We start from the raw sequence: 42,728 nt of genomic DNA, 5'->3' as shown, positions 1-42,728 counted from the left end.
TAAGTTCATTAGCCCTTTGGGCTTTTATAATCACTCATGATTCCGAGAGATCATGAATGATGTTGTTGAGCCGCTTTTCCAGTGAATCAGCGGGTGTACCTTTTTGGGCAGGTGTTTTCTTAGGACATACTTTATCAAGTAACGAATTTGTGACTGCTCTTCGGCTGAAAGCATAGGTGAAGTCATCTTGCTGAATGTGCTTTTTCTCATCCTCCAAAATTTCATCTGCAAAACCGAGTTCAATTGCCTTATTAGCGTTTAGCCAGGTTTCCGCATCCATGAGATGAGAAAGCCTGGTCCTTGATAAGCCAGTCTTTATTTCATAAGCATTGATGATACTTTCCTTTACCTCTGAAAGCATGGCTATGGCTTTTTGCATTTCTTCGCTGTCACCGATTGCTACGGTCAAGGGGTTATGCACCATCATCAGTGCAGTAGGTGCCATAAACACAGTTGTTCCTGCCATAGCGATTACGGAGGCAGCAGATGCTGCGATGCCGTCAATTTTGATGGTCACTTTTCCTTTGTAGTCCATAAGCATGGTGTAAATCTGGCTGGCGGCAATGCAATCACCACCCGGTGAATTCAGCCAAATAACAATGTCACCCTCACCGGCAAACAAATCTGCTTTGAAAGCCTTAGGGGTGACATCATCATCAAACCATGATTCCTCGGCAATCACGCCGTCGAGGTAGAGCGTTCGGGTGTCGGATTTTTCATCCTTGACCCAGTTCCAAAATTTCTTCATTGGGTTTCCTCCAATCTTGTTGTATTTGCGAACGCACCAGCATCCTGTAATTTGGTCATTGCTCCATTAATGAGATAAAGATCACCTCCAAGTTCCTCTGGAATTCGGTCAAGGTTCTCAAGCTCTCTGATGTCATTCGCACTCATCCAGCCATTTTGCCTTGCGGTTGCGTAGCCACTCATACGGCTTACATAATCTCCTCGAAGCAGACCGTCCACATTAAATTTGATGAAGACCGTAGGTTTTTCACTTGCCATGAGAAGAGAACGGCACATATTTTGTTCCCAACGAACTACCCATGGGTCAAGTGTATATTTCACAAACTCTAAAGACTGCTGCTCAATATTTGAAAAGCTACTTTTCTCAAGGTCAGCCAGCATATGTGGTGGCACTCTAAAAATACGGGCAATTTCATTAATCTGAAATTTCCGTGTTTCAAGAAACTGTGCTTGCTCCGGAGGTATACCTATTTGCTGATATTTCATGCCTTCTTCCAGCACTGCCACCCTGTGAGAGTTTGTTGAACCTTGATAGGCAGCATTCCAGCTGTCTTTTACCTTTTGTGGGTCCTTGATTGTTCCTGGATGTTCCAACACACCACCGGGTGCCGCTCCATTAGCGAAGAACTTCGCTCCATATTCTTCCGTAGCCATCGCAAGTCCAATGGCATTTTTGGCCATAGCAATCGGTGAATATCCCACCAATCCATCAAAACCCAAGCCGGGGATATGGAGCACATCGGATGGGTCGAGATAGACCAGGCTGTCTTTGCCAAGGGTGGGTGCGTCCTCTACACTTCGCTGATATAAATAAAAAAGCCGTCCGCTTTTGTCACGGTCGACTGTCATTTTGTTTGGCATAAGCGGATAGAGAGCAATAACCTCACCACGGGCATTTCGGATAATCTGTGCATAAGCATTGCCCCATAATAAAAGATGACTCATCAGCGTTTCCCGGAACGTGAAGGAAGTCATCTCTGGATTTGGCTCATCGTGGAGCAATCTATATAACGGATGTTGTAAATGTTTCTCTTTGCCACCACTATCGTTGTATTTATAAACATGAAGCGGTAGTCCGGCTAATGTTTCAGCCAGTATTCTCACGCATGAGTAGACCGCCGTCATCTGCATTGCCGTGTTTTCATTGACAGGTTTTCCAGCAGTAGTTCCTCCGAAAAAGAAACTGTACCGACTACCGCTCAGACTATCCTTAGGCTTATCACGAGCCTTAAATATTCCTTGTAATATTCCCATTGACAACACTCTCCTTAAAAATGGGCATGAAAAAAGCACCTATTCAGCAATAGATGCTCTTATGTGTCTTATTAATTAAGATTAGGCAGCTTTAGTTCTCCCGTCTTAATTTTTGCTACTGTTTCTTTTGCTTTAGCAACTGCTTCTGGTAGAACTCTTGGGTCCAATCCGTCTATTTGCTCCAAAGCGTATAATACTTTTTCTGATTTTATAATTCGGATAGCTGAATTCACCCTTGTTCTTGTGCCACCTGTGTCTTTATCGTAATACCCGTGTTGGTTTGAATGGTATTCATCTATTAACTTGCTTTTTAGTATCTTATCATCAAGTTCTTTAATTCTTGTTAACAAATCAGCCATGTTTAATCCTAAAAAGGACTGACCCGCAGATTTTATATCATCATTAATTTTTTCAATGCTCCTATGTTCTTTTTCCATCTTTTACACCTCCACCTTTCCTTAATTATAGCATGGAAAAGTGCAGCTGGCGTATGATTTTAAAGAATCAAAGGATGGCTGCAAATCAAAATATTAATAAACCCCTTTCATCATAAACAGAAGAACTCGTACCTCCGCCACAACGAATTGCACGGTCGAGTGCCATAATAGTTGCTACGGCACCGTCAATTTTCTCAGTTGACTTTTCCTTGTCTGCCTTGATATTTCCGGCAGGATCAGTTCGTATATAGATGTTATCCATCATCCAACGAAGAATTGGATGCCCACCGTGGGCAATCTTTTGTTCCAAGGTTAGTTTCATCAGTTCTTTGGTAGGCGGAGACATATCTTTAAAACCTTGACCGAAAGGAACTACAGTGAAACCAAGGTTTTCAAGATTCTGCGTCATTTGCACAGCACCCCATCGGTCGAAGGCAATTTCTCTAATGTTATACTTTGTACCAAGCCCCTCAATAAAAGTTTCAATGAAACCGTAATGCACCACATTGCCTTCCGTGGTTTTAAGAAACCCTTGCTTTTTCCATACATCGTAATTTACATGGTCACGCCGAACACGTAAATCGATGTTATCCTCCGGTATCCAGAAGAACGGCATAACAGTGTATTTATCGTCCTCATACAATGGCGGAAAGACCAGCACGAAAGCTGTAATATCCGTACTGCTCGATAGGTCAAGACCTCCGTAGCAGACTCGCCCATGCAGTGATTCCGGGTTAACGGCAAATGCACAGGCATCCCATTTTTCCATAGGCATCCACCGCACTGCCTGTTTTACCCATTGATTGAGCCTAAGTTGCCTAAAACTGTTCTCTTCAGCAGGATTCTGTCTTGCTGATTCAAAGGCAGCTTTAACTTTATCCATGCTGACCGTGATTCCCAGCGATGGGTTTGCTTTCTTCCACACCTTTGGATCAGTCCAGTCATCCTCTAAAGCAGCACCATATATTACAGGGTAGAAAGTAGGATCATTTTTTCTTCCATCAATGATATCCAAAGCCTTCTGATGTACTTCCCAGCAGATACTATTCTGATTGTCTCCAGCAGTGGTTATAAGAAAATACAGTGGCTGCATCCTTGCATCACCACTGCCTTTGGTCATAACATCGAAGAGCTTTCTGTTCGGTTGGGTGTGAAGTTCGTCAAACACAACACCGTGGGTATTGAAACCATGCTTGTTACTGACATCGGCTGACAGCACTTGATAAATACTGCCCGTTGGTTGATAGATGAGTCGCTTTGTAGAGTCAAGAATCTTCACTCGTTTTGCTAAAGCCGGACACATCCGCACCATATCCGCTGCAACGTTAAAAACGATAGATGCCTGGTTGCGGTCAGCAGCACAGCCGTAAACCTCGGCACGTTCCTCGTTATCTCCGCAGGTGAGCAACAGGGCAACAGCCGCCGCAAGCTCACTTTTTCCCATCTTTTTCGGTATTTCCACATAGGCAGTATTGAACTGCCGATAGCCGTTCGGCTTTAAAATCCCAAATACATCACGGATAATCCGCTCTTGCCAGTCGATTAGTTCAAATGGCTTACCCGCCCATGTACCTTTGGTATGAGAGAGTGCCTCGATAAAGGCTACGGCATAATCAGCGGTGGACTTATCGTAGACCGAATCAGCCGCCTTAAACAGTGTTGGTGTGTATTTCTTGAGTTTTCGTATATCCGCCGCCTCCTTTTGCACATAAAAATAGACCTGCATCAAGCAAGCCTTCAAATCTATCTGTACGAGAAACAGAGCCATTTTTGGCACTGTTCCTAATTGGTTTAAACTATTTAATTCTCTTCGCCAGTCAAAATGAATCGGGAATAGGCGCCAGTATTATCCGAAAGGTAAACAAGTAGCTCATTAAACCCTTCTCGCAGAGCAATTTCCTGCACCTTTCTCACATCAAACATATTAGTTTCACCTGTATCACGTATGGCAAGTATCTGTTCCTTTATCTTCTTATCCATTTTCGACCTCCTTTGAATCCTCTACAGCCTGCTTTAGAATACCGATATCAAAATCCGCACTCTTGTAACCCTCTAAGATGACGCTGTAATAATAGCAACTCGGGGTACCAAGTGGTCTGCCATCGTTCATGATGTACACCATAGTTTCTACGTTTCTTTTTCCAAGTTTCACTTTGACTATTTCTTTTCGATATAGGAACGGGAAACCCTCGTAACGGTCAAGTGCCTCTTCGTCAGCCGGGGTAATCTCCCACAGCAGGCATGGCACTGTATTGCCCTTAAAAGGCTCCACGGTTGCCACAGCGCCGCCGTGTCCGCCTCGAAACAATAACTGGTAGTCCTTTAAAACAACCGGCCCAACCGGCTTTGCTGTGGGGCAACGGTGCGCCATTTGCTCAAGATTAAGATTTGAGCCATAGGCGAGATAGAATGTTTTATTCATTGTTTTTGTCCTCCTTATTTTTGCAAGGCAACCGCTCAGGCTGCTCGAAATCGCCAAGCTGCCGAGCCGTCCAAGTAGGTGGTCAAATGTTCACGGCAGTTTGCGAATTCCTCGCCGATAAAACCGATGCGGTTGAGGTAGGTTCGCATTGCAAACTTTTCATTCTCGACCTGCGGTTTCTTTGCAGAGGCACACTTTTGTGTCAGTGCTTGGTTGTTCAATGCAAGGGCGAGAACAATGTAGCTTCTAATCTTGCCTGCATGAAGTTCGCTGTTAAATCCTCTGAGTTCGATCGTGTGGTTTCCGTTGAAAAAGCTGTGCAGGTTAAGAAAATGGTATCGGCTTGAATGGTAATGTCGATTGGTACTTTCGCTATAACCCTCATACCAAAGGCTCTCAATCTGTGCCAGCGTTTTTGGTTTCTTACGGTTGATTTTTTCCACCAAAATCTCATCCATCTTTTTGCAGTAACCCATTCGTGAAGGTGCTATCTGCAATGCCTTGTAAAAAAGGTCATTCTTGCTTGCGATGATATTTACAAAGTTTCGAATGCTCCTTGCTGTGTGCTCTGCTCCGTCTAAGTGAATGTGTATTCCGCAGGAGTTGTTAGTGAAAGCTCCTGCCTTTCGTAACCTGCGTACCAGTTCCTGCAATGTTTCAATATCTCCTTGGTAGGTTAGGATAGGACTTACCAGCTCTACGCTGTATTCTTTGGTTGCTGCAACCTTCTGCCGTCCTTGTTTCTTCTGGCAAGAGATGCTACCATCGCTCATAATTTTCCAAACCCGTCCGTCAGCGGTTGTAATCTTCTTGGTGTCGTAATAGTCACCTGTGCTCACAACCGTCCCGTTTAGGTATTCGGCGGCAACCTTGGCAGCTTCGTTTCTTGTTATTCCTGTGAACTCAATTTCAATCCCAAAATTCTTGTTTAGCATTGATTCTTGCTCCTTTAAAGTGTATTTGTCCCTTTCGGTATGTACATATATCACTCTAAAAGGGGTAAATAGCAAGACAATTATTCGATAAAAACAATCATTTTTTACACAATCTTACTCTGCTTTTTCAAGCGAAAAGTGTGCATATTACTCTTCGATTCTCCTGCACAAATCCTCTCCGTAAACCACATTTAAGGAAGAACCATTCTCCCAGCGAACCATAATACTACCTGTGTCATCTACTCCGATGACAATGCCTTTTGTTCCGATGGGAGGTGCTTGAAAATCGTCCATACGAACAAGTTCTACTCGGCATCCCACCGGATATTGCTTGCGGATGCGTTCAACAGTCTCTCTTGAAGGAAAGTTATTCATCAGCCATTACCTCCTCAGCTTTAGTAGGAGCACCATTTTTAAAGGCACTGTTGCCGGATAAGTTCTTTAGCAGGATTTTGCGTTCCGCTTTGTATTCGGAGCCTACGAAACCGAGTCGGACGAGGAAACAGCGAAAAGCATACTTTTCATTTTCTACTTGCTTTTCGGTAGCATTGACTCTCTGCTGAGTTTTTGCCGTCTCACATAGTGCTGTTACAAAATGAGTGTAGGCTTTGACCTCATCCGAAGTAAGCTCTCCTTGAAACCAAGAGAAACTGATAGTTTCTTCGGTTGTCATTATAGGGATGCAATCAGTCCCTATAGCCTTTTTTATTAAGGACGCTTTGCTTTCTACTAATCGCTTGAGGTTTTCAAGAGCCATATCTGTGAAAGACGACCTTGGCAAATCAATGGTCAAACGGTTAGTTTCCACCTCGTCAATTTGCTCAGGTTCTACATATACGGGTGGCTCCTCATAATCATGGTAAGGACTGACCCTTCCGCCAAGAGCTGCTTCGTAAGGAATTTGGATATCCTCCGGCACTGGATCTGGTTCTGGAAGTGGTGCGTCATATTCTTCTGTAATCGCTTTAAAGTCATGCAATCCCTGAAGGTCAGCAACCAAGTTGGGATTGTCCTCACCCTCGAGCATTCCATTCTTATCGATGTGGTAGCCTCCTACTTCGTAAGCAAATGTAGGTGCACCAAGGTATATCGTCGGAGCATTTAGTTCCAGGCTGATTGCTCCGACCAGCGATTTTCGTTTTGGACCTGTAACATTGTAATTTATCTTCATTTTCATACCGCCTTTCATTTTTCGGTACTACATATATCACTCTGAATGCTGTAAATAGCAAGTCATTTCGAGCATTTTATGTAGAGAATAATGTTCTTTTATTCGGCGGTATCTTGTATGGTAAACACAATGCCCGACAAAACAAAATATACACATGGAAGTGCCACTCCGTTGCCCCACATCTTATATTCCGCAGAATCGGAATGTGGATTTTTAAGCCACTTGGATATCTGTTTTAAAGTCTTAGACTTAGTTGACCTTCCCGTAACCTTGCGATGCGTTTCGAATATTTCATACCATGTGCGTAAGTCATCCATGGTTGGATTTTCTGTTGCAAGATCACTACACCACCAATCCGGAAAACCTTGAAGCCTTGCACATTCGGTCGGAGTTAACCTTCTGACTGTGTATAGTGTACCGTCTGTATCGTTTATATGCGGAGGGTCTTTGTAGTCAGTAGCAACCAGTGTATTTGCAAGTTCTTCTTCGGCGGTAGTAAAAAATGATGCCTTGCTTGAAGAGTAGGTAGGAGTTGCCACAGCACTTGGTCCCTGTGCATTTAGTGTTGATGATATTCCATCTTCTGTAATCCCAAGATTTCTGGCATAATTTTGACCGCAGTTGAAAGATTCTCTATCAATAGCGAAAACAACAGCGTGCTTATCTACAGTATTTAATGTAAAGCTAATATTTTCATTAACCCCGTCACCCTGTGGGCCGTTCTTATCCTTTCTTCCAATCATGGAGCCTTGCAGAGCATAACTTTCTACAATAGCAATACCACCTTGATTGCAGGAAGGATTTCCTCCATTCCCATCAATGGTTCGTGAAGTATCGGCCTCATATACTCCGCTGTTGGGATTAGATGACTTCATGGCATTGCTGTCTTTAGAGCAGATACCATAAGCTTTCGGTACAAATAACGTCTGGTCATTGTTGCAGGATAGCGTTGCTGATTTATCATTCTGGATAAGAGCACCTTTACCGCCACCTTCACAACCAGACCGGATTTTGAGAGTTTTAGGTGTATCACCAACCACAAAAGGCTGATTATTACCGCCTGTTCCATAAGTGGCTGATATTGTCGGTGCAACATCAATCGGTCCCGTAAAGCGAGTATCTCTTCCGTGATTATCAAAAACGGCTGCATCCATAACACAAGGTGGGTGATGTGCCTCTGCTCGAAGAGTGCAAGTGACATCTTCCGTGATATCCATCCGATTGCCACCTTGGTCATTTAAGATCACACTGCTTGTGCCTGTTTCTCTAATGCCGTTTTCAAAACAATCGGCAGCTCCTTGCCACGAGCGGAAGCTCTCCTTAGAATACCCAGACAAGCCTTCTGACTTAAATAGTACTTCTCCGGCACTCCCACCTGCAAAATCTGCGACAAGGAAGATGCGTTTTCTTCGTTGGGGAACTCCCCAGTATTGAGCATCAAGCACTCGCCAGGCAATGGAGAAATTATCTCCCATGACAGTTCCTGCTTGCCTCCATTTATCAGCTTTAGGAACTGATAAGGTTTCATCTTTGATGCGGCAGATGCTTTCAAGGACACATCTGAAGTCCTCTCCTTTGTTTGAGGAGAAAGCACCCGGCACGTTCTCCCAGACGATGTATCTTGGATATTTGCCATCTGTAGCACACCTCATTTCTTTTACAATTCGAATGGCATCATAAAAAAGACTTGAACGTTCTCCGTCCAAGCCATCACGCTTACCCGCCACTGACATATCCTGACAAGGTGAGCCAAATGTAATTATATCAACCGGTTCTATCTTGCCACCATCCAGGCAAGAGACATCACCGTAGTGTTTCATAAAAGGCAACCTTTTTGTTGTAACCCGTAAAGGAAACGGCTCAATTTCGGATGCCCATAACGGCTTGATACCACAGAGCAGACCACCCAAAGGAAAACCACCGCTGCCGTCAAACAGTGAGCCGAGGGTAAGTTTATGCATCATCGGCACTCACCTCCGGCAGATCACTATATCGGATTTCCAAGCCTTCTCTCAAAAGAAATACACCATCTGCGCTTCCGACCTGCTCAATATATCTCTTTACAATAACGTCACAGTATTTTTCATCCAATTCAATGGTATAGCATATCCTGTCCGTCTGCTCACAAGCAATAAGGGTAGAACCACTTCCGCCAAAGGGATCGAGTACGATACAATTAGACAAACTGCTATTTAAAATTGGATATGCTACCAACGCTACTGGTTTCATTGTCGGATGGTCAGTATTTTTCTTTGGCTTTTCAAATTCCCATATAGTAGTCTGCTTTCTATCGGCATACCAGTTGTGCTTGCCGGATTTCTTCCAACCAAAAAGAACAGGCTCATGCTGCCATTGATAAGGGGAGCGACCGAGAACAAGGGACTGCTTTTTCCAAATGCAAGTGCCTGAGAGATAGAAGCCGGCATCTGAAAATGCCTTTCTGAAATTCAAACCTTCAGTATCTGCATGGAATACATAAATAGAAGCATCCTTCGCCATTGCCGCTTCGGTATTCTTAAACGCCTCAAGCAGAAATTCGTAGAACGCTTCATTGCCCATATTGTCGTTCTTAATTTTACCCGCCGAACCTTCATAGTTGACGTTGTACGGAGGGTCGGTAACCACAAGATTTGCGAGTTTCCCGTTCATCAGTAGTGTAAAAGTGTCAGCCTTAGTGGAATCACCGCAGACGAGCCTGTGCTGCCCAAGCATCCAAACATCTCCTTGCTTGGTGAGTGCAGGCTTTTGCAGTTCTGCATCTACATCGAAGTCATCTTCATGAATGCCATCCTTAAGTGAATCCTTAAACAATGCATCCAGTTCAGCAGGCTCAAATCCGGTGAGGGATACGTCAAAGTCAGCTCCTTGCAGATCAGCAATTAAAAGCATCAATTTGTCTTTATCCCAGTCACCGCTTATTTTATTGAGAGCGATATTGAGTGCCTTTTCTTTTTCCTCGTTCATCTCGATAACTACACACTCAACTTCATTGATACCCATATCAAGTAGCACCTTCAGACGCTGATGTCCACCGACAACATGAGATGTGGTTTTATTCCATATAACGGGTTCAACATAACCGAACTGCTCGATGGAGCGTTTTAGCTTTTCGTATTCCGGGTCACCTGGTTTCAAGTCTTTACGAGGATTATAGTCGGCTGGAATCAACAACTCAGTTTTCAATTTTTCTATCTGCATATAATTCAGCCGCCTTTCTCAAATTTGTGTACATATTGACATTCTCCCAGGGGAACAGACTGGAATTAAAATGTCCGTAAACCGCTGTATCGGAATAGATGGCATTTCTTAAGTGTAGTTTTTCAATGATTGCAGCAGGTCTGAGGTTAAACACTTCCTGCACAATATTAGAAAGCTGATCATCTGTGATCTTACCTGTACCAAAGGAAGTCACATCAACAGCCACAGGGTTTGCCTTTCCTATGGCATAAGAAAGAGCGACCTCACATTTTTCTGCAAGACCGCTCCAAACAATATTCTTCGCAATGTACCGTGCCATGTAGGCACCACTTCGGTCAACCTTAGTCGGGTCCTTGCCACAAAGGGCACCTCCGCCGTGGGATGCAAGGCCACCATAGGTATCGACCATGATTTTTCTGCCAGTCAATCCTGTGTCGGCAGCAGGACCACCCTCGACAAATCTTCCAGAGGGGTTAATAAGAATTTCGGTACCATCATCAAATGGAAAATCTTCAAAGCACTGCCAAAGTACATTATTTCGGATATCTGAACTCAGTTCTTCCTGGGTTTTGTCTTTATCATGCTGGACTGAAACTACAATTGTTTTTACACGTCTTGGCTTACCGTCCTCATATTCCACTGTTACCTGTGCTTTACCATCTGGTAAAATTCCTTTGATAAGTTTTCCTTTACGGCAATCATCAATACGCTTTACGATACGATGAGAAAGCACTAGGGGCAGGGGTAGATTCTTACTGGTTTCATTTGTTGCATAACCGTAAACCGTGCCTTGATCTCCGGCTCCAATAGAACCATACGAGTCAGTAATACCATTTCTCACTTCAAGTGCAGTATCTACACCTGCCGCAATATCTGCACTTTGCTGATGTACGAACACAAATACTGTGAACTTCCACGGATTGTATCCGACCTCTCGAAGTACATTTTTTACGATGAAGCGGATATCCACTTTACCGCTGCAGGTGATTTCGCCCGCCACGATAATTTTTCCTTTAGTAGCCATGACCTCACAAGCCACACGAGAAGCTTTATCCTTACGCATACAAGCATCCAGAATATTATCAGCAATGAGGTCACAAAGCTTATCCGGATGCCCAGCACAAACACTTTCTGCTGTTTTATAAGTAATCATATTTTTCTCCTATCTTATTTATTTTCCTCGCCTTGCTGTGAGCAGACGTTCCATTACATCGTCCTGTGGATTAGCGCCGCTATATTCACCGGTGCAGTTTTCTTTGACGATCTGGAATATCTCCATCCACAACCGGTTTGTTTGGTTCATGTAATTCTGACCCATTGCCACATATGGACTTTGAATGGCATTTCCCGTAGTAGGATGTTTTGCTAAAAATCCGTATTCAGTGACTGCTTCCTCACATTGAATCCAACGAGCCACGCTCATGGCATAGCGTTCTAAAAGCTGTGGTGAGACGAGGGCAGCACACCCACGTTCATTCAGCCACTGCCATGTGTTTCTGTAGATTTCTCCTGCAACCAGTGCTTTGCCGTCTTTTTGTATAGCCTCAAGCATTTTATTAGGTTCAGGCATTTCAAGGCCTTTAAGGTCTGCAGTATCATTAAATTCCATCACGGTCAGTTTCCTGCCTCCCGGATTGCCTTCGGCGATTTTGTCAGCCAGTGGTTTCTTTTTTGCACCTGCTCCAACACGAGCGCCACCTCGATTTGTACCGTCTTTTGCCATATAATCACCTCACTTTGCAGGGCCAAGGCTATTCCCTCGTTTGAAACCGCATTTTTTCACACGAAGCCCCACGCCGCTGTCCGCTATAAAAAGTTTTAGAGATTTTACCGCCCCCACCGGTCACCGCTCTCAGCAGTAATCCTTGAGTGACAGGATTTACAAAGAGCCATGAGATTGCTCTTCTCGTTACCACCACCTTTGGAAAGCGGAAGGATGTGGTGTACCTCTTCGGCAGGAGTAAGCCTGCCTTGTTTCTCACACTCCTCACAAAGAGGATGCGATTTGATGTAGCGGTCACGAATGCGTTTCCAAGCACGACCATATCGTTTATTGGAGAAAGGGTCACGTTCATGTTGGTTGTAATGTTTATCCATTGCCTTTTGATGCTCGGTGCAGTATTGCTCACGTTCAGCAAGCCGACCGCAGCCGGGGTAAGCACAAGGACGCTTTGGTTTGTAGGGCATCATTTCACCTCGCTTTTGGGCGTAGAAAAAGCCCCGCAGGACGAACCCACAAGGCTTGGAATCTATTCTATTTCGCTGATTATATAATAACATAAATGCAACTGTGGTATCTTGTTGCAAAGTGTTGCAGAATGTGCAAACTATATTTTAATAGGATCTTCAGGAAGAGTCACATGGTTGAGTGCTGCATTATGCCACCTATAAACCGTTGTTCTGTCGGCATTAAGTTCATCACCGATTTGTTCCCAAGTGAAGTTATGAACGTACCTATAGCGTAAGACCATGCGTTCATCCGTGTCTGCAACCTCGTTAATAACACACCTTATCTGTTCTTTCAGTGCTACAAGATTATCCACTTCAGCATTTATCTTACTTTCCAAATCTATAATCCGCTCTAAACATCTTACAAACTTGGCATCTGTATTTCGTGAAGTTTGCACCTTTTCATCCCAGCTTGGTGATGATACACTTGTTGCCATTTCTCTTAGGCACTCCATCTCCTCAATGTCAGATTGTATTCTTTTATCAAGCCTATATGCTTGGTGTAAATATTCCTTTACTTTCATCCTTTACTTACCTCCAATCTTAAATTTTTGATTAGAAAATTCCCATCAACAGAGGTAAGTTCTCTATACCAAGAAGAATGGAAGAACCTCTCCACCTCGGATATCATGTCCTTCGCAGGGTCATAGCGGGGACGTTTTTTCAGTTTCTTTAGTGCATCCCTATAATCCTTGACAGCTTGCAGAATTACGGCGTTTGCAAGTTGTTCATAAGGGTCGGTCATCGCACCACCTCCAATTTTGCCTTTACAGCATCAATTAAAGAGGTTTGTGTTTTTTCTTTTCTTGTAAGTGCAGTCATAACATCTTCATCTATGGTATCTTTAACAATAATGTGGTGTATCACAACCGTTTCATTTTGACCTTGCCTATAAAGACGGGCATTAGTTTGCTGATACAACTCCAAAGACCAGGTAAGTCCAAACCATATAAGGGTTGAACCTCCACTTTGAAGATTAAGTCCGTGTCCTGCACTTGCCGGATGAATAGCGGCTATTGGGATATTGCCGTTATTCCAATCTTCAATATCTTTCGATGTCTTTATCTGCCTAGCAGAAAATCTCTTCTGGATACGCTCCAGGTCATGCTTGTACCAGTAGGCAACCAGCACAGGTTTCCCATTTGCACCTTCAATCAAGTCCTCCAAGGCATCAAGTTTTCTATCATGAATAAGATGAGCTTTATTTTTATCATCATAAACAGCACCATTGGCCATCTGCAGGAGTTTGCCGGAAAGAACTGCCGCATTTACTGCATCAATTTCTTCATCACCTAAATTTGCAACCATCTCATCTCGGAAATCCGAATAAATGCTCCATTCCTTTTCACTCAGATACACAGGTACTTCATTTATGACGCATTCAGGCATTTTAAGATAATCTGCAGACTTCATAGAAATCGTAATATCAGATATTTGGCTGTATATCCTTTCTTCAGCACCCGGCAGTGGCTTATATGAAAAGATAATCTCAGCATTACGCTTATCCGGTACAAAGTAGGCACTGCGATAGTGGGTTATGTACCTTCCAAGCCTTTGACCTAAATCAAGAACACGAAACTCTGCCCATAAATCCATAAGTCCGTTACTTGAAGGTGTTCCCGTCAAACCTACAATCCTTTTTACATATGGTCTTACTTTCAGAAGGCTTTTGAACCGCTTTGCACCGTAGGATTTAAAAGAGGATAACTCATCAATAACAAGCATATCGAAGTCAAAGGGAATACCGCTCTTGTTTACAAGCCAGTCTACATTTTCGCGGTTGATGATATAAAGGGTGGCTCTTTTCATAAGAGCATTGATTCTGTCTTTTTCCGTTCCTACAGCCACAGAGTAAGATAAGCCTTTGAGGTGATCCCACTTTTTTATTTCAGCAGGCCATGTTTGAGATGCTACTCTTAGTGGAGCAATAATCAATACTTTTCTAATTTCAAATTTATCAAGGCATAAATCAAACAATGCAGTAAGCGTGATTGCTGTCTTTCCTAACCTAAGCCCATATCAAGGAATATCGCAGATATTGGCTTGCTTTCTATAAAATCAATTGCAAACTGCTGATAATCATGTGGTATGAACTTCATTCGGCATCACCTCCCATCTCTCGTAGCACTTCATCTATCTGCTCTACACCATCAATGCAGTAAACTAAAAATCCTAACGCTTCCAGTTGCCTTTTTCGTCTTACTTGCAGAGGACGCATCATTTTGCCCGGTGCTTTTAATTCAACAAATGCGATTCTACCCATAGGTAGGAGCACAAGGCGGTCTGGCATACCATTAAATCCTGGACTTACAAACTTTGGGGCAATGCCTCCCATGTTTTTTACTGCTGCTATCAATTTTTGCTCTATATATTTTTCTTGCATAATGTCCTCCATTTCTTAATAGGGAACAACAGGCACAACTTTGAACGATTTTTCCTATACGCGCGCACATACAACATTCCTACTATTATTTTTTTATTTATTACTAAGTAGTAAAAGTCTTGTTCCTGTTATTCCCGTAAAGCCGAAGTATCGATATTTCCTACGGTTTCAAGAGAACAACTATAGGTAACAACCATAAAACAAGGAACTACCGTTACCTTTTTCGCTCGTAACAACGTTGCTTGCCGTAAATCGGAAAATTGCTTGTTCCGTTCTTGTTCCCGGTGTACTTGTTCCAATTACCGATCTTCTTCATAATGCCTGCAATGGCATAAGAGTCTGCAGGTTTCATGGCAGCCGCATCTTTACCGAAGCACTCGCACCAGATTTCCATATTACAAACAAGGGTACGTTCTACCGTACCGACATGAGATTCTCCGCCAAATTCACTACCGTTTAGGAAGTTTCTACGCTCGTAAGCTGACATGGTATCCCAATCCTCCGGCAAAAGCGTATCGAGATAAGTACGAACTAACCCTTCACGCTCATCGCTTTCCATGGCATCATCCTGCTCACTGGTAGCTAAATGCACATCATCACCTTCAAGGTAGAGTTTTTCGCCCTTCTCATAAAGCACCAGTGTTTCTGCCCATATCTGCTCAACATCATAAACAGACATCTGCCAGGCCTTCTTCTTACCGTTACCGCTGATACGAACAGGCCAGAACCGCCTGTTGCCTGTGATATCTCGAAGAAATCCACTCTCTGCATTGGTAGAACCTACAATTACACACTGACGGGGATGACTTTCTACATTGACGCCATAGCTGGCACGGTACTTGTCATCACACCTTGATATAAAGGACTTCACAACCTCCACATCGGTCTTGCGCATTCCGGCAAGCTCCCCAAGTTCCAGCATCCAATAACCCTGCAATTTTTCGGGACCGGCTTTATCCTTCATATCCGTTAGGGTCAAGCTATCAGAAAACCAATCTCCTGCAAGTTTTGCAAAGAAGGTTGATTTACCGATTCCCTGTGGACCATTAAGGATAAGTACACTATCAAACTTTGTTCCGGGGTGATAAATGCGTGCTACAGCAGCAACCATTGTCTTTCTTGTAACCGCCCTTGTATAGGAATTGTCTGTTGCTCCGAAATAATCAACAAGCAGAGTTTCAACTCTGTAGATACCATCCCAACTGGGCAGATTATCGAGGTATTCTTTTATAGGGTGATATGCCCTTTCTGCTGCCACAGCAAGAATCGCATCTTTCGTCTTAGTTGGGGAGTAGACCCCATATTTATTAGATATATACACTTTTAGGGCGGCATTGTCAGAGTCATTCCACCCTTCCTTCATCTGGCTCCAAGGTAGACCGTTTCTTGCATCAATACCATCACGGTGTTTGTTAAAGGCAAGAGACTGCAGTTCTGGGTCATTTCGGATTATAAGAACAATATTGTCGAGGGTATCCTTAATCTTACCTTGTTTATCAAGTTCAAGTGCCGTCTGCCAAGTGTCTTCCGTAAAGTCAGCTGTTGCCTGATCCATACGCTCTTTGGCAAACTGAGACTTTACTTCATCGTCCTTAATGGCAAATTCACACATAGCAACATAGGATGGCAGCTTGCTCGGAGATGTACCCTCCGATGCTCTGTCATCCAAGTTGCCAAACTTATGAATACGAACAAGATCAAAAGCATTAAGCAGTCTCCCGCTTGCAGGATCTGTCGCATGGTGGGAATATGCAAACTTATCATCATAGACAATGACACCGGCACTTGAGTCAGCTGGAATATAATCATATCTACCGGTCATCGCTGAAGGCTCATATACATCCTCCAGAAAATTTTCAATCGCATCTCTTATTGAATAGGTACGGCAGAAAGTGCCAACCACACCTTCCTTGGAAAGTGGGTCAGCTTGCTCTTTTAATGAACGTTCTATAACCTCTGATTGCCTGGAGGATACAGGCCAAGTGCTTGTGTCATGCCAATCATCATATTTATTAAGAAACGCATCTGGGTCAAGGAGTGAGCCGTCTTTTTCTTCATATACAAACACACCGTTTCTTGATGTAGAAGGCCAATACATTAACCTTTCTGGTTCATAGGTAGTGTCGTCAAATAGGTCAATGCCTACCTCCTTTGCTACCATACGGCTGACCGCAGCATATTCTTCTTCTCCACATCACGGGAGAGAGGAATGATCAGTCTAAGCCTTGGATTTTCTGAAGTGTGCTTATGCGTAGAATAAATGCAGCACTGATAAGGGAAGAAGGTACAGATTTCACCCCAGATACTGCTTGTGCCATAGTCCATATCAAGGGTTAGCATGGAGCGTGACAGCACATTGCCTTTTTTACGTCTGCCATCTTTTAAGTGACCGCCGACAAAGCCACCGACATCTTTGATTGAATCCTGTCCGCCCTTTTTCATCTTTCGGTATTCTTCCACGGTTTCGGTGGTACGCTGTGTTGTCTTAACACGGGAGCAGAAATCCTCCCAGCTGATATCGCTGTTCTTCCACTTTTTATCCATCCGGCTATTGCCGTATGCTATCTTCATAGAGCATCTACCTCCTTAAAATCTTTATTGAAATACCTAATCGGCTGTCTGCGTTTCTTTGCCTTTTCTATTTCAATACTCATACCCCTTGAAATAACATCACCGAGCACCCACACTTCCTGGCATTTACCCATAAGGATGATATCCATGAAAATAGCGAGTTCACGCTCTTTCTCATTGCTGTCATCCATGAAAGGAAATAGAAGGTGCGGGGTCAGTGGGATACATCCACATTTAAAAGCAAATTCTGCAAACCGAGTGGCTTTTAATACATTTTCCTTAACTGACCCACTAAATGGTGCACATATATAAACCAAAGGACGGAAGGCGGGTTTTGATACCGCCGCCTTGTCCTCTCTTTCAATATTGGTAAGTGCTTGATATGGCACTAAGTCCATGTAGCCTTCAGAGTTTTTCATATCGACTCCCATATCACACCTCCATCTCAATTTGCGGATAGATACCGTCCGCCTTTAGCTGTTCGTAGATAAAGAGTCTGCCTTTTTGCGTCCACTTTGTATGAACCTTGGTATGTTCAAAACCATTACTGTCTTCATAAACATGGGTATTTGTTCTTGTGTAACCTTTGTCTGCATGTCTCTGATACAAAAGCCAGGTATCACCTTGTTTAAATTGAATGCCTTTATCATGAAGATACTCATTCATGCGAATACCGCTCCAGCCGTAATCTTTGGCAATAACGGTTATGTTTACGGCATCCTTACATTTAAGAACCACATCATAATAAGTGGCCTTCGGTTTCATCTCAGCAATTTGCTGCTGTTGTACTGCAACTGCCGCTGTAAGGGTTTTATTCCTTTCACGCTCTTCCTTAAGAGCAGTAAAGGCAGCAATTGCAAGGTCGGGATTGGCAATTAAATCATCAGTTGCATAGATACCATGCTTGCGAATAGCAGGGAGCACCTCATTTGTAACCCAACGTTTGAACTTTTTAGCATTTGGCATCTTGCTTGAGAGGATAAGACTATAAAGACCAGATTCATTAATTACTGTTAATCCTCTATTGGGAATTTCTAAGGTCGCATTTTCCGACCTTTGGATTATGGTCTTGTCCTCTTCATCAACATGAGATGAAATAGCATCCTTTGTGTTTACATAGCCAAGGATTTCAGCTACATCCTTACCGACAAAATATGGTTGCCCACCGATAGTTGTAGTGCGCACAGAGCCAAACTCTGCATTTTTGAAAATTTGTAATTCCATTCGAATTACCTCCTTATAATTTTTTGGAGGCCTTGACCTCCTACCTGGTAGCCACAGGAGTTGGTCAAATCTGATGGTTTTCAAAAAATTCTTTAATTTTTTTCTCTGCGCGTTTCAACTTTTGGCTGATATTATTTTCGTCATCATTGATAGAGCGAGCGTATTCACGGATTGGCGTGCCATCAATACGTACTGCAATAAACATATCTGCCCAATCTTGCTTTTTACCGAGTACCTTATATACCAATTGGCAAACATCCTCGTGTTCATAACGGAGATTACGCTCGGTTTTGTCACGGTCATCGACAAACAAGCCGTCTTCTGCGTTCATCGGTTGACCGTTTTCATCTTCAAGTGAAAGATGCCCTCTCTTACCATCTAATCGCCTTGGTCTTGGATCAGGATCAACGTGGCGATTGAACTTATGCCAGCAGTTATACTCCGGCCTGTTAAATTGCTTATCAAATGCATCTTGTATGAACTTTTCTTGTTCTTTTTTGCTTGAATCGTCATCCATTTCAAGCGAAAGACTAATCCACATTTGCTCGGTTTCTTTTTCGTTTAGCTCAATTGTTTGAAATTTGTTTTCATACCTTACTGATAATCTCATTAGATTCTCCTGTTCCCGTCTGTAAAACGGCGGAGTACTAATGAGCCTTAAAAACAAATGACCAACAGATTTACTTCCTAAAAAATGTATAGGAAATAAAACGGAGGATCATAAATTTTCCCAATAGTCAATCAGACTATCTTCGATTCATTTATGTATCCGCCGTCTTCTGCTGGCCAGCTTTAGACGTATATAAATTTTTGTAAGGCTTGTTCCTTACATTTATAAATATAATTGGTTTTCAAATTTCACGAGCAACTCAATGAGTTGGCTTTTGTTTGCTTCTATATGGGCGTTTTCCGAATTTGGGCATAAAAAAAGAACCCCTTTCGGGGTTCAAAACCAACTCAACGAGTTAACTAATTTTTTCTTTTTTTATTTCAGTACCTAATTGCTGAAGACCGCATTTCTCAAGAAGGGAGTTAAAATCACTAAGCGAAAGTCCTGGCATTGTCTCCATTATATGAATATAAGTCCTGTCAGGGTCATTATAATAGTTGAGCTTATTCTCTGATTTTTGAAACAATTTTTCAGTAATCCTAAGACATAATTTCATGCCCACACAAATGGCCATTAGAACATTAGTAGTCATGTTATTGTAATTATTATTTTTTATTTTACCATGATAGTTTTTGTGAAGTTCAGTCTGCTCGTTAAATTTCTCAGGATAGTTCCATTTCCTGTTCTCCATCAGAAACCATAAGCACTCGCATAGAGATTTAGTTGGATCACCTATCATCCGCATCAGTTCAATTTCTTCTTCTTCATTATAAGAAGTTATATGGTTTACGAACGACTGATAAACTTCTTCAGGCTCATAATCAAAAGACGCTTGGTATTTTGGATGAAACGTAAGGAGCCTAGTATCAACTCCTTCAACCTTTTTAAGTACAGTATATCCAAGTAAATCTTTGTATGTGTTAGTATATGTTATATAGTTTTGTTCACGGATATTAATTACACATTTTGAAAGATTTTTCTTAGCCTTTTGTGTAAGACGAAGAGTTCCATCTTTTTGAGTAACATACTGACTATCAGCAAGTACAAAATATCCTTCAACAAACACAAAATGTCTTTCGCTTACCCATCTTTGAAGGTTTGAGTCTGCTGCTGTTATTTTAATCGCTTCAACGGGAGTTAATTTAACATAATCATTAGTGCTATTGATTTCTCCATAGACATCTTCATAGTCTGCAAACATTGAGATTGTATCTTTAAGACCAACCTCAATCAGTCTATATTTAACTGATAATCGTGACGTTATGAAAAAGGTGCTTAAATCTTCAATCAAAGTGTCACACAATAATGCAGCATTTTCTCCATCCTCTTTATACTGCTGAATAAACTCTTGTGCTTTCTTTTTAAAGGTGTTTTTTGGCATAAGCACTCTTGGTGCTAATCTGTGTGCCTGCCATTCAAGCCACCTTACTTCATTTTCCTTTGTATTCTTTCCTTCAGATGGTGTAAAGAAAGTCTCTGATTGACGGCACAGAATAGGGTATAGCTTTTCAGATGCGTCTTTATTTTTCAACTGAAGGATTTCAAAATACACCTTATCCTTTTCCCAATGCAGCGCCTCATGGATTAGTGTGTTTCTTTTCGAACCTTCACCATAGACAGCCTCAGAGAAGGGATCAATCAATACAGTTCCAGCGTTAAAAGCAGTTGATGTGTACTGCCTTGTTTCTTGGTTATAAACATCTATATATCCATCAAGTAGCAAACAACAACCAAAAACATCTAAATCTCTAGATAAAGAAGTTTCTTGAACTGTAAGACCCATATCCTCAAGTATCTGTTCAACCGGAAGAGGCATTGGTTCAATCAATGCCTGCTTACAATATTTTGCTAGAAATTTAGTTGCATAATCATCGAGCCGGTTCTTACCAAGAATCAATGCACCCGATTTTCTATTAGTATCATAAATATCACTAGATGTTATTTTGCACTTCATCCTCAACCTGTTCTCCTTTTTCAAGATAATCTAAAGGCATCTTTGCTAAAAGCTTTCTTGCCTCTTTCCAGGTAGGATAGAACTCTTCAACGAGTGCATTGAATTTATGAGTATGATTCTTTTCTATCAAGTGTACTAGCTCATGGATGACTACATATTCAAGGCATTCAACCGGCTTTTTAGCAAGCTGCAAATTAATCCATATTCTTTTTTTATCAATGTTACAAGTACCCCACTTTGTCCTCATGTTCTTAATTTTGTATTCATCAGCATGAAGATTGGTTTTAGTCTCACACCTTGAGACAACACCATCCAAAACTCGTTTAAGTTCTTGCCTATACCATTCGTTAAAAGCCCTCTCTCTAGATTCTTTGGTTGATCCCGTAGGTGCATTTAAAATAATCTTATTTGGTGCCTTGGTAATTACGTACTTATTCCCCTCATAAACAACCTGCAAGCGATAAGGCTTTCCCCATAAATAATGTGACTCACCAGATACATATTCACGTTCAGTTTGACGTGCTTGGGACAGCATCCTGTCTCTAACCTTAGTTATTTCTGGCATTTTCTTTAAAACAAAAAGTCTAATTTCTTCATCAGGATAATCACTCGGTGTACTGACTGTTACCTTTCCTTCTGGTGGATTAACTCTTACGTAAAGATTCTTTAGATTTTTCTTTTTAATAATTTCTATTGGCATACCTCCAATTATTTCGTTACTCATCGTATTCTACCTGCCTCCCAGCTATATCGAAGACTATATTGGTTTTTTTAGTTGCATCATCTTCGGTATAACCATTAACCAATAAACTTTGATATATGGCAAGTCTTATATTTTGTTGCTTTTGGAAATTTCTTTTCCAATCAGGGCGTATTGCATTACGGATAGCCCTATCAATACTCACAGCCATATTTTCATCTTTTTCAAAGTAATCAAAGAATGCTCTTCTTGCCTCGCTATTTTTAATACTGTCGGGATAATCAGAGTTTTCTTCTGGATGTAAAATCGCTTGTGCCAATTCCACAACTTGACGCAAGTACTCCTCATAGCTCATAGCCTCAATTCGTCTTTGGGTTATAATTTTTTGTAGCATTTCAGATAGCTTGCCATAGTAGACTTCATTCGAGGACATCTTTTTGACGATTTCATGTTGCAAGTTATTTTCAATAGTCTCAGCTTTAGCATTATCGTTTCCTGGCAAGTCTTTCACTAAAGCATCGACTGGAGTTGTTGTGGTGCTATTTAGTAACAACTCTACGAGCGACATACTCCCAAGTTCACTTACAATCTTAGAATCATCAGCGCGAATATAAGTGTCAAGGATATAACGCATATCAACTTCATATGGCTTTAAGTCTATGTAATCGCAGCTTGCAAGTTTAATCATTTCTTTGATTTTGTTATATCCAGAAATATCACTTCTAATTTGGTTTACTTGTTCATCTGAATAGCCATAATTACTTACAAGTTTGTCGCAGCAATTTGCAAATGCTCTAGTCAGTGATGCTGTAAGAGTGTATAAAATATCCCTACGTCCTATGGTTTCTTCATCCTCACTATTATCTCCGCAGAAATATTCAATATAATCAGTATCATCTTTTGGTGCATTTACGTTTTGAAGCAGATCCTCAAGTGATGCAATTGAGCCTACCATTTCAGATTTTGCCTCATCATAGCGATTTTTGATAAGCCCTTCAACATCTTCTTTGTCAAAGTTATCGAACGCCTCTGTTGTATAATCAGCAACAGCAAGTTGCACATTACGGAATAAGTCCATATAATCCACTATATAACCATAGTCTTTATCCTCACCATCTGGTCTATTAACTCGGCAGATTGCTTGGAACAAATCATGGTCTCTCATGGATTTATCAATATATAAATAAGTTGCACTAGGAGCGTCAAAACCTGTTAATAGTTTATCCACTACAATAAGAAGCTTCATCTTTGCAGGTTCTTTTTTAAACTGTTCTTTAGCTTCTTTTTCGAACTCAGTTAACTTTTTACCGCGAAGCATACGCTCATAAACAGACTTTTTGTATTCTTCTTCGCCTTCTTGACTTAAGTCGCTTGTTGCAGTTCTAACACTTGCAGTAGTTGGCTCATATGAAGTAACAACTGCACATTTTGTAAAACCATTGCTCGTAAAAATATCCCAATATCTACAAGCCTCGTAAATACTGTTTGCTACTAGCATAGCTGTACCACGGTCGTTTTTAAGACGAGGTTTTAAGCTCATATCAAAGATGATATCTCCTGCAATTTTATCTAGTCTTTGCCTAGAGCTATATAGCTTATTAATGGAAGTCCAACTTTGCTTAAGTTTTACTTTTGCTCTATCCGTTAAGCCTGTGGTTTTATTATCGAACCAAAGATCAACCTTTTCTTTGTTAGTTAAATCCTGATCAACATCCCTAGCCTCATAGCGTAAATCAAGAACAACACCATCTACAACACCTTCATCAAATTTATAAGTGTGAATGTAGGGTCCAAAGGTCTCAAGACTTGTCGATTTGTCAGTTTTAAGTAATGGTGTTCCTGTAAAACCAATAAGAAGTGCGTCAGGCATCAATACCTTTACAGCCTCATGCAATTTTCCAGAGTTGGTACGATGGCATTCATCAATAAAGGCAATAATATTTCCTTTTGCTTTAAAATCAGCAGGTAAGTCTTTCAATAATTCTTTACGATACTGATCTACATCAGATTGATTTCCTGCATTATGACCATACTTATGAATCAATGAGCATATAATAGCATCATCATTTTTATTTAGGATTTCTCGTAAATTAGAACAACTCTTCGCTCTAGTTACTTTCTCATTAACATCAATAAATAAGCTTTCGATTTGATCGTCGAGCTCTTCACGGTCTGTAATGATTACTACACGGCTATCAGTTATATTTTCAATAATCCACTTAGTAAGCCAAACCATAATCAAAGATTTGCCAGAACCTTGTGTGTTCCAAATTATGCCACCTTCGTTATCATGAATTCTTTTTCTTGATGCAATATTTGCAAAGTATTGGTTGTGCCTTGCAACTTTCTTCACACCTGCATCAAAAATAATGAAGTCATGGATGAATGACAAAAATCGCTCTTTCTGGCATAGTGAAACTACACCATCTCTTAGTATATTTTTCTCTTTAGATTGAATATCCTTAATAGTTGCAGATAAATCATCAGTGGCTTTGGTATCTTCTTTCCACTTTAGATAATACTTCTCAGGTGTTTCGATTGTTCCATACTTAAGGCCTTCTGCCTCATTACCTGCAAAAATTAGTTGAATGGTGCTAAAGAAAGGTTGAATATACTCTTTTTTTTGATTTGTAAGATTTTGACGGATACCCTCACCAATACTTACACATGAACGCTTTAACTCAAATACACCAAACGCGATGCCGTTAATGTACAGCACCACATCTGGTCGTTTTCTTTCAGTTTGATTAAAGCATAGTACGCTTACTTCTTCAGCAACATAAAAATCATTATTATCTACATTCTCCCAATCGATATAATGCACAGTTTGACGATTTCTGTTTTCATCTTTTACACCTTGTCTGCCATAGCGAAGAAGAGAATATACGTCTTTATTTATTTGGTATAGGCTATCTACCTGGTTTTTTGCCCTTGAAACAAGTTCTGTTACTGCCTTTGAAATTTGGTCTCTATTATAGCCACGCCTTTCTAAATTCTTTTTTAGCAAATCCTCTTTCACAGGCGTGTTGTCTTGATCTTCAAGGTTGCCGAGATATGTGTAACCTAAGCCACCATCTTTCTCTTCATCTATTAACCAGTGCAGGACCTTGTTTTGTAATTTTCGTTCTAAATCAACAGACATATATCTAACCCCCTTATACTTTAAGGCGCACACGGCCTGTTAAAAGGTCATCCATTGCACCTTCTCTAATTTGAACAATCTTTGCTACCTCAACTTCAAGAGATTTAATTTCTTCGTCCATTGCCGCTAGTACAGAGGCGATGGCTTGTTGTTCTTCAACATCAACAGGGATATATATTTCTGTTTTCCCTATTGATTTTTTAGAAATCGAAGAAACCTTAATACCTGTTACATAAGGCAAGATTTGATCATGGTAAAAATTCGAATTAATGTAATATCCCAAGAAGCCATCTGCTGTTGGATAATTAGGTCTGCAGGCCATCGTATGCAAACCGCTGACTAAAGGCATATTTACATCTCCAACTTGTACTGCTTTGCCTACAGTATCATCTTCTGCCGTATCTGCAATAATTACATCATTCTTTTTTAAATATTGTCTTGCATTTAATTTAGATGTATCTATGACTCTTGGAATATAATCATTTTGAGATAATACACATCCATATTTAGTTAAAACATCACCGTAATGAATATTTCCGATTGCCCCTCTGTCAGATAATTGTTCTCTTGAGTATGTGTTTGTTGGCAACAATGTAAAATATTCATTGAATGGTATTGTATTCCACTCACCATCAAATCCATGAATTCTCGTCTTTCCACTAACGAGATCCTCCAAAGCACCGTCACGGATAGATTTCTTCTTCTCAATTAGTTCGGTTAGGTTATCGATGTGCTCATCAAAGTCTGATAAAATGGAACCAATGGCTCGTTGTTCGGGTAGCGGTGGAAGTATGATAGAAATTTTACTTACAACATTGCTCATAAGTTTAGGATTACCCACATATGATACATATTTAGGTGTTTCTATATTAATAATTTCAGCCATACATATATTTGCATAACCAACTTGTGAGCTTAAAACACCACAAACATTAGTACAATAGAATTTTCCTTCCCTATATTTTGTCGTACCTGCATTAGCGCCATCAGTTGTCCACGTGATTCCATCGGAAAATAGATACTGATTAAAGTATCCCAATAAGCCATTGTTCAATGTTTGCGATGAATAAACAGGATATTTATTAGTTGCATTTTTAATAGGTGATATCTTACTTGTAGCAAGGACTTGACCTCTTTTAATTTGGTAGATATCTCCTATTAATACTTCTTTCCAATCCTTAGGATAAGTTACCATGTGTATCCCATCCTTTCTAAAGCAGACTTCACCTTAGCTTTTGACTGAACTGTCTTTTCTTCAATCTCTCCTAAAGTATGCTCATAGCGTTTTGCAATCAAGACAACTCTTGACGCAAGAGTATTCAGCACCTGGTCAATCGCATCGACGATATCATACTCAAGCCTATACATCCACTTTTTGTCAAAGAGCAAATTCTTTATCTCATCAACTGATAACTCGCCATATTTAGCGAGTACTAGATCATCAAGTACCTTTTGCGCCTCTTTGATTGCCTTGTCAGCTTCTTCTTTTTCTGTCATCTTAGCTTGATATGTGATTAAAGCATTATATTCATCAGCATAAAGCTCAGGTATTACTGCATTGTCGCTTGCATCTTTTAATGCTGCTTTTAACTTGGCCTTACCAAATGAACCATTCTTGTTTCTAAGCTCATATACATTTAATTCGCTATTAGCTTTAACTATTTTCTCCATCTCCGAAGTGTTACTAGCGTCAAATAATTCAATTAACTTTGTGATATCGCTCATTACCGGGGATGTCTTTTTACTTTCAAGCTCCTTAATCTGCTTGTTAAGATTTGTTTTAGGAATACCGTCACCTTTTTCATTTAAGGCATTTACAAGCAGTCCTTCATCCCCGGATTCTTCTTCACGCATTTCATCAAGTTCATTTTCAAGTAAATTTGATTTTTCAATTAACACATTAAGAGCTAATAATTCTGTTTCAAAATACTCATGCTCGATAATTTCTCTCGAAATTAAAGCTCCCTCGAATGACTTCATCTTAGTAGTGTCGTCAACTTTTATTTCTTCTCCACTTTCATCTTTTGCTTTCTTTTGAGCGTACACATATTCAATTTCACGACCAGCCTCATAGCCGCTAGCCTTGATTACATACACATCATCTTGCATTTTCTCATTCCAGTAGTTAAGTAAGAAGTCATACACATCGTAGCTATCTAAAAGTTTTGCAGATTCAAAACACCTCAAAATCTCATTGCCCAAGACACGAATTAACTCTTTTGGATTTGTATCTGTATTAATGGTGAGCAATGAATCCTTTACTGCATTCTTCCACTTATTGAATATATCTCCGCATTCATTTTCCTTTTCGCTCTTAATGTTCTCATCTTCAGAAATGACTGTTTCTATCTCGTTTGGTGACATAGCAAGATTATAAACATTGTGCTTTTCATCAACACATGTAAATATCTCTTGCTTTAATTTCGGTGATATTTTCCATAGTTTTTCTATTGAATTAATATCAACTTCTGGAATACCTCCTTTAAGGTGTGATGTGATGTTGTGTGGTAATGTATCATCAATCTTTTGGATATAACGAGGCACATTTAAGTTTCCATCATTTTCTTCTGATATTTCTTTATAGGTAATATAGCGAGAGTATCCCTCAATTTCTTCTTTATTTATAAAGGTTTGTACTATCTTCTCTATGTCTTGTTCACGAAGACGATTCTTGTTTCCGTCTTTCATAAATCCATTACTTGCATCAATCATAAAGATGCCTTCACGTTTGTCAGCATTCTCTTTATCTATTATGATGATACTAGCAGGAATTCCTGTGCCATAAAATAGGTTTGCCGGCAAACCAACGATACCCTTGATGTACCGCTTATCAAGAACTGCTTTTCTAATTGTCTCTTCAGCATTCCCTCTAAACAACACACCGTGTGGCAGAATGATCCCCGCCTTACCGTGGTCGCTATCCAATGCCTTTAAGACGTGCAAAAACCAAGCATAGTCGCCATTCTTCTCTGGTGGAATTCCATAGCCGTCAAATCTCTTGAATTTATCTTCTGATGGTTTAATTCCATCAGTCCAATCCTTATCGGAAAAAGGTGGATTCATAACAATAAAGTCAAATTTTTTAAGCCCACCAAAATCATCCGTATATGCTGGGTTTGCTAATGTATTACCACTCTTGATTTCACCTGTCCCTTTGTTATGTAGGATAAAGTTCATCTTTGCTAAACCGGCAGTATCGGGATATTTTTCTTGGCCAAATATTGTAACGATTGAGTCGCCATTTTCATCCGTAGGTGCTTCATCTGCTGCACGAATTAGTAGTGAACCACTACCTGCTGCGGGATCATGAAGCGTCCATTTCTTACCTGTCTCTTGCTTAATATCTGCTATACCAATAAGTCTAGCAATAATACGCGATACCTCACTAGGTGTATAAAATTGCCCCTTACTCTTACCAGACTCCTGAGCAAATTTCATCATGAAGTATTCATAAGCATCTCCGATGATGTCATCTCCACTAGCTCTGTTACTTTTAAAGTCAATAGCAGGGTTTTGGAATATAGCAATAAGTCCAGAAACTTTATCAACTAGTTCCTTGCCAGAACCCAACTCATCCGGGTTATTAAAACTAACATCAGGAAGAGAACCTTGAAGACGGTTTTCTTCTAGGAACTTTTGGATAATCTTATCTACTCGTTCACCGACATCACTCTTACCCTTAGCAGCAATCAAGTCATCAAATGATGCACCTTCATTTACTGTAAACTCAGCGAATCGCTGCCCCTTGTATCTGTCTGATACGTATTTGAAAAACAATAGCACAAGTACATAATCTTTGTACCTTGATGGCTCAACTCCACCTCTTAATTTATTACATGCATCCCATAAAAGGGAATACAATTCTGATTTTTTCACGGCCATTCATTTAACCTCTCTCATCATTAATATTTTCTTAGTATTCTGTTATGTCAATTCCTGCTTTTAATAACCTTTCATATCTCTCGTGGGAGATAAGAACAGCTACTGGCTTACCATTTTTTAGTACAAAAGCAGTTTTATCTTCATCAGATAATCCAGTGATTAACTTCGATGATTGTCCTCTTAGAAAATCAGACATATTATAAAATTCCATTGGCTGTTTTAGGGTTTTATCTTCTTTTCCCATGGCTAATCCCACCTTTCCTTTCTATTATATCACAAATAAACTCTTATATAAACTCTTATTTGCACCTAAAAAGTAATTACTATTTACACTTATTATTCTAATTCTTGATTTTGCATTGGTATATAAATCTTATCAACTCAAGCCTATTCTTGCAGTAATACTGTCAACTCGCCACATTTTTTACAGTAATCTCGTCAACTCAATAGCCAAAAAGTAATAATGTCCACTCAACCCTGTATTTTTATGGTTTTGGATATGTTCTTACAATAAAAAAATCCGTGACCTGGAACCCAGCTTGAATATGAGTTCAAAATCACGGAATTCCCTTTATATCAAGCACTTTTATACTCTTATTTATCAACCCTTGACATCAATACGACCGTCTCAACGTGTACCGTCCACGGGAATTGGTCGACAGGCTGAACTTTTTGCAGTTTGTATCCGCTGTTTTGCAATAGTTTTATATCCCTTGCTAAGGTTGAGGGGTTGCAGGATACGTATACTACTTTTTTGGGTGACATGCTGATGATGGTGTCTATTACTTCTTTTTCACAGCCCTTTCTGGGAGGGTCGATTATAACTATGTCAGCTTTTATATTTTGTTTGTAGAGTTTTGGAACAATTATTTCTGCTTTGCCGGCGAAAAATTCAGTGTTATTTATATTATTTCTTTTAGCATTTTCTCTTGCATTTATAATTGATTGCTCTACTATTTCCACTCCGTATACCTTTTTTGCTTTTTTTGCTGCCATTAAGGAAATTGTACCTATGCCGCAATATATATCAAAGCAAATATCGTGTTTTCCTATGTCTGCATATTGGATGGCTGTCTGATACAGCTTTTCTGTTTGGACAGGGTTTACTTGAAAAAAAGTTTCAGGTGATATGGTAAAAACTAAATCATCAATCATATCTATGATTGTACCTTCACCATATAGGGTAATATTTTTTCTTCCCATGATTAAATTTGTATTTTTATTGTTAATGTTTTGTACTATGGTCTTTATATTTGGTACAAGTGATACTAATTCGTTGATTAATTCGCCCTTATTATGAAAATTATCCGTCACAGTAACAATTATCAGCATCAAATCATTTTTACGGTTATTTCTGATTACAATATTTCTTACAATTCCCCGGTTTAAATTCTTATCGTAGGCTTTGATTTTGTATTTCACCATCAGATTTTTGAAAACTTTTACGGCATCATCCGCTTCCTTGCTTTGAAGCATACAGCTATTAATATCAACAGTATTGTATGTACCCTGCTCGTATGGTCCGATTTGTATTTCATCATTTTTTTCCGTAACAGAAAATGCTGTTTTATTTCTGTACCTATATGTATCTTCCATACCTATAGTGTCATATACTATTGATTCTTCAAATGATACATTTGCTCTTTTAAGTTCATTATTTACTCTGTTCTTTTTATACTTTAACTGCTCGTTATAATCCATATGCATTAACTGACAGCCGCCACATTGCTCATAATGTTCACAAGGTGACTTTATTCTGAATTCAGAGGGTTTAACAATATTTATTATCTGTCCTACAGCATAGTTTTTCCTTGTATCTGTTATTTCTATCTCAACTACATCTCCTGTAATTGCTCCACTGACAAATACAACAAAGTTATCTATTTTAGCGACTCCCTGTCCTGTGTGATTTAAATCTATAATTTCAACCTCAGTTATTAATCCGTTTATAAGCATAATTACTCCTATTTCTTTGTTATTTTAATTATACCTTTAAATTTAATCTTGTCAAATTAAACCGGATTATCACGATTATACAAATAACTTAATGTAAAAGACTGACTCAGAATCAAAGTTACAAGTCAGCCTCAGCAAATTTTTAATAAAACCACTGTACAAAGTAAGTTTAAAGCTACAAGACCGGATCTATTCCAATATCCATGCTGCCGGACCTAAAGCCTTCCAAATCCACGGTAATATAAGAAAATCCCATTTCCTTTAAATCAGAAACAATTCTTTCCCTGTTATTAATCAGCCCTTCCATTGCTTCTGGATCCACTTCAATACGAACAATATCATTGTGGAGCCTTAAACGAACATTGCCGTTTAACATAGTTCGCAGAAACTCTTCTCCCTGCCCGATGCGTTCAAGAATATCATAATTAATTTCAGTATTGTAGGGCAGGCGGGTTGCCATACAAGGAGCTGAAGGTCTTGAAGCAACAGAAATTCCATACTCTGCAGCAAGTTTTTTCACCTGAGCCTTAGTAATGTGAAGCTGAGCCAAAAGACTTACAATTCCAAGTTCTCTTAAAGCTTTGATTCCCGGGCGGTATACGTGCATATCATCCTCGTTGGTTCCATCCATAACACTTGAAATCCCAACCCCTTTTGCAAATTCCTTAAGCGCCTTAAAAAGCTTGTTCTTGCACAGATAGCAGCGATTTACAGGATTGAAACGAATTTCCTCCTGTTCCAGTTCATCCACAGTAACAACCTTGTGAATTCCACCCAGTTCCTTTGCCACTCCGGCAGCAATCTCCAAATCACAGGATGGGTGCAGGCGGCTGTCAAATGTAACTGCATATACTTTTTTTCCTGTTTTTTTCACGGCGTCAGCAGCAACCTTTAACAAAAGACTAGAGTCCACTCCTCCTGAAAATGCCAGACAAATATCCTCTTTAGCATATTCAGCCATTGCTTCTTCCAATTTTATTTTTATATTTTCTAATTCTTTTTCCATATTCTTTCTGCCTCTTCTCTGATTGTATAGTACACTGTCTGATAGTCCAAACCATTATTTCTGCATATTTTTCTGATGCTTTCGTATTCAGGATAAAAAAAAGTTCTTTGTCCGTGCCTGCAAATTTTCACTTCTGCCTCACCAAGCTCTGTATTGATGATTCTTTTCTCCCTGCTTAAAATGGTTCTGGACACCGGATACCTTCTCACGCCTATGGTTGTAGTCTGAGTAAACATAATAGATTCCAAGCTGTATATGTCTTCCTCCCTGCATATTAAGGACATCATATAGGCCGGTCTGTTCTTTTTCATATAAATCGGAGTATACCATACATCCGCTGCTCCTACTTCCAGAAGAAGTTCCATGACAAATCCAAGGACTTCACCGTTGGAGTCATCAATATTGGCTTCTAAAACCCACATCTGTTCTGCTTGCTCACCCGTATTTTCTTCTTGAGTAGAATCCTCAATTATCATAGCTCTGAGGACATTGGCTTGTTTAAAATCTTTTTTGCCGGCACCAAGGCCTGTCTTTAATATACGAAATGTAGCAGGCAAGTCTTCCTTGGTCTTAAGCGCTGCTGCTATTGCTGCTCCGGTAGGTGTTACCATTTCTCCCGTATTATCTGTAAAACGCAGCTTCAGTCCATGTGCCGATGCAATGTTCGCAGTTGCAGGTACTGGAACCGGTATAACTCCATGCTGGCACCGAACAGTTCCAAAGCCCTCCGCCAAAGGTGAAACCACCACTTCCTCAATCCCTAAATTGCCAATACATATTGCAGCTCCTACGATATCTACGATGGAATCAATTGCTCCGACCTCATGAAAGTGAACCTCATCAACAGGGATACCATGTGCCCTTGATTCCGCTTCCGCCACAATATCAAACATTTTTTTAGCCATGTCTTTTACTCTTTCGCTTGTTTGCAGCTTTTCAATAATAGTGTAGATGTCATGGATATTTCTGTGTGTATGTTCGTGATGATGTTCATGGTGATGGTGATGTTCATGTTCGTGCTTGCAATCATGCCCATGCTCGTGCTCATGATGGCCGTGGTTATGATGACCGTGATCATGAGCATGCTCCTCTTCCAAACGCACATTGAAATCATAGGCATCCAGTCCGCATTTCACAGTTCTCCCGAAATGAAGATGATATCCGCCAATCCCCAAGCTATCAAGAGCCTTTACTAAAACCTCTTTGTCAGCTCCTAAGCCCAGCAGAGCCCCTACAGTCATATCTCCGCTGATTCCTGAATTGCATTCTAAATACAATATTTTCCCCATATTATTTCACCACCAGTCTATTTATTTGTGTTGCCAGGTAACCTGCTCCATAACCATTATCAATATTTACTACTGATATTCCATTGGCACAGGAATTCAGCATGGTAAGGAGAGCCGACAATCCGTGAAAGCTGGCTCCGTATCCCACAGAGGTAGGAACCGCAATAACCGGGCTTTCTGCCAGCCCTGCAATTACCGTTCCCAGAGCTCCCTCCATTCCGGCCACCGCAATGATACAGTTAGCCTTTGCTATACGTTCCCTCTGAGTAAGTAGGCGGTGAATACCAGCAACCCCCACATCGTAAATACGGTCCACATAGCATCCGAAGTATTCTGCTGTCTGAGCCGCCTCCTCAGCAACCGGAATATCCGCTGTTCCTCCGGTACAAACCGCTATACAGCCCTTTTTCTCTTTTTCCGGACGCTCCACTTTCAAAATTCCGGATATGGGATCATACTGCACCTCAGGCACAATGCGCCTTACCAGCTCAAACTGCTCCTTTGAGGCTCTTGTTCCCAAAACCTCTCCGTCTCTGTCATAAAACCTCTTATATATTTCCACTAAGTACGGATCCGGCTTTCCCTGACAGAACACTGTTTCTCCAAAGCCTGAACGAAGTGCCCGATGATGGTCCAGCTTGGCATATCCCAAATCCTCATAGGGAAGATCCTTTAAAAGCTTTTCAGCTTCTCGAATCTCTATTTCTCCGGATTTTACCTTATTTAACATCTCTATTATATTCATTGCTTCACTCCTAACTGATCTAAATTAATTCTTCTTGTACACACACGTTTCAACAATCCTTCTGAATGGCTTACCATCATTAATCCTATACCCCTGCGAGTTGTTTCCTCCATGAGAAAATTCCATATCTGGCTCTGTGTAATCAAATCAAGCATGGTGCTTATTTCATCTGCAAGCAGGAATTGTGTTCCCTGTCCAAGAGCTCTGGCAATACAAAACCTCTGAAGTTCTCCGCCCGAAACCTCTGAAGGATAACGTTCCAGCCAGTCAGGTTCAATCCCCAGACCTTCTATTACATGCTTTTCTACCCTGTCTCCCTCTTTTAAAGTCTCTTTCAGACGAAGCCTTGGATTTACGGATAATTCCGGATGCTGCCATACCATCTGAACAGGGCAATAACGCTTATATGTGGAAAGCCGTTTCCCATCTAAAAGAACTGCACCTGAATCCGGTTTTTCGTATCCTGCCAGAATCTTGCAAAGGGTGGTTTTTCCAAAGCCGCTGGGAGCGGTAATTCCAAGACGCTCATCCTTATCCATATGCATGCTTAAATTGTTTATTATCTGTCTGTTTCCGTTGTCATAACGGAATGAAATATCAATTGCTTCCAGTCTCATCTAATTTCACCGCCTGCCATTATACAACGCACCATGCCCCCTTGGAAGTTTCGGTACTCCACTTCCTGAAGGCATTTCTCCTGCACATATTCGCACCTTGGAGCATAAGTACATCCATCAGGTCGATTTCCAGCGTATGGCTGGGTACCCGGTTCAGCAGAAAATCCATTATCCGGCATAGCGCGATAAAGTGATCTTGTATAAGGATGACGAAGTCGATTTTCTTCTAAAAAGTCATATGCCCTTGCCTCCTCTAAATTGGTTCCTGCATAAAGTACAACTATTCTGTCCGCAACCTCAACAGCCAGCTCCAAATCATGGATAATGAGAAGCACCCCGGCTCCTTCATCTGCAATTTCCCGGAAATGGGACAGCACACGCCTTGCAATGTCAATGTGAAGTCCGGGAGTTGGCTCATCTGCAATCACCAATCTAGGCTGCTCCATAACCGCAGTGGAAATCAAAATCCTTCTTATCATTCCGCCGGACAGCTCAAAGGGATATAGATTTTCAGTGTCCCTGTCAAGTCCGTAACACTTCAGCACCTCCAAGCTTTTCTGCCTGCTGCTCTCATCCTTTTTCCCTTTTCGAATCTGCAGTCCCGTCTTCATCAGGGGATCCAGATAGGAAACACTCTGAGGAACAAGGACTATTTCTTTTCCTCTGAGCTCCCTCATTCTCTTTTCCGTAAGAGTTTCTCCATAGAATGAAATCTCTCCGTTCCTGGTGGCATTGTAGGGCAAAATTCCTAAAACACTGTGAGCTAAAAGGCTTTTTCCCGATCCGCTGGAGCCCACTACTGCCACCATCTCACCCTCCTTGACATCCAGGCTTAAATCCTTGATTGCAAGGAGATTTTTCCGGCGGAATGCTCCCTCGTACTGAGAAAATGACACAGATAAATTTTTTATTGATAAAACCTTTTTTCTTTCTTCCAATTATTGTCCTCCAAGTTTTCCCTGAAAATTAATTTGTATAGCACCCTATTGATGTATACGTCCCGGATCTATCAGCCGCCCCAAGGTGTCTCCCACAAGATGAAACAACACTACCACTATTGTAAGAAGCAATCCCGGGAACAATGCCAGCCACCAGCTTCCCATTGTCAGGTATTTCATACCTTCTGACAGGATTATTCCTACAGCCGGCTGCTCCGGAGGAAGCCCGAAGCCAAGAAACGTAATACCTGCCTCGTGCAAAATTGCATGAGGAAACAGCAGTACAAACCCTACGAGAATCTGTGGCAGCAGATGAGGAGTCATATGCTTAACTGCTGTTTTAAGCTTACCATGTCCAAGCTTTTCTGCTATTTTAATATACTGGCTTTCCTTTAACTGCAAAACCTCCCCGCGAATCAAACGAGCCAGTGAAGTCCAGTGAGTCATAGCTATGCCTGTAATCACTCCTTTAAATCCTTTTCCAAGGGCAAAGGATATGAGAACAAGTAAAAGAATATGAGGAATTCCCATAACCAGATCAATAACACCCGATACAAAACCATCTGCTGCCTTTCCCATGGATGCCCCGATTATTCCAAGAGAAAAAGCAATAACAGCACTGACTGCAGCAGCTAAAAACCCAAGCATGATGCTCATGGAAATACCGGTCATAGTTCGTGCAAACATGTCACGACCCATCCAATCTGTACCAAAAGGATAGGAAAAGGATGGAGGAAGGTTTTTTCGGGAAAAGTCAACGACCATTGCTTTATCGTAAGAGAAATACCCGATAATGGTAACTGCAACCAAAAATATAATCGAAAGAATAAAAAAGCAATACATGGTTTTCCTACTGTTCCATTGTTTCATATATTGTTCCTCGCTTTCCGTATCCTTGGATCTACAATTCCGTACAAAATATTGGCCGTAAAATTACCCGTAAATACAATTGCAGCACTGATTACAGTAATTCCTAAAAGCAAGGGTACATCACCGCCAAGCCCTGCCGTTACTGCCGCCTGACCAATACCGGGGTAAGAAAATACCTGTTCCACAAGAACAGAGCCCCCTATAATCTCACTTATGGATGCAAACTGAAGTGTCAGTGCAGGTAAAAGAATGTTACGGATACCGTGTCCTAAAACAATCTGAGTTCCTGTTTCTCCTCTTGCTTTTGCAAAAAGCACATAATCACTTTCCATAACCTCCAGCATTTTCTCCCTTGTATGGAGAATCATAGAAGAGATTCCTGTTATGGAAAGAGTTAAAACCGGCAATATGCCATGAAGTATCCTGTCCCCGATGGTAACTTCTGCTGCTTCTGTTCCTATAGGAACGCTTAAACCTATGGGAAGTATTTTAAGCCATACTCCAAAAATCATCAAAAATACCAATGCAAGCCAAAATGCCGGCGTACTGGCAGTAATCAGCGCATAAGCTGAAATTCCCTTATCCAGTCTTTTCCCTCTGTTTGCTCCCGCAAGGATTCCAAGAGAGAACCCAACAATACCGGAAATCAGCCATGAAATTCCCAGCATTAAAAGTGAATTTGACAGTTTCACTCCTATGACGCGGGAAACAGGCTGTCGGTATAACAGGGAAACACCAATATCTCCCCGTATGAAATCACCTGCCCAGGAAAGATATCTCCTGACAGGAGGAATGGAGGTTCCCCAATATTGTGACAGCTTTTCAATCTGCTCCTGACTCATGGAGCCCAAGGCCGTCTGACCTACATTTACCTTTAAAGGATCTATGGGAGAAACTGATACCAGAAAAAAAGCAACAATGCTGACTAAAAACATGAGAATCGTCATTCGTACAAAATTTTTCAATATAAACAAAAATTCCTTTCTCATTCCCATCCCCATTGATCTACGTTATTGACAATCGACCACCCATGTCCATGAGGATGGATCTTCTGCTCTGCAACCTTGAGGTCTTCCCTTGACCAATATAAATGATCAATATTTACCAGCCATACCCATGGTATATCTCCTTCATGAGTGACTCCGGTTTCTCCATCCCACTGTGCCTTTCTCCAGAGCTCATTGGATTTTTCCATATCCTTTTCAGCCAATGCTTCATCCATGTACCGGTCAACACGGAAATTGGCATATGGCGAATAAGCTGCAAGTCCGGTATCCTCCATGGTATGATAAATATTATAAAATTCCATGGGAGTATGAGCTCCCCAACCCCAAACAAGTGGGTTGGACTGAGCAGAATCATAAGCTGTATCCCAGCCTACTCCTTGTATCTGACCGTCAATTCCCAGTTCCCTTAACTGATTCACCGTATCTGCCGCGAGAGCCTGGCGTACAGAGTCGCTGGCCGGATAAAGCAACAGAAGCTCTGCCCTTTTTCCGTCCTTTTCTCGTATTCCATCCGTACCTTTCAGCCATCCCGCTTCATCAAGCAGTGCATTTGCACCTGACTGGTTATATTCTGCTTTAGAAGACGGCTCATACCATGGCATTTTGTCACAAACGCTGTATGCGGGACTTCCATATCCGTTCAGTACATTTTCAATCATTTCTTCACGGTTTATTCCCATATTAATTGCTCTTCTGACTTTTACGTCACATGTAAAATCATTTCCAACAGGACCCCCGTCTGCTGAAACGCTTCCCGATGGAATTGCCGGAAGATTAAAGCCCCTGTTGTCCACTGTCTGAAAGGATAAAAGCTCATAACCGGGTATGTTCATATTTGCATAAGGGGCTGCCGTATAAGCCAGATCTGCCTGTCCTGCTCTTATGGCAGCCAAAGCACCATCCTCTTCCATAAAAAGTATGGTAACTTTTTTAATATTCGGTGCTTCTCCGTAATAATTTGAGTTGGCTTCCAAAATCACCTGCTGACCTCTGTCCCATTGTTTCAATACATACCTTCCCGAACCCACAGGGTTCTCTCCGTAATTCGGTCCATAACTGTGTTCCGGCACAATTCCAACTGTTGCCATGGTATATGGCCATATGGAATATGGTCTGTTCATATGGAATACTACAGTTGTACCATCCGCTGCCTCCGCTCTGTCCAGCATTGTAAAATCATTAACGGAGCTTGTACTCTTTAAGGTGTTGTAAGTAAATGCTACATCCTCTGCTGTCAGCTTTTCGCCGTCGGTAAATGAAACATCATCACGAACTTTTACAACCCAGTTCAATCCATCATCACTTACCTCCATTGACGTTGCAAGGTCATATCCGATGCTTAAATCCTTACCGGTAACCGTAAGGGTACTCTGAATCAAAGGCTCATGTACGTGCTCTCCGGCTCCCCAGCCATACGCAGGGTCAAAGCCTGCCTCAGGCTCTGAGGTAACACCCATTACTACCACCACGCTATCTCTTATTTCCGAAGAAAAGTCCGGTGTTTCTGTATTTTCATCTTTGCACCCTGAAATAAGCAATATAATCATAACCATCATCAAAATAATATTAATTCTTTGTTTTGTCATAACCCTCTATATCTCCTCTCTGTCTGTTATGTCAATATAATGTCTTGACTCACTTAATTCATCATTTCAAAAAAAAGAAAACCATAGAAGAGTTTTCGAACTTCTTTCTATAGTTTCCTACTATGATTATACTTATGAAATTTCATTTAGTGATACGTCAACTTACAATATATGGTTAGACATTTTGTCTATTATTATGTATTTCATATACATATTATTTCAAAAGAAGTATATCATCTTACGTTATTTACGTCAATATAAATATTCCTTTAGTTTTCGTAAAACAATCCATAGTATGGTAAAATATAATTTCACTTATCACAAGATTCAAAGAAACACACAAGCTATCCTCTGATAATTAATAATCTAATTTCATTACCCATTTCAGTGCGTCAATATAAACAAAAGAAAGATTTTCTCGTGTTATAAAATAATCTTTGTCATTATCTATAGCATTGAACTTTAACAATTCATAATTAATTACAATATCTAATATTCTTTTTATTTCATTATCCGTACCCAGCAAAGCTTCTTTAACATCATCAGCCAGACAAAGTTCATTCACTATTTCATTCATATCCCTATTAAGAAGAACATTAATTGAAGAGAACATTCCCGTCATAAAATATTCAGATTGCCTATCCGTTTTTCCCGTCTCCAATGCTAAAAGCTCCATGAATTTTGCTCTTATAAAACAGTTTCTTATTAATTCTTTATTTTCTATAATCTGTATATCCTTGAGCATCATAAGATAAACCCATTTCTTAATTTCAATTAAACCTAATTGAACTAACGCCTGTTTAATAGAAAGTATCTGATTCCTCGTTCCAAAGAAGGCAGAATTGGCAAGCTTCAATAATTTATATGAAAGTCCCATATCGGTTTCAATTATTTGTGAAATTCTTTGATAATCCGGTTCTTTCTTATTTAATTCATTCATAATTCTGATCAAGCTGTTATTCAGACTTCCTATCTCTTTACCCTTAACAATAACGGGTTTACTGAAAAAATAGCCCTGAAAATAATCATAACCCATATCCAGTGCCAATAGGTATTCTTCTCTCGTTTCTACCTTTTCAGCTAAAAATTTGATTTTGTTTTTATACTTCTTTATTAATTTTCGTTGTGTTTCGTGGTCAACAGCCGAAAACTCTATTTTAATTATATGAGCAATTTCCATTAAAGGAAGATACGATTCGTTAAAGACAAAATCGTCAAGCGCTATTAAATAACCGTTATCTCTTAACTTTCTGCATGCAGCAATTATATCCTCATTTATTTCCACTCTTTCTAAAACTTCCACAACTGTTGTATCGACGGGTAACAATAATGGAATCTCCATTAACAGCATGTCCTGAGAAAAATTTATAAAAGCCTTAGTTCCACTTGTAAGCTCAACTGAATGCATTGACAAAAAGTAATTGTTGATTAACTCGGCTGTTGCCTTATTATCATCAATTTCTTCAAAGAAATTATTCATACTCCTGCGATAGAGCAATTCATATGCGAAAACATTCATATTCCTATCAAAAATAGGCTGCCGACCTACATAAATATCCATTATATATTTTCCTCACCTTTAAATTCTATATTAACCATATATATAGTTACCCATCTCTCAAGCATATAAACATCTATAAAGTATTCTTCATTTTATCATGTAAATTCATTATAGCCATATTTATTAGAGATTCATAATCATGTATATCATCTGAAATAGAAGCAACTGAATAATTTGCTAAAATTCGGACATTATTTTTATCTGTTTTAAACAAATTATTTCTGAACTTATTATCAATTATTTCAGCAATATGATTTGCTTTCTCAAAATCAGAATTGTTAAGCACTGTTATGAGAATATTCCCCATATACCGCCCTGTCCAATCATCATGGTTTTCTAAAGAGCTTATAATCATTTGAGCATACTCACGCATTATCTCATCATCAATATTATAACTATATTGATTGCTCAGCACATCATAACTGTAAATTATTGATAGAACTATGGAAAATGGCATTTTTTCATGACTGTTCCTGCGCAAACAAACAGGCAATTTTTCATCTATAAATTGTCTGCAGTAAAGCCCTGTAAGCTCGTCCCTGAAAAATGTACTGTTATCAATAAAATCCTGCGTTTTAAAATTATCTGTATTAAATCCAATATCAACATTATATGTAACCTTTTTCAAAAATTCTATAACATATATCTTTTTACCTACGATTTTCGGAGTGGCTATCACTGTAAAAAAATTATTATTATTCTGATGATCGATTTTCATAAATGTGTCATTCATTATATAAGCCATGGTAGAAATACAGTTTTTGCATGATTCATTCCTGCCCCAGAAATCATAACAAGTTCCTGAAAAAATACTCTCATTATCGTTAGATATCACCCATGACATATGCTTTATAGGATCAACAATACGCACTATATCATATATTTCGTTACATATTGACTGTTTATCGCTAAGATTTTCGAAAACAACAGGAAGAAACTCATCGGCAGAATCTTTATCGGACTTTGATTCCGTATTAATACAAGCCGTATTTCTGAAATCTGACGGCACAACACCTGTAAACTTCTTGAAAATTGTTGCAAAATGATTCTGATAACTAAAACCTACTCTTAAAGCTATCTCAAGAATGCTTAAATTTGTATTAAGCAGCAGTTTTTTGCTCTGCTCGACTCTTATTTTGTTTATATTGTCCATCAGGTTGAATCCTGTCTCTTTTTTAATCATATTTGAGAGATATGCAGGGCTGAGATTAGTATGTTTTGCAAGCTTGTCTAACGTTATTTTTTCTGTGTAGTGTGCTTCTATATATTCAATTACCTGCCGTATAGGTTTTGTATAAGATATTTTCCGACTGGATGCCACGATTTCGGTAAACCTTACCATTGTATTTTTCATCAATTCATATAAATCGTTAATATTATCAAAGATTTCCATTTGACGAATAATCTTATCCGCAAGATCTAATGTTTTGTAATAAGGAGCATTAGCCTCAATCGCAGCATAGCAGCTCATGGCACAAACCTTAATTAAATTATTCTTAAGTGAACGTATATAGCTTTTATCCTGAAGCTGATCCATAGGTATGCTTCCTGCATTAATGTCATTTACAAAGCTTAGCAACGCTTCAGTATCACCTCTTTGAATACATTCCTTAATTGTTACGTAATTTGAAAATGTACTGTGTCTTGTTACGGCATCTTTGATTATATCGGCGCGTTTATCAGGTTTCATAATACTAAATTCGATTTCAGGGTTGACATCATCTTTGCCTTTCAGAACCTGCCTCGGTGTTCCTTCGGAAGAAAAAGCAGTTATTAAACTATTAAGCACCATTCCCATAGGCATTATTCTATCATAAGGTACTACGGGAACTTTCAAAAGCAAGGATCTCATGGTCTTCCTTTTTTCTGTCGAAAGATTCATGGAATCAAGAAGCTTTTCCACTTCGTATGAATACAGCTTATTAATAAAGACAAATTGTGTAACGAAGGCGCCAACATATCTATTGTCGTTATAAAGAAACCTAACATTGCAAACAAGGTTAGATTCTAAAGAAAATGTATAAAACATATTTTGTTTAATCGATAAAGATGAAAATTCTTTTGTTAAAAATGAAGTTATCCTGTTTAAGCCTAATCCAATAAAATCATTGACAATATTCTTCGAAGGCAAGCACGAAGTAATATTAAGTTCTGTGTCAAAGAATAAAATACCTATTTCGGTAGCTTTATAAAAATTATTTAATATTTCATGTATTTTATCATCATTTAACATAATAAATTCAGTCGAGTAGACTCAAACTCGACTCCCTCCTCTCATTAGTGAGGGTAGAGTC

Annotated in this window: 40 protein-coding genes; all 40 read right to left on the bottom strand. The window is 40.0% G+C overall.

Annotated features, from left to right (window positions below; all coding sequences use genetic code 11):
• Nucleotides 1-34: 34 nt before the first annotated feature.
• On the bottom strand, nt 35-748 hold the full coding sequence (locus RTW14_RS18260; RefSeq protein WP_312654175.1) for a head maturation protease, ClpP-related: 714 nt from the start codon (nt 746-748) through the stop codon (nt 35-37).
• Nucleotides 745-2,001 (bottom strand): phage portal protein, encoded by a 1,257-nt coding sequence (locus tag RTW14_RS18255; RefSeq protein ID WP_312654173.1) that lies wholly within the window; start codon nt 1,999-2,001, stop codon nt 745-747. Before RTW14_RS18255 ends, RTW14_RS18260 begins: the two co-directional genes overlap by 4 nt.
• A gap of 71 nt (nt 2,002-2,072) precedes the next feature.
• Complete coding sequence (locus RTW14_RS18250) at nt 2,073-2,438, bottom strand: hypothetical protein (protein ID WP_312654171.1); 366 nt, start codon at nt 2,436-2,438, stop codon at nt 2,073-2,075.
• 85 nt (nt 2,439-2,523) lie between these two features.
• Nucleotides 2,524-4,164 (bottom strand): terminase large subunit, encoded by a 1,641-nt coding sequence (locus RTW14_RS18245; RefSeq protein ID WP_442871577.1) that lies wholly within the window; start codon nt 4,162-4,164, stop codon nt 2,524-2,526.
• Between the two features lie 74 nt (nt 4,165-4,238).
• Entirely contained in the window at nt 4,239-4,418 is a 180-nt protein-coding gene (locus RTW14_RS18240; protein ID WP_312654169.1) for a DUF5049 domain-containing protein, read from the bottom strand.
• Nucleotides 4,411-4,860 (bottom strand): gamma-glutamylcyclotransferase family protein, encoded by a 450-nt coding sequence (locus tag RTW14_RS18235; RefSeq protein WP_312654167.1) that lies wholly within the window; start codon nt 4,858-4,860, stop codon nt 4,411-4,413. The genes RTW14_RS18240 and RTW14_RS18235 overlap by 8 nt, the downstream gene beginning before the upstream one ends.
• Nucleotides 4,861-4,895: 35 nt before the next feature.
• A complete protein-coding gene (locus tag RTW14_RS18230; protein WP_312654164.1) occupies nt 4,896-5,795 on the bottom strand; it encodes an amidoligase family protein in 900 nt (299 codons plus the stop codon).
• Nucleotides 5,796-5,942: 147 nt separating this feature from the next.
• The gene (locus tag RTW14_RS18225; RefSeq protein ID WP_312654161.1) at nt 5,943-6,170 is read right to left on the bottom strand and encodes a DUF4314 domain-containing protein; all 228 of its coding nucleotides are present in this window, start codon (nt 6,168-6,170) and stop codon (nt 5,943-5,945) included.
• Entirely contained in the window at nt 6,163-6,966 is an 804-nt protein-coding gene (locus tag RTW14_RS18220; RefSeq protein WP_312654159.1) for a virulence protein, read from the bottom strand. Before RTW14_RS18220 ends, RTW14_RS18225 begins: the two co-directional genes overlap by 8 nt.
• Nucleotides 6,967-7,064: 98 nt before the next feature.
• The gene (locus RTW14_RS18215; protein ID WP_312654157.1) at nt 7,065-8,930 is read right to left on the bottom strand and encodes a DNA cytosine methyltransferase; all 1,866 of its coding nucleotides are present in this window, start codon (nt 8,928-8,930) and stop codon (nt 7,065-7,067) included.
• Nucleotides 8,920-10,164, bottom strand: coding sequence for a site-specific DNA-methyltransferase (locus RTW14_RS18210; RefSeq protein ID WP_312654155.1), 1,245 nt, complete (start codon nt 10,162-10,164; stop codon nt 8,920-8,922). The genes RTW14_RS18215 and RTW14_RS18210 overlap by 11 nt, the downstream gene beginning before the upstream one ends.
• On the bottom strand, nt 10,139-11,317 hold the full coding sequence (gene metK / locus RTW14_RS18205; RefSeq protein ID WP_312654153.1) for a methionine adenosyltransferase: 1,179 nt from the start codon (nt 11,315-11,317) through the stop codon (nt 10,139-10,141). Before metK ends, RTW14_RS18210 begins: the two co-directional genes overlap by 26 nt.
• 18 nt (nt 11,318-11,335) lie before the next feature.
• Complete coding sequence (locus RTW14_RS18200) at nt 11,336-11,887, bottom strand: P27 family phage terminase small subunit (RefSeq protein WP_312654151.1); 552 nt, start codon at nt 11,885-11,887, stop codon at nt 11,336-11,338.
• 104 nt (nt 11,888-11,991) lie between these two features.
• Entirely contained in the window at nt 11,992-12,261 is a 270-nt protein-coding gene (locus RTW14_RS18195) for an HNH endonuclease signature motif containing protein (protein WP_331654511.1), read from the bottom strand.
• 230 nt (nt 12,262-12,491) lie between these two features.
• Nucleotides 12,492-12,917 (bottom strand): DUF1492 domain-containing protein, encoded by a 426-nt coding sequence (locus tag RTW14_RS18190; RefSeq protein WP_312654149.1) that lies wholly within the window; start codon nt 12,915-12,917, stop codon nt 12,492-12,494.
• On the bottom strand, nt 12,914-13,138 hold the full coding sequence (locus RTW14_RS18185; RefSeq protein ID WP_312654145.1) for a hypothetical protein: 225 nt from the start codon (nt 13,136-13,138) through the stop codon (nt 12,914-12,916). The genes RTW14_RS18190 and RTW14_RS18185 overlap by 4 nt, the downstream gene beginning before the upstream one ends.
• On the bottom strand, nt 13,135-14,370 hold the full coding sequence (locus tag RTW14_RS18180) for a DEAD/DEAH box helicase (RefSeq protein WP_334308186.1): 1,236 nt from the start codon (nt 14,368-14,370) through the stop codon (nt 13,135-13,137). Before RTW14_RS18180 ends, RTW14_RS18185 begins: the two co-directional genes overlap by 4 nt.
• A 118-nt stretch (nt 14,371-14,488) precedes the next feature.
• On the bottom strand, nt 14,489-14,776 hold the full coding sequence (locus tag RTW14_RS18175; RefSeq protein ID WP_312654143.1) for a VRR-NUC domain-containing protein: 288 nt from the start codon (nt 14,774-14,776) through the stop codon (nt 14,489-14,491).
• Nucleotides 14,777-14,990: 214 nt separating this feature from the next.
• Nucleotides 14,991-16,937: a virulence-associated E family protein gene (locus RTW14_RS18170; protein ID WP_331654509.1), complete on the bottom strand. Its 1,947-nt coding sequence runs from the start codon at nt 16,935-16,937 to the stop codon at nt 14,991-14,993.
• Entirely contained in the window at nt 16,931-17,347 is a 417-nt protein-coding gene (locus RTW14_RS18710) for a hypothetical protein (RefSeq protein ID WP_331654508.1), read from the bottom strand. Before RTW14_RS18710 ends, RTW14_RS18170 begins: the two co-directional genes overlap by 7 nt.
• A complete protein-coding gene (locus RTW14_RS18165) occupies nt 17,344-17,778 on the bottom strand; it encodes a DUF7768 domain-containing protein (protein ID WP_312654141.1) in 435 nt (144 codons plus the stop codon). The genes RTW14_RS18710 and RTW14_RS18165 overlap by 4 nt, the downstream gene beginning before the upstream one ends.
• Before the next feature lies 1 nt (nt 17,779).
• Nucleotides 17,780-18,571, bottom strand: a complete 792-nt coding sequence (locus tag RTW14_RS18160) for a phage antirepressor KilAC domain-containing protein (RefSeq protein ID WP_312654139.1) — start codon at nt 18,569-18,571, stop codon at nt 17,780-17,782.
• Between the two features lie 64 nt (nt 18,572-18,635).
• Nucleotides 18,636-19,181 (bottom strand): sigma-70 family RNA polymerase sigma factor, encoded by a 546-nt coding sequence (locus RTW14_RS18155; protein WP_312654136.1) that lies wholly within the window; start codon nt 19,179-19,181, stop codon nt 18,636-18,638.
• A gap of 355 nt (nt 19,182-19,536) precedes the next feature.
• Nucleotides 19,537-21,135 (bottom strand): ImmA/IrrE family metallo-endopeptidase, encoded by a 1,599-nt coding sequence (locus RTW14_RS18150; protein WP_312654134.1) that lies wholly within the window; start codon nt 21,133-21,135, stop codon nt 19,537-19,539.
• A complete protein-coding gene (locus RTW14_RS18145; protein WP_312654132.1) occupies nt 21,113-21,859 on the bottom strand; it encodes a M48 family metallopeptidase in 747 nt (248 codons plus the stop codon). The genes RTW14_RS18150 and RTW14_RS18145 overlap by 23 nt, the downstream gene beginning before the upstream one ends.
• Nucleotides 21,852-24,977, bottom strand: a complete 3,126-nt coding sequence (locus tag RTW14_RS18140) for a type I restriction endonuclease subunit R (protein ID WP_312654130.1) — start codon at nt 24,975-24,977, stop codon at nt 21,852-21,854. The genes RTW14_RS18145 and RTW14_RS18140 overlap by 8 nt, the downstream gene beginning before the upstream one ends.
• A gap of 13 nt (nt 24,978-24,990) precedes the next feature.
• Nucleotides 24,991-26,172, bottom strand: coding sequence for a restriction endonuclease subunit S (locus tag RTW14_RS18135; protein ID WP_312654128.1), 1,182 nt, complete (start codon nt 26,170-26,172; stop codon nt 24,991-24,993).
• Nucleotides 26,166-28,859 carry an N-6 DNA methylase gene (locus tag RTW14_RS18130; RefSeq protein WP_312654126.1) on the bottom strand — a complete coding sequence of 898 codons (2,694 nt, stop codon included), beginning with the start codon at nt 28,857-28,859 and terminating at the stop codon, nt 26,166-26,168. Before RTW14_RS18130 ends, RTW14_RS18135 begins: the two co-directional genes overlap by 7 nt.
• Nucleotides 28,860-28,890: 31 nt before the next feature.
• Nucleotides 28,891-29,103: a type II toxin-antitoxin system Phd/YefM family antitoxin gene (locus tag RTW14_RS18125; RefSeq protein ID WP_312654124.1), complete on the bottom strand. Its 213-nt coding sequence runs from the start codon at nt 29,101-29,103 to the stop codon at nt 28,891-28,893.
• Nucleotides 29,104-29,453: 350 nt separating this feature from the next.
• On the bottom strand, nt 29,454-30,815 hold the full coding sequence (rlmD, locus tag RTW14_RS18120; RefSeq protein ID WP_312654122.1) for a 23S rRNA (uracil(1939)-C(5))-methyltransferase RlmD: 1,362 nt from the start codon (nt 30,813-30,815) through the stop codon (nt 29,454-29,456).
• A 175-nt stretch (nt 30,816-30,990) separates the two neighbouring features.
• Nucleotides 30,991-31,821 carry an ATP-dependent sacrificial sulfur transferase LarE gene (larE, locus tag RTW14_RS18115; RefSeq protein ID WP_312654120.1) on the bottom strand — a complete coding sequence of 277 codons (831 nt, stop codon included), beginning with the start codon at nt 31,819-31,821 and terminating at the stop codon, nt 30,991-30,993.
• Nucleotides 31,806-33,110: a nickel pincer cofactor biosynthesis protein LarC gene (gene larC / locus RTW14_RS18110; protein ID WP_312654118.1), complete on the bottom strand. Its 1,305-nt coding sequence runs from the start codon at nt 33,108-33,110 to the stop codon at nt 31,806-31,808. Before larC ends, larE begins: the two co-directional genes overlap by 16 nt.
• A gap of 1 nt (nt 33,111) precedes the next feature.
• Entirely contained in the window at nt 33,112-33,855 is a 744-nt protein-coding gene (larB, locus tag RTW14_RS18105; RefSeq protein ID WP_312654116.1) for a nickel pincer cofactor biosynthesis protein LarB, read from the bottom strand.
• A complete protein-coding gene (locus RTW14_RS18100; RefSeq protein ID WP_312654113.1) occupies nt 33,852-34,472 on the bottom strand; it encodes an ABC transporter ATP-binding protein in 621 nt (206 codons plus the stop codon). Before RTW14_RS18100 ends, larB begins: the two co-directional genes overlap by 4 nt.
• A complete protein-coding gene (locus RTW14_RS18095) occupies nt 34,469-35,410 on the bottom strand; it encodes an ABC transporter ATP-binding protein (RefSeq protein WP_312654111.1) in 942 nt (313 codons plus the stop codon). The genes RTW14_RS18100 and RTW14_RS18095 overlap by 4 nt, the downstream gene beginning before the upstream one ends.
• A gap of 45 nt (nt 35,411-35,455) precedes the next feature.
• Nucleotides 35,456-36,280: an ABC transporter permease gene (locus RTW14_RS18090; protein WP_312654109.1), complete on the bottom strand. Its 825-nt coding sequence runs from the start codon at nt 36,278-36,280 to the stop codon at nt 35,456-35,458.
• Entirely contained in the window at nt 36,277-37,269 is a 993-nt protein-coding gene (locus RTW14_RS18085) for an ABC transporter permease (protein WP_331654507.1), read from the bottom strand. The genes RTW14_RS18090 and RTW14_RS18085 overlap by 4 nt, the downstream gene beginning before the upstream one ends.
• Nucleotides 37,266-38,873, bottom strand: a complete 1,608-nt coding sequence (locus RTW14_RS18080; protein WP_312654105.1) for an ABC transporter substrate-binding protein — start codon at nt 38,871-38,873, stop codon at nt 37,266-37,268. The genes RTW14_RS18085 and RTW14_RS18080 overlap by 4 nt, the downstream gene beginning before the upstream one ends.
• 358 nt (nt 38,874-39,231) lie before the next feature.
• Complete coding sequence (locus RTW14_RS18075) at nt 39,232-40,434, bottom strand: EAL and HDOD domain-containing protein (protein ID WP_312654103.1); 1,203 nt, start codon at nt 40,432-40,434, stop codon at nt 39,232-39,234.
• A gap of 73 nt (nt 40,435-40,507) precedes the next feature.
• Nucleotides 40,508-42,667: a helix-turn-helix domain-containing protein gene (locus RTW14_RS18070; protein ID WP_312654101.1), complete on the bottom strand. Its 2,160-nt coding sequence runs from the start codon at nt 42,665-42,667 to the stop codon at nt 40,508-40,510.
• Nucleotides 42,668-42,728 lie beyond the last annotated feature (61 nt).

The sequence above is a fragment of the Aminipila sp. genome (assembly GCF_032051575.1).
In the GTDB taxonomy this organism is placed as follows: Bacteria; Bacillota; Clostridia; order Peptostreptococcales; family Anaerovoracaceae; genus Aminipila.
The sequence above is the reverse complement of the archived record's forward strand: the minus strand, read 5'-3'. Positions and strand labels throughout refer to the sequence as shown.

Excerpts from the sequence above, each read along its gene's own strand:
- RTW14_RS18185 (WP_312654145.1), bottom strand. The coding sequence starts at position 13,138 with ATGACCGACCCTTATGAACAACTTGCAAACGCCGTAATTCTGCAAGCT.
- RTW14_RS18145 (WP_312654132.1), bottom strand. The coding sequence starts at position 21,859 with ATGAGTAACGAAATAATTGGAGGTATGCCAATAGAAATTATTAAAAAG.
- RTW14_RS18090 (WP_312654109.1), bottom strand. The coding sequence starts at position 36,280 with ATGAAACAATGGAACAGTAGGAAAACCATGTATTGCTTTTTTATTCTT.
- metK (WP_312654153.1), bottom strand. The coding sequence starts at position 11,317 with ATGATTACTTATAAAACAGCAGAAAGTGTTTGTGCTGGGCATCCGGAT.
- RTW14_RS18130 (WP_312654126.1), bottom strand. The coding sequence starts at position 28,859 with ATGGCCGTGAAAAAATCAGAATTGTATTCCCTTTTATGGGATGCATGT.
- RTW14_RS18225 (WP_312654161.1), bottom strand. The coding sequence starts at position 6,170 with ATGAATAACTTTCCTTCAAGAGAGACTGTTGAACGCATCCGCAAGCAA.
- RTW14_RS18190 (WP_312654149.1), bottom strand. The coding sequence starts at position 12,917 with ATGAAAGTAAAGGAATATTTACACCAAGCATATAGGCTTGATAAAAGA.
- RTW14_RS18085 (WP_331654507.1), bottom strand. The coding sequence starts at position 37,269 with ATGAGAAAGGAATTTTTGTTTATATTGAAAAATTTTGTACGAATGACG.
- RTW14_RS18250 (WP_312654171.1), bottom strand. The coding sequence starts at position 2,438 with ATGGAAAAAGAACATAGGAGCATTGAAAAAATTAATGATGATATAAAA.
- RTW14_RS18150 (WP_312654134.1), bottom strand. The coding sequence starts at position 21,135 with ATGAAGTGCAAAATAACATCTAGTGATATTTATGATACTAATAGAAAA.
- larC (WP_312654118.1), bottom strand. The coding sequence starts at position 33,110 with ATGGGGAAAATATTGTATTTAGAATGCAATTCAGGAATCAGCGGAGAT.
- rlmD (WP_312654122.1), bottom strand. The coding sequence starts at position 30,815 with ATGCTTATAAACGGATTAATAACTGAGGTTGAAATTATAGATTTAAAT.
- RTW14_RS18215 (WP_312654157.1), bottom strand. The coding sequence starts at position 8,930 with ATGATGCATAAACTTACCCTCGGCTCACTGTTTGACGGCAGCGGTGGT.
- larE (WP_312654120.1), bottom strand. The coding sequence starts at position 31,821 with ATGGAAAAAGAATTAGAAAATATAAAAATAAAATTGGAAGAAGCAATG.
- RTW14_RS18075 (WP_312654103.1), bottom strand. The coding sequence starts at position 40,434 with ATGGATATTTATGTAGGTCGGCAGCCTATTTTTGATAGGAATATGAAT.
- RTW14_RS18175 (WP_312654143.1), bottom strand. The coding sequence starts at position 14,776 with ATGCAAGAAAAATATATAGAGCAAAAATTGATAGCAGCAGTAAAAAAC.
- RTW14_RS18160 (WP_312654139.1), bottom strand. The coding sequence starts at position 18,571 with ATGGAATTACAAATTTTCAAAAATGCAGAGTTTGGCTCTGTGCGCACT.
- RTW14_RS18070 (WP_312654101.1), bottom strand. The coding sequence starts at position 42,667 with ATGTTAAATGATGATAAAATACATGAAATATTAAATAATTTTTATAAA.
- RTW14_RS18260 (WP_312654175.1), bottom strand. The coding sequence starts at position 748 with ATGAAGAAATTTTGGAACTGGGTCAAGGATGAAAAATCCGACACCCGA.
- RTW14_RS18245 (WP_442871577.1), bottom strand. The coding sequence starts at position 4,164 with ATGCAGGTCTATTTTTATGTGCAAAAGGAGGCGGCGGATATACGAAAA.
- RTW14_RS18140 (WP_312654130.1), bottom strand. The coding sequence starts at position 24,977 with ATGTCTGTTGATTTAGAACGAAAATTACAAAACAAGGTCCTGCACTGG.
- RTW14_RS18100 (WP_312654113.1), bottom strand. The coding sequence starts at position 34,472 with ATGAGACTGGAAGCAATTGATATTTCATTCCGTTATGACAACGGAAAC.
- RTW14_RS18230 (WP_312654164.1), bottom strand. The coding sequence starts at position 5,795 with ATGCTAAACAAGAATTTTGGGATTGAAATTGAGTTCACAGGAATAACA.
- RTW14_RS18255 (WP_312654173.1), bottom strand. The coding sequence starts at position 2,001 with ATGGGAATATTACAAGGAATATTTAAGGCTCGTGATAAGCCTAAGGAT.
- larB (WP_312654116.1), bottom strand. The coding sequence starts at position 33,855 with ATGAATATAATAGAGATGTTAAATAAGGTAAAATCCGGAGAAATAGAG.
- RTW14_RS18200 (WP_312654151.1), bottom strand. The coding sequence starts at position 11,887 with ATGGCAAAAGACGGTACAAATCGAGGTGGCGCTCGTGTTGGAGCAGGT.
- RTW14_RS18125 (WP_312654124.1), bottom strand. The coding sequence starts at position 29,103 with ATGGGAAAAGAAGATAAAACCCTAAAACAGCCAATGGAATTTTATAAT.
- RTW14_RS18240 (WP_312654169.1), bottom strand. The coding sequence starts at position 4,418 with ATGGATAAGAAGATAAAGGAACAGATACTTGCCATACGTGATACAGGT.
- RTW14_RS18195 (WP_331654511.1), bottom strand. The coding sequence starts at position 12,261 with ATGGATAAACATTACAACCAACATGAACGTGACCCTTTCTCCAATAAA.
- RTW14_RS18155 (WP_312654136.1), bottom strand. The coding sequence starts at position 19,181 with ATGAGATTATCAGTAAGGTATGAAAACAAATTTCAAACAATTGAGCTA.
- RTW14_RS18235 (WP_312654167.1), bottom strand. The coding sequence starts at position 4,860 with ATGAATAAAACATTCTATCTCGCCTATGGCTCAAATCTTAATCTTGAG.
- RTW14_RS18135 (WP_312654128.1), bottom strand. The coding sequence starts at position 26,172 with ATGGTAACTTATCCTAAGGATTGGAAAGAAGTATTAATAGGAGATATC.
- RTW14_RS18170 (WP_331654509.1), bottom strand. The coding sequence starts at position 16,937 with ATGGTAGCAAAGGAGGTAGGCATTGACCTATTTGACGACACTACCTAT.
- RTW14_RS18220 (WP_312654159.1), bottom strand. The coding sequence starts at position 6,966 with ATGAAGATAAATTACAATGTTACAGGTCCAAAACGAAAATCGCTGGTC.
- RTW14_RS18710 (WP_331654508.1), bottom strand. The coding sequence starts at position 17,347 with ATGAAGATAGCATACGGCAATAGCCGGATGGATAAAAAGTGGAAGAAC.
- RTW14_RS18080 (WP_312654105.1), bottom strand. The coding sequence starts at position 38,873 with ATGACAAAACAAAGAATTAATATTATTTTGATGATGGTTATGATTATA.
- RTW14_RS18165 (WP_312654141.1), bottom strand. The coding sequence starts at position 17,778 with ATGGGAGTCGATATGAAAAACTCTGAAGGCTACATGGACTTAGTGCCA.
- RTW14_RS18210 (WP_312654155.1), bottom strand. The coding sequence starts at position 10,164 with ATGCAGATAGAAAAATTGAAAACTGAGTTGTTGATTCCAGCCGACTAT.